At 66.7% G+C, this 56573-nt stretch carries 55 protein-coding genes, 1 tRNA gene and 3 pseudogenes (2 of these 59 running past the window's edge); 53 read left to right on the top strand and 6 right to left on the bottom strand.

The window, feature by feature from the left end:
- The 44 genes and pseudogenes from K2M58_RS10235 to K2M58_RS10030 all read left to right on the top strand — a co-directional run.
- On the top strand, positions 1–253 hold the final stretch of the coding sequence (locus K2M58_RS10235; RefSeq protein WP_066203520.1) for a response regulator transcription factor. It extends 461 nt beyond the left edge of the window; only the last 253 of its 714 coding nucleotides appear in the window; its start codon lies beyond the left edge, outside the window; the stop codon is at positions 251–253.
- A gap of 5 nt (positions 254–258) precedes the next feature.
- Positions 259–2037, top strand: coding sequence for a two-component system histidine kinase PnpS (gene pnpS / locus K2M58_RS10230; RefSeq protein WP_220677462.1), 1779 nt, complete (start codon positions 259–261; stop codon positions 2035–2037).
- A gap of 58 nt (positions 2038–2095) precedes the next feature.
- Complete coding sequence (phoU, locus tag K2M58_RS10225) at positions 2096–2749, top strand: phosphate signaling complex protein PhoU (protein WP_354667514.1); 654 nt, start codon at positions 2096–2098, stop codon at positions 2747–2749.
- Positions 2750–2785: 36 nt separating this feature from the next.
- On the top strand, positions 2786–5566 hold the full coding sequence (gene polA / locus K2M58_RS10220; protein ID WP_220678891.1) for a DNA polymerase I: 2781 nt from the start codon (positions 2786–2788) through the stop codon (positions 5564–5566).
- Positions 5567–5766: 200 nt separating this feature from the next.
- Positions 5767–6729: a bifunctional DNA-formamidopyrimidine glycosylase/DNA-(apurinic or apyrimidinic site) lyase gene (gene mutM / locus K2M58_RS10215; protein ID WP_220677461.1), complete on the top strand. Its 963-nt coding sequence runs from the start codon at positions 5767–5769 to the stop codon at positions 6727–6729.
- On the top strand, positions 6726–7358 hold the full coding sequence (coaE, locus tag K2M58_RS10210; protein WP_220677460.1) for a dephospho-CoA kinase: 633 nt from the start codon (positions 6726–6728) through the stop codon (positions 7356–7358). Before mutM ends, coaE begins: the two co-directional genes overlap by 4 nt.
- Positions 7348–7920 carry a lytic transglycosylase domain-containing protein gene (locus K2M58_RS10205; RefSeq protein ID WP_220677459.1) on the top strand — a complete coding sequence of 191 codons (573 nt, stop codon included), beginning with the start codon at positions 7348–7350 and terminating at the stop codon, positions 7918–7920. Before coaE ends, K2M58_RS10205 begins: the two co-directional genes overlap by 11 nt.
- A 196-nt stretch (positions 7921–8116) precedes the next feature.
- Positions 8117–9187, top strand: coding sequence for a type I glyceraldehyde-3-phosphate dehydrogenase (gene gap / locus K2M58_RS10200; protein WP_220677458.1), 1071 nt, complete (start codon positions 8117–8119; stop codon positions 9185–9187).
- Between the two features lie 238 nt (positions 9188–9425).
- Positions 9426–10403 (top strand): phosphate ABC transporter substrate-binding protein, encoded by a 978-nt coding sequence (locus K2M58_RS10195; protein ID WP_252393461.1) that lies wholly within the window; start codon positions 9426–9428, stop codon positions 10401–10403.
- A gap of 261 nt (positions 10404–10664) precedes the next feature.
- Positions 10665–11591: a phosphate ABC transporter permease subunit PstC gene (gene pstC / locus K2M58_RS10190; protein WP_220677456.1), complete on the top strand. Its 927-nt coding sequence runs from the start codon at positions 10665–10667 to the stop codon at positions 11589–11591.
- Positions 11588–12478, top strand: a complete 891-nt coding sequence (pstA, locus tag K2M58_RS10185; protein WP_220677455.1) for a phosphate ABC transporter permease PstA — start codon at positions 11588–11590, stop codon at positions 12476–12478. The genes pstC and pstA overlap by 4 nt, the downstream gene beginning before the upstream one ends.
- 304 nt (positions 12479–12782) lie before the next feature.
- On the top strand, positions 12783–13526 hold the full coding sequence (pstB, locus tag K2M58_RS10180) for a phosphate ABC transporter ATP-binding protein PstB (RefSeq protein ID WP_066203668.1): 744 nt from the start codon (positions 12783–12785) through the stop codon (positions 13524–13526).
- A 90-nt stretch (positions 13527–13616) separates the two neighbouring features.
- Positions 13617–14390, top strand: a complete 774-nt coding sequence (pstB, locus tag K2M58_RS10175; protein ID WP_220677454.1) for a phosphate ABC transporter ATP-binding protein PstB — start codon at positions 13617–13619, stop codon at positions 14388–14390.
- Between the two features lie 88 nt (positions 14391–14478).
- Complete coding sequence (gene nrdR / locus K2M58_RS10170) at positions 14479–15009, top strand: transcriptional regulator NrdR (protein ID WP_220677453.1); 531 nt, start codon at positions 14479–14481, stop codon at positions 15007–15009.
- Positions 15006–16682: an ABC transporter substrate-binding protein gene (locus K2M58_RS10165; RefSeq protein ID WP_220677452.1), complete on the top strand. Its 1677-nt coding sequence runs from the start codon at positions 15006–15008 to the stop codon at positions 16680–16682. Before nrdR ends, K2M58_RS10165 begins: the two co-directional genes overlap by 4 nt.
- Positions 16682–17827, top strand: coding sequence for a DnaD domain protein (locus tag K2M58_RS10160; protein ID WP_220677451.1), 1146 nt, complete (start codon positions 16682–16684; stop codon positions 17825–17827). Before K2M58_RS10165 ends, K2M58_RS10160 begins: the two co-directional genes overlap by 1 nt.
- Positions 17820–18800, top strand: a complete 981-nt coding sequence (gene zapE / locus K2M58_RS10155) for an AFG1/ZapE family ATPase (protein WP_220677450.1) — start codon at positions 17820–17822, stop codon at positions 18798–18800. The genes K2M58_RS10160 and zapE overlap by 8 nt, the downstream gene beginning before the upstream one ends.
- A gap of 166 nt (positions 18801–18966) precedes the next feature.
- The gene (mqnC, locus tag K2M58_RS10150) at positions 18967–20097 is read left to right on the top strand and encodes a cyclic dehypoxanthinyl futalosine synthase (RefSeq protein ID WP_220677449.1); all 1131 of its coding nucleotides are present in this window, start codon (positions 18967–18969) and stop codon (positions 20095–20097) included.
- Between the two features lie 15 nt (positions 20098–20112).
- Positions 20113–21774 carry a bacillithiol biosynthesis cysteine-adding enzyme BshC gene (gene bshC / locus K2M58_RS10145; RefSeq protein ID WP_220677448.1) on the top strand — a complete coding sequence of 554 codons (1662 nt, stop codon included), beginning with the start codon at positions 20113–20115 and terminating at the stop codon, positions 21772–21774.
- Positions 21775–21778: 4 nt separating this feature from the next.
- On the top strand, positions 21779–22918 hold the full coding sequence (gene bshA / locus K2M58_RS10140) for an N-acetyl-alpha-D-glucosaminyl L-malate synthase BshA (protein ID WP_220677447.1): 1140 nt from the start codon (positions 21779–21781) through the stop codon (positions 22916–22918).
- Positions 22919–23230: 312 nt separating this feature from the next.
- Positions 23231–23758: a helical membrane plugin domain-containing protein gene (locus K2M58_RS10135; RefSeq protein ID WP_252393460.1), complete on the top strand. Its 528-nt coding sequence runs from the start codon at positions 23231–23233 to the stop codon at positions 23756–23758.
- Positions 23751–24116 (top strand): hydrogenase maturation nickel metallochaperone HypA, encoded by a 366-nt coding sequence (hypA, locus tag K2M58_RS10130; protein ID WP_220677445.1) that lies wholly within the window; start codon positions 23751–23753, stop codon positions 24114–24116. Before K2M58_RS10135 ends, hypA begins: the two co-directional genes overlap by 8 nt.
- A complete protein-coding gene (gene hypB / locus K2M58_RS10125; protein ID WP_220677444.1) occupies positions 24113–24790 on the top strand; it encodes a hydrogenase nickel incorporation protein HypB in 678 nt (225 codons plus the stop codon). The genes hypA and hypB overlap by 4 nt, the downstream gene beginning before the upstream one ends.
- A gap of 139 nt (positions 24791–24929) precedes the next feature.
- Positions 24930–25901 carry a hydrogenase small subunit gene (locus tag K2M58_RS10120; RefSeq protein ID WP_066203592.1) on the top strand — a complete coding sequence of 324 codons (972 nt, stop codon included), beginning with the start codon at positions 24930–24932 and terminating at the stop codon, positions 25899–25901.
- 84 nt (positions 25902–25985) lie between these two features.
- On the top strand, positions 25986–27620 hold the full coding sequence (locus tag K2M58_RS10115) for a nickel-dependent hydrogenase large subunit (protein ID WP_220677443.1): 1635 nt from the start codon (positions 25986–25988) through the stop codon (positions 27618–27620).
- Positions 27621–27634: 14 nt separating this feature from the next.
- Positions 27635–28120 carry a hydrogenase maturation protease gene (locus K2M58_RS10110; protein WP_252393459.1) on the top strand — a complete coding sequence of 162 codons (486 nt, stop codon included), beginning with the start codon at positions 27635–27637 and terminating at the stop codon, positions 28118–28120.
- Positions 28113–28439 carry a hydrogenase maturation protease gene (locus K2M58_RS10105; protein WP_220677441.1) on the top strand — a complete coding sequence of 109 codons (327 nt, stop codon included), beginning with the start codon at positions 28113–28115 and terminating at the stop codon, positions 28437–28439. The genes K2M58_RS10110 and K2M58_RS10105 overlap by 8 nt, the downstream gene beginning before the upstream one ends.
- 36 nt (positions 28440–28475) lie before the next feature.
- Positions 28476–29243, top strand: coding sequence for a hypothetical protein (locus tag K2M58_RS10100; RefSeq protein ID WP_220677440.1), 768 nt, complete (start codon positions 28476–28478; stop codon positions 29241–29243).
- Between the two features lie 46 nt (positions 29244–29289).
- A complete protein-coding gene (gene istA, locus K2M58_RS10095; RefSeq protein ID WP_252393391.1) occupies positions 29290–30567 on the top strand; it encodes an IS21 family transposase in 1278 nt (425 codons plus the stop codon).
- A complete protein-coding gene (gene istB, locus K2M58_RS10090) occupies positions 30564–31349 on the top strand; it encodes an IS21-like element helper ATPase IstB (protein WP_220676869.1) in 786 nt (261 codons plus the stop codon). The genes istA and istB overlap by 4 nt, the downstream gene beginning before the upstream one ends.
- Positions 31350–31452: 103 nt before the next feature.
- Positions 31453–32055 carry a hypothetical protein gene (locus K2M58_RS10085; protein ID WP_220677439.1) on the top strand — a complete coding sequence of 201 codons (603 nt, stop codon included), beginning with the start codon at positions 31453–31455 and terminating at the stop codon, positions 32053–32055.
- A gap of 27 nt (positions 32056–32082) precedes the next feature.
- Positions 32083–32472, top strand: coding sequence for a hypothetical protein (locus tag K2M58_RS10080; protein WP_220677438.1), 390 nt, complete (start codon positions 32083–32085; stop codon positions 32470–32472).
- Complete coding sequence (locus K2M58_RS10075; protein WP_220677437.1) at positions 32472–33338, top strand: NifU family protein; 867 nt, start codon at positions 32472–32474, stop codon at positions 33336–33338. Before K2M58_RS10080 ends, K2M58_RS10075 begins: the two co-directional genes overlap by 1 nt.
- The gene (locus tag K2M58_RS10070) at positions 33320–34417 is read left to right on the top strand and encodes an NHL repeat-containing protein (protein ID WP_220677436.1); all 1098 of its coding nucleotides are present in this window, start codon (positions 33320–33322) and stop codon (positions 34415–34417) included. The genes K2M58_RS10075 and K2M58_RS10070 overlap by 19 nt, the downstream gene beginning before the upstream one ends.
- A 62-nt stretch (positions 34418–34479) precedes the next feature.
- Positions 34480–34785 (top strand): HypC/HybG/HupF family hydrogenase formation chaperone, encoded by a 306-nt coding sequence (locus K2M58_RS10065; RefSeq protein WP_220677435.1) that lies wholly within the window; start codon positions 34480–34482, stop codon positions 34783–34785.
- Between the two features lie 116 nt (positions 34786–34901).
- Positions 34902–35144, top strand: coding sequence for a HypC/HybG/HupF family hydrogenase formation chaperone (locus K2M58_RS10060; RefSeq protein ID WP_220677434.1), 243 nt, complete (start codon positions 34902–34904; stop codon positions 35142–35144).
- Positions 35144–36256 carry a hydrogenase formation protein HypD gene (gene hypD / locus K2M58_RS10055; RefSeq protein ID WP_220677433.1) on the top strand — a complete coding sequence of 371 codons (1113 nt, stop codon included), beginning with the start codon at positions 35144–35146 and terminating at the stop codon, positions 36254–36256. Before K2M58_RS10060 ends, hypD begins: the two co-directional genes overlap by 1 nt.
- A 71-nt stretch (positions 36257–36327) precedes the next feature.
- Positions 36328–37398: a HoxN/HupN/NixA family nickel/cobalt transporter gene (locus K2M58_RS10050; protein WP_252393458.1), complete on the top strand. Its 1071-nt coding sequence runs from the start codon at positions 36328–36330 to the stop codon at positions 37396–37398.
- Between the two features lie 45 nt (positions 37399–37443).
- Positions 37444–38487: a hydrogenase expression/formation protein HypE gene (gene hypE, locus K2M58_RS10045; RefSeq protein ID WP_220677432.1), complete on the top strand. Its 1044-nt coding sequence runs from the start codon at positions 37444–37446 to the stop codon at positions 38485–38487.
- Between the two features lie 171 nt (positions 38488–38658).
- Positions 38659–39852, top strand: a complete 1194-nt coding sequence (locus K2M58_RS12745) for an SIS domain-containing protein (protein ID WP_252393619.1) — start codon at positions 38659–38661, stop codon at positions 39850–39852.
- Between the two features lie 3 nt (positions 39853–39855).
- Entirely contained in the window at positions 39856–40107 is a 252-nt protein-coding gene (locus K2M58_RS10035) for a glutaredoxin family protein (protein ID WP_220677431.1), read from the top strand.
- Positions 40108–40149: 42 nt separating this feature from the next.
- Positions 40150–40389: pseudogene (locus K2M58_RS12740) on the top strand (acylphosphatase); the annotation flags it as partial.
- Positions 40292–40639: pseudogene (locus K2M58_RS13045) on the top strand (hypothetical protein); the annotation flags it as partial. The pseudogenes K2M58_RS12740 and K2M58_RS13045, both read left to right, overlap by 98 nt.
- Positions 40640–40800: 161 nt before the next feature.
- Positions 40801–42018 carry a Kae1-like domain-containing protein gene (locus tag K2M58_RS10030; RefSeq protein WP_252393456.1) on the top strand — a complete coding sequence of 406 codons (1218 nt, stop codon included), beginning with the start codon at positions 40801–40803 and terminating at the stop codon, positions 42016–42018.
- 118 nt (positions 42019–42136) lie between these two features.
- On the opposite strand, the gene K2M58_RS10025 is transcribed toward K2M58_RS10030, so the two are convergent.
- Positions 42137–43348 (bottom strand): MFS transporter, encoded by a 1212-nt coding sequence (locus K2M58_RS10025; protein WP_252393618.1) that lies wholly within the window; start codon positions 43346–43348, stop codon positions 42137–42139.
- 98 nt (positions 43349–43446) lie between these two features.
- Complete coding sequence (locus tag K2M58_RS10020) at positions 43447–43704, bottom strand: hypothetical protein (protein WP_220677430.1); 258 nt, start codon at positions 43702–43704, stop codon at positions 43447–43449.
- 365 nt (positions 43705–44069) lie between these two features.
- On the opposite strand from K2M58_RS10020, the gene K2M58_RS10015 reads away from it, so the two are divergent.
- From K2M58_RS10015 to K2M58_RS10005, 3 genes are all read left to right on the top strand, one after another.
- Positions 44070–44357 carry an ArsR/SmtB family transcription factor gene (locus K2M58_RS10015; RefSeq protein ID WP_220678887.1) on the top strand — a complete coding sequence of 96 codons (288 nt, stop codon included), beginning with the start codon at positions 44070–44072 and terminating at the stop codon, positions 44355–44357.
- 71 nt (positions 44358–44428) lie between these two features.
- Positions 44429–44611 (top strand): MerR family transcriptional regulator, encoded by a 183-nt coding sequence (locus K2M58_RS10010; RefSeq protein WP_220677429.1) that lies wholly within the window; start codon positions 44429–44431, stop codon positions 44609–44611.
- A 131-nt stretch (positions 44612–44742) separates the two neighbouring features.
- Complete coding sequence (locus K2M58_RS10005; protein ID WP_220677428.1) at positions 44743–45657, top strand: cation diffusion facilitator family transporter; 915 nt, start codon at positions 44743–44745, stop codon at positions 45655–45657.
- A gap of 103 nt (positions 45658–45760) precedes the next feature.
- Here the strand turns inward: K2M58_RS10005 and K2M58_RS10000 are convergent, their stop codons facing one another.
- A complete protein-coding gene (locus K2M58_RS10000) occupies positions 45761–46504 on the bottom strand; it encodes an SDR family oxidoreductase (protein WP_220677427.1) in 744 nt (247 codons plus the stop codon).
- Between the two features lie 200 nt (positions 46505–46704).
- Between K2M58_RS10000 and K2M58_RS13040 the strand changes: the two genes are divergently transcribed.
- From K2M58_RS13040 to K2M58_RS09980, 4 genes and pseudogenes are all read left to right on the top strand, one after another.
- The gene (locus K2M58_RS13040) at positions 46705–48102 is read left to right on the top strand and encodes an RNA-guided endonuclease InsQ/TnpB family protein (RefSeq protein WP_354667513.1); all 1398 of its coding nucleotides are present in this window, start codon (positions 46705–46707) and stop codon (positions 48100–48102) included.
- A 187-nt stretch (positions 48103–48289) separates the two neighbouring features.
- A pseudogene (locus K2M58_RS12725) lies at positions 48290–48442 on the top strand (DJ-1/PfpI family protein); the annotation flags it as partial.
- Positions 48443–48487: 45 nt separating this feature from the next.
- Positions 48488–49090: an ATP-binding cassette domain-containing protein gene (locus tag K2M58_RS09985; protein ID WP_220677424.1), complete on the top strand. Its 603-nt coding sequence runs from the start codon at positions 48488–48490 to the stop codon at positions 49088–49090.
- A complete protein-coding gene (locus K2M58_RS09980; protein WP_220677423.1) occupies positions 49017–49892 on the top strand; it encodes a class I SAM-dependent methyltransferase in 876 nt (291 codons plus the stop codon). Before K2M58_RS09985 ends, K2M58_RS09980 begins: the two co-directional genes overlap by 74 nt.
- Before the next feature lie 48 nt (positions 49893–49940).
- On the opposite strand, the gene K2M58_RS09975 is transcribed toward K2M58_RS09980, so the two are convergent.
- Together K2M58_RS09975 and K2M58_RS09970 are read right to left on the bottom strand one after the other, a co-directional pair.
- A tRNA-Gly gene (locus tag K2M58_RS09975) sits at positions 49941–50014 on the bottom strand.
- Positions 50015–50338: 324 nt separating this feature from the next.
- On the bottom strand, positions 50339–53605 hold the full coding sequence (locus K2M58_RS09970; protein WP_220677422.1) for a transglycosylase domain-containing protein: 3267 nt from the start codon (positions 53603–53605) through the stop codon (positions 50339–50341).
- A 102-nt stretch (positions 53606–53707) separates the two neighbouring features.
- Between K2M58_RS09970 and tyrS the strand changes: the two genes are divergently transcribed.
- On the top strand, positions 53708–55051 hold the full coding sequence (gene tyrS / locus K2M58_RS09965; RefSeq protein WP_220677421.1) for a tyrosine--tRNA ligase: 1344 nt from the start codon (positions 53708–53710) through the stop codon (positions 55049–55051).
- Positions 55052–55216: 165 nt separating this feature from the next.
- On the opposite strand, the gene rpsD is transcribed toward tyrS, so the two are convergent.
- Positions 55217–55822 (bottom strand): 30S ribosomal protein S4, encoded by a 606-nt coding sequence (gene rpsD / locus K2M58_RS09960; RefSeq protein ID WP_066199587.1) that lies wholly within the window; start codon positions 55820–55822, stop codon positions 55217–55219.
- 177 nt (positions 55823–55999) lie between these two features.
- Here rpsD and K2M58_RS09955 point away from each other — a divergent pair, with 177 nt between their 5' ends.
- Positions 56000–56573 carry the 5' portion of an HAD-IA family hydrolase gene (locus K2M58_RS09955; protein ID WP_220677420.1) on the top strand. Its footprint extends 161 nt past the window's final position, so the window shows 574 of its 735 coding nt (coding positions 1–574); it begins with the start codon at positions 56000–56002; its stop codon lies beyond the right edge, outside the window.

Below are 56573 nucleotides of genomic sequence, written 5' to 3'. Positions count from 1 at the left end.
CGAGCTCACCCCGCGCGAGTATGACCTCCTCTTCTTTATGGCCAAAAACCGCGGCAAAGTGCTGACCCGGGAACAGCTCCTGAACCACGTCTGGAACTACGAATTTGTCGGCGACTCCCGCATCGTCGACGTCCACATCAGCCATCTCCGGGAAAAACTCGAAGACGATCCGAAGCGGCCCCGGTACATCAAAACGATCCGCGGCCTCGGGTACAAGCTGGAAGACCGGCTGGAAGACGTCGCCGAGGGGTGACGTCCGTGCAGAGTCTTCGCCTCCGGCTGACCGCCTACGTCCTCGGCGTCGTCCTCGTCGCCTTTACGGTCTTTTTTTTGTATGAGGCGCTCGTCGTCGGTCGGGCGTTCGAGCGGGAGGCCCGCCGGCACGGCGAGGCGCTCGCCGCCGCCCTCGCCGAAGCGCTGGAGGGCCGGACGCCGGCGGAGGCGGAGGCCCTTCTGCCTCAGCTTGCGGCCGCCGCCGGCGTCCGAATCGCCCTCGAAGGCGCCGGCGGCCGGCCGCTGGCCGCTTTCGGCGCGCCGTCGGACGAAGGGGCGCTTTCCTTCCGCCGGCCCATCGTCCTGGCCGGCACGGCCGGCGCTCCGGTGACGCTCGTCGTGACGGAAGCCGCCGTCCGCCGCGACGACCTTTTCTCCGGCCCCTGGGGTCCGGGACTCGTCGGCGGGATGGTCCTGCTGGGGCTCCTTTCGCTTTTCGTCTACCGGGTGGCGACGGAAGTGACCCGGCCGGTGACGCAGGTCGCCGAGGTCGCCCGGCTGATCAGCGACGAGCACTACGGCGTCACCGTCGACGTCCGGGGTTACGGCGAGATCGCCGAACTCACGGCGGCGATCAACGCCATGAGCCGGTCGCTCGCCCTTCAGATGAAGCGCATCCGGGACAACGAAAAGCGCTTCGGCGACATCCTCATGAACATGACGAGCGGCGTCGTCCTCCTGGATGCCCGGGGGCGGGTCGTCTTCGTCAACCGGGCGGCAGAGGGGCTCCTCCACCTCGCCCACCGGCCGACCGTCGGCCGGCACCACGTCGAGGCGTTCCGGCACTTCGAGCTTTCGGAGCTCGTCGAGCGGGTGCTGGAGACCAAGGCGGCCGCCCGGCGGGAACTCCAGCTGTACTTTCCGGAGGAGCGGGTCTTGGACGCCCACCTCGTGCCCCTTTTTGACGACGACGGCCGGCTCGACGCCCTCCTCCTCGTCGTCCACGACATCACCGACATCCGGCGCCTCGAGCGGATCCGGAGCGAATTTGTGATGAACGCCTCCCACGAGCTGAAGACGCCGGTGACGTCCATCCAGGGCTTCGCCGAGACGCTCCTCGACGGCGCCCTTGAGTCGCCGGAGGCGGCCCGGCGGTTCGTCGAGATCATCTACAACGAAAGCGAGCGGCTGAAGCGGCTCATCCAGGACATCCTCGATCTGTCCCGGATCGAGCAGCGGCGGCTTCCCCTCGACTTTCGCCCCGTCCGGGTGAAAGCGCTCGTCGACGATGTCCTCCTCACGGTGCAAAAGGAAGCGGAGAAGAAGCGAATCGCCCTGTCGGCCGACGTCGATCCGGCGCTTCAGATCGAGAGCGATTACGACCGCCTCAAACAGATTATGCTGAATCTTGTCGTCAACGCGATCCAGTACACGCCGGAGGACGGGCGGGCCGTCGTCCGGGCCGTCGACGAAGGAGCGACGGTCGTCCTCTCAGTGGAGGACAACGGCATCGGCATCCCGCGGCGGGACCTCGACCGGATTTTCGAGCGGTTTTACCGGGTCGACAAAGCCCGCTCCCGGCACTCCGGCGGCACCGGCCTCGGCCTGTCGATCGTCCGGCACCTCGTCGAGCTCCTCGGCGGCATGATCTGGGTCGAGAGCACCGAAGGGGTCGGCAGCACGTTTTTCGTCCGGCTGCCGAAGGTCCGGGACGCCGAAGAGACGCCGCCGCCCCGGATCGAAGGCGGCGGGCCTCGGGGGGACGACGGGCGCCGTCCGCCGGCGGCCGACGGAGGAACGCTCCGCACCGACCCGAACGGATAAACGCCCGGACGACCGGAACGAATCTGCGCCCAACGCCGACCGGAAAGGAGGGATATGCGTGCGGCCGCGGTTTGACGAACAGCTGGAGGCGCTCAACCAGAAGCTCATCGAGATGGCCAGCCGCGTCGGAGCGGCGATCGACAAGGCCCTCAAAGCCCTGGTCGAGCAGGACGGGGTCCTCGCCGAAACCGTCATCCGGGAAGACGAATCGATCAACCTTCTGAACGTCGAAATCGAAGACGGCGTCTTCACGTTCATTGCACTGCAAAATCCCGTCGGGCCGGACCTCCGCCGGGTGGCGACGATGCTCAAGATGGCGAACGACCTCGAGCGGATCGGCGACCACGCCGTGAGCATCGCCAAGGCCGCCCGGCGGATCCTCACCGATCAGTACGTCAAGCCCCTCGTCGACACGCCGAAGATGGGCGCCATCGTCCGGCAGATGCTCCACGAGGCGATCGACGCCTACATCGCCGAAGACATCGAGCGGGCCCGGGCGGTCGCCCGGCGGGACGACGAGGTCGACGCCCTCTACCGGGCGATCGTCACCGACGCCGTTCAGATCATGGCCGCCGACGAGCGCTGGGTCAACCAGGGGACGCAGTTTCTTTTCGTCGCCCGCTCCCTCGAGCGGATCGGCGACTACGTGACGAACATCTGCGAGTGGATCCATTATTTGAAGACCGGAGAGATCCGGGAATTCAACGACTGACGCGGCAGGTGAGCGACGACGCGTTCCAAGGCTCCGATTCAGACGGCCGCCGATCGCGGTCCCGCCGTCCCGGCCGGCGCAGGCACGCTTCTCCTCATCGACGGCTCGAGCGTCGCCCACCGGGCGTTTTACGCCCTCCCGGCCCTCACCGATGCCGGCGGCCGACCGACGAACGCCGTCTACGGGTTTGCTCTCATGCTCTTGAAGCTCCTCGAAGACGATCCGCCGACCCATCTCGCCGTCGTCTTCGACGCCGGGAAGACGGTCTTCCGCCACGCCCTGTACGCCGAGTACAAGGGCACCCGGGAGAAAAGCCCGCCGGAGCTCGTCGAACAGCTTCCCCTCGTCCGGGCGCTCGTCGGCGCCTTCGGCCTTCCGCTCATCGAGCGGGAAGGCTACGAAGCCGACGACCTCATCGGCACCCTCGCCGATCGGGCGGCCCGATCCGGCTACGCCGTCCGCATCCTCTCGAGCGACCGGGACCTTCTGCAGCTCCTCGGCCCCCGCGTCTCCGTGGGGCTGACGCGGAAGGGCGTGACGGAGATCGACTGGATGACGGAAGACGCCTTCCGAGCGGCGTACGGGATCGCGCCGGCGCAGTTCGTCGACGTCAAGGCGCTCATGGGCGACGCCTCCGACAACATCCCGGGCGTCCCCGGCGTCGGGGAAAAGACGGCCTTAAAGCTCATCGCCGAATACGGCACCCTCGACGGCGTCTACGCGCACCTGGCCGAGATCCGCGGCAAGCTCCGGGAGCGGCTGGAGGCGCACCGGGAGGCGGCGTATTTGAGCCGGAAGCTCGCCGCGATCGAGCGCGGCGTCCCGCTGGACGTCGAGCCGGACGCGCTCCGGCTTCGCCCGCCGAAGGCGGCGGCCCTCGAGGCCTTTTTCCGGGACGTCGGCTTCCGCTCGCTCCTTGACCGGGTCCGGCGCCTGGCGGCGCCGGAGGCGGAGCCTGCGGCGGCGGAGGCGTCTCCGCCGGACGAGGCGCCTCCGACGGATGCGGCGTCTCCGCCGGTCGAGGCGCCCGGGGCGAAGGTCGGATCGGTCCGGGTGCTTGGGGCGGCGGCGGCCGAGGCGCCGGACGTCCTCGAAGGCGCCGAGGCGGCGGAGGCGGCCGCGGCGCATCTTCCGCGGCCGGCGGCCCTCGTCCTCGAGCTCGACGGCGAAAACCCCCACCGGGCCCGGATCGCCGGCGGCGCGATCGCCGGGGACGGTCGCCTCGTCGCCTTTTCGCCGGCGGCGCTCGCCGCGCCGGCCTTTCGCCGCTGGCTGGAAGACCCGGCGGTCGAGAAGATCGCCTACGACGCGAAGCGGACCTTCGTCGCCCTTGCCCGGGTCGGGCTTCGGCCGGCGGGGATCGCCGACGACCTCCTCCTCATGCAATATCTCCTCGATGCGACCCGGGGCTCGTACACCCTTGCGGACCTCGCCCGATCCCACGGGCTCGAGCTTCCGGACGACGAAGCGGTCTACGGCAAGGGGGCCCGTTTCCGGCTGCCGCCGCCGGAGCGGCTTTATCCGCATCTTGCGGCCAAGGCGCGGGCGCTGGCGGCGGTTCGGGGGCCGACCGCCAAGCGCCTTCAGGCCCTCGGCATGACGACCCTCTACCGGGAGGTCGAACTCCCCCTCGCCTTCGTCCTCGCGGAGATGGAGCTCGCCGGCGTCGCCGTCGACCGGGCGGCCCTCGAGGCGTACGGCGCCGAGCTCGATGCCAAGATCGCCGCCGTGGCGGAAGAGATCTTCCGCGCCGTCGGCGTCCGCTTCAACCTGAACTCGCCGAAGCAGCTCGGCGAGATCCTGTTCGACAAGCTCGGCATCCCGCCCCTCAAAAAGACGAAGACGGGCTATTCCACCGACGCCGAGACGCTGGAGAAGCTCGCCCCGTACCATCCCGTCATCCCGAAGCTCCTCGACTACCGGTTGCTCACGAAGCTCCGCTCGACGTACATCGACGGGCTCGTCGCGGCGATCCACGACGACGGCAAAATCCACACGACGTTCCACCAGGCCCTCACCGCCACCGGCCGGCTTTCGTCCAGCGACCCGAACCTCCAGAACATCCCCGTTCGGGTCGAGGAAGGCCGAAAGATCCGGAAGGCGTTCGTCCCGTCGGAAGCCGGTTTTCTCATCCTTTCGGCGGACTACTCCCAGATCGAGCTCCGGGTGCTCGCCCACTTCTCCGGCGACCCGAAGCTCGTCGACGCCTTCCACCGGGACGAAGACATCCACACCCAGACGGCGATGGACGTCTTCGGCCTTTCCCGGGAAGCGGTCACGCCGCTTCACCGCCGGCAGGCGAAGGCGGTCAACTTCGGCATCATCTACGGCATCAGCGACTACGGCCTCTCCCAGAACCTCGGGATCGGCCGGAAAGAGGCGGCGGCGTTCATCGAGCGGTACTTCGCCACGTATCCGGACGTCAAGCGCTACCTCGACGAAGCGGTCGCCCGGGCTCGGGAGCGGGGCTACGTCGAGACGCTGCTCGGCCGGCGGCGGGAGCTTTCAGAGATTCGGGACAAAAACTTTGCCCGCCGGAGTTTTGCCGAACGGGCGGCGATGAACACGCCCATCCAGGGGACGGCCGCCGACATCATCAAAAAGGCGATGCTCGACGTCGATCGGGCCCTCCGCTCGGCGGGCCTTCGGGCCCGAATGCTGCTTCAGGTTCACGACGAGCTCGTCTTCGAGGTGGCCGAGGCGGATGCGCCGGCCCTCGCCGACCTGGTGAAGGAACGGATGGAGCAGGCGGCCCGCCTTCGGGTCCCCCTCAAGGTCGATGTCGCCGTCGGCCCGACGTGGTACGACGCCAAATGATCCGGACGGACGCGCCGTCGGCCTGCGAACGCGAAGGGCCCCTGATGCGCGTCACCGATGCGACGCCGGCCCGCGTTCGCCGGCCTGCGATCGGCGAAGCGTCTGAGGTCCGCGATCGCCGATCCGCCGGCCCGGCGCGGTCCGGGTGTCGGTTCGGACGTGCGCCGGGACGATCCGAAGGCAAAGGAGGAGGGGATGCGATGCCGGAACTTCCGGAAGTCGAGACGGTCCGCCGGGGGCTTCAGTCGTCGCTTTCCGGGCGGCGCATCGTGGCGGTCGACGTCCGCCTGCCGCGCCTCATCCGCTCGCCGGAACCCGAGGCGTTTTGCCGGCGCCTGGTCGGCCGGACCTTCGGGCGGATCGGCCGGCGGGGGAAGTACCTGCTTCTGGCCCTTTCGCCCGACGTCCTCGTCGTTCACCTCCGGATGGAGGGAAAATTCGACCTCGTCCCGGCCGGGACGCCGGAGCCCCCTCACGTCCACGTCGTCTTCCACCTCGACGACGGCCGGGAGCTTCGCTATCGGGACGTGCGGCAGTTCGGCACGTTCGACCTCGTGCCGGAGGCGCATCTCGCCGCCTTTCCGCCTTTGGCCGCCCTTGGCCCGGACGCCCTCGATCCGGCCTGGGACCTGCCGGCGCTTCTCGCCCGCCTCGGGCGGCACCGGCGCCGGCCGATCAAGGCGCTCCTCCTCGACCAGACGATCGTCGCCGGCATCGGCAACATCTACGCCGACGAGGCGCTTTTCCGGGCGGGAATCCACCCCCGGCGCCCTGCCGGGAGCCTCCGGCCGGACGAGGCGGCGGCCCTCTGGTCCGCCGTCCGGGGCGTCCTCGCAGACGGCATCGCCCGGGGCGGCGCGAGCGTCCGGTCGTACCGGGGCCCGAACGACGCCCTCGGCTATTTTCAGCTGGCGCTTGCCGTCTACGGCCGGGAAGGCGAGCCGTGCCCGCGCTGCGGGACCGCGATCGAACGGACGGTCGTCGCCGGCCGGGGAAGCCGCTTTTGCCCCCGCTGTCAGCCGGAGGTCGGCGCCGAAAACGGAAGGGCCCCGTCCGCCTCGACCGAAAGGCCGCCGGCTTCGGCCGCCTGGGCGCTCGCCGTTCGCCGTTCGTCCCGCCAGTCGGCGGCCGCGGCGGCGCCCGCCGGGGAGGGCCGGCGATGATCGTGGGGCTGACCGGCGGCATCGCCAGCGGCAAGAGCACGGCCGCCCGTCTTTTCGCCGAGCGGGGCGCCGCCGTCGTCGACGCCGATCGGCTCGCCCGGGAGGCCGTCGAACCGGGCACGCCGGCCCTCGCGGCGATCGTCCGGCGCTTTGGCGCCGGCGTCCTTCACCCGGACGGGCGGCTCGACCGGGCCGCCCTCGGCCGGATCGTCTTTCGCGATGCGGCCGCCCGGCGCGACCTCGAGGCGATCGTCCACCCGGAGGTCCGCCGGCGGATGCAGGCGTCGATCGAGCGCTTCCGGGCCGCCGGCGCGCCGGTGATCGTCCTCGAGGTGCCGCTTTTGTTTGAGACCGGGCTCGATCGGGCGGTCGATCTCACCGTCGTCGTCTACGTGGACGAAGCCGAACAGCTCCGGCGGCTCATGGCCCGGGACGGCCTCGATCGGGAGGAGGCGGAGGCGCGCCTTCGGGCCCAGCTCCCCATGGAAGAAAAGCGCGCCCGGGCCGACGTCGTCCTGGTGAACCGCGGCGGCGTCGAGGCGCTTGCCCGGCAGATCGACGCCCTCTGGGCGTACGCCGTCCGGCCGAACCGGACGGGCCAGCGGAAGGGAAACGCGGATGCTCCTTAGGCGGTTCCTCCTTTCGGTCCTCTCCCTCCTCGTCCTCGCCCTGGCCGTCCGGCTGCCGCCCCTTTGGCGGTGGATGTATCCGCTGGACTACCCCGACGCCATCCGCCGGGCCGCCCGGGAAGCGGCGGTCGATCCCACCCTCATCGCGGCGGTCATCCGGGCCGAAAGCGGTTTCGTCCACGGCGCCGCCTCGGAAAAAGGCGCCCGGGGGCTCATGCAGCTCCTCGACGACACCCGCCGCTACATCCTGGGGCGCACCGGATACGATCGACGGCTTTCGCCGGAGGAACTCGGCACGCCGGAGGCGGACATCCTCCTCGGAAGCCTGTATCTCCGCTACCTCCTCGACCGTTACGGCGGCAACACCCTTGCCGCCCTCGCCGCCTACAACGCCGGCGAAGGGCGCGTCGACCGGTGGCTTCAGGCCGGTGTCTGGGACGGGACCGCCCGGCGCCTCGGCGACATTCCGTTCGGCGAAACGCGCCACTACCTCCTCCGGGTGCTCTATCTCGAGACGCGCTATCGCCAGGTCCACGGCGCCCGCCTCGGCGCGGGGAGCTAGGCCGCCCGGCCGGCGGCCGGCCTCCTCCCGGTCCGTCGATCCGGCCGGTCGCCTCGGCGATCGACCGAATCGAACGGCCCCGCCCTAGGGCGGGCGCCTTTTTGTGCCATTGATCCATCCTATATTGAAGAATGTGTCATACCCGTTATAATTAAGGGCAGGAACGGATCACACCCATTCCGAGGGAGGCCGGAACATGACCCTTCGGATCGCGATCAACGGGTTCGGCCGCATCGGCCGGATGGTGCTCCGGCGGATCGTCGAGGTGGGGGACGATCGCCTGGAGGTCGTCGCCGTCAACGCCACGCACCCGGCCGAAACGCTGGCCCACCTCCTCACGTACGACTCCGTCCACGGCCGCTTCCGGCGGGACGTGCGGGCGGAAGACGATTCCCTCGTCGTCGACGGGCGGACGATCCGCCTCGTCGCCGACCGGGATCCGGCCCGCCTGCCGTGGAAGGCGATGGACATCGACGTCGTCGTCGAGGCGACCGGCAAGTTTACCGATCGGTCGGGGGCGGAGAAGCACCTCGCCGCCGGCGCCCGGCGGGTGCTCATCACCGCGCCGGCCAAGGGCGAGGACGTCACCCTCGTCTACGGCGTCAACGAGCATCACTACGACCCGGCGCGGCACCACATCCTCTCCGGGGCTTCCTGCACGACGAACGCCCTCGCGCCGGTCGTCAAGGTCCTTCACGAGGCGTTCGGGGTCGAGGCGGGCCTCATGACGACGGTCCACGCGGTGACAAACGATCAAAAGGTGCTCGACAATCCCCATAAAGATCTCCGCCGGGCCCGGTCGAGCGGCCAGTCGATCATCCCGACGACGACCGGCGCTGCCAAAGCGGTCGGCAAGGTGCTGCCGGAGCTCGCCGGGCGCCTCACCGGCCTCGCCCTCCGGGTGCCGACGCCGAACGTCTCCGTCGTCGACCTCGTCGCTGAACTTCGCCGCCCGGCGACGCCGGAGGAGCTCCTCGCGGCCTTTGAGGCCGCCGCTCGCGGGCCGCTTCAGGGCATTCTCGGCGTTTCGAAACTTCCCCTCGTCTCGGTCGACTTCAACGGCGATGACCGGTCGGCGATCGTCGACGGGCCGACGCTCGACGCTGTCGGCCGCATGGTCAAGGTGATGGCGTGGTACGATAACGAATGGGGTTATTCGGCCCGGATCGTCGATTTGCTCCGCCTCATCGCCGACCGGGAGGCGACGGGGGGGCGGCCGGCGGCGGAGCGGGCCCGACCGGAGCCGGAAGCGGCCGTCCGGCCGTAAGGGCCGATCGGTATTGATGATCGCGCCGCCGATCGTGCGGCGCCGTCCGTCCGTAAGGGCCGATCATGAATGAATAACACGATCGTTTTAACCGTAAAAATGGACTGCATCCCATTTTTACGGTTTCTTTACGTTCTCTTTACAAAGCCTTAACCACCGGTCGCCGACCGGCCGCTATCATAGGACTTGGACGGAGCCCAGACGCGGCCCGAACCACGCGATGAAGGAGGGCATGCCGGTGCGAAGCGGTCGGAAAGGATGGGCGCTTCTTTTGCTGCTGGTCGCCGCGATCACGGTTCTGGCGGCGTGCGGCGGTCAGGGCGCGCCGTCCGGGAATGCGGATCAGAACGCGACCGGGACGGAAGGGACGAATCAGGACGCCGGCGGAACGGAAGGGACGAAGACGGACACAGGGGGAACGACCGACGAACTGACCGGATCGATCACCGCGGCCGGGTCGACGGCCATGCAGCCGCTCGTGGAAAAGGCCGCCGAGATGTTCATGGAAAAGCATCCGAACGTCAAAATCACCGTTCAGGGCGGCGGAAGCGGCACGGGGCTTTCTCAGGTCGCCCAGGGCGCCGTCGACATCGGCAACTCCGACCTCTTTGCCGAAGAAAAGCTGAAGCCGGAAGAGGCGAAGGACCTCGTCGACCACAAGGTCGCCGTCGTCGCCATGGCGGCGGTCGCGAACCCCGATGTCGGCGTCGACAACCTGACGCAGCAGCAGCTCATCGACATCTTCACCGGCAAGATCACGAACTGGAAAGACGTCGGCGGGAAGGATGTGAAGATCACCCTCGTCAACCGGCCGGCGAGCTCCGGCACCCGGGCGACGTTCAAGAAGTACGCCCTCAACGGCGCCGAGGAAGCTTCGGGCATCGAAGAGGACTCGTCCGGCACGGTGCGGAAGATCATCGCCGAAACGCCCGGGGCGATCGGCTACCTCGCCTTCTCGTATCTCGACGGGTCGGTGAAACCCCTCAAGATCGACGGCGTCGAGCCGACGGAAGAAAACGTCATCACGAACGCCTACAAGGTCTGGGCGTACCAGCACATGTACACGAAGGGCGAGCCGCAAGGCGTCGTGAAGGCCTTCCTCGACTTCATGCTCTCGGAGGAAGTGCAAAACGGCCCGGTCGTCGAGGGCGGCTACATCCCCGTCTCGAAGATGAAGGTCGAGCGGGACGCCGCGGGGAACGTGACGCAGAAATAAAGGCAGGGTTCGCCATGAGGAGGTCAAAAGGGGGAGCACGCTCCCCCTTTTGGCATTTTCCCTCAAAGGGGGCCCGGCGCCCGCAAAACGTCGGGCGGTCTGCAACGCCGGCCGTCTCATCCGGCCGGACCCTAAGCCGGGCGCCGGCATGCCCTTGCGCCGCAGACGAAAATCGACAATAATACGGTGGGATTCAGACCGCCCGGCGGGCGAACGGACGGGCGGAACCGGAAGGACGGGCAGAAAGGACGGACGGGTCGGATGGAAGCAAGTCCCCTGATCGCGGGCCGGCGGACGCGGGAAGGCTTTCGGGACCGGCTCGGCTACGCGGCGACGCTTTTGTCCGTGGCGGTGATCCTCGTCGCCGTCGCGGCCATTTACCTGTTCGTGTTTTCCCGGGGCCTGGCGACGTTTTTCGTCAACCACGTCAACGTGCTGGACTTTTTGTTCGGGACGGAGTGGCGGCCGACGCTCACCGAAGCCGAGGGCGGCCCGAAGTTCGGCGTGCTGCCGTTTATCGTCGGGTCGTTCATCGTCACGTTTTTCTCGGCCCTCATCGCCGGCCCGATCGGCATCGGCGCGGCGATCTTCATGACCGAGATCGCGCCGTCCTGGGGGCGGAAGCTCATGCAGCCGGTGATCGAGATCCTCGTCGGCATCCCGTCGGTCGTCTACGGCTTTACGGGGCTCACGCTCATCGTGCCGTTCCTCCGGGAGCACGTCGGCGGGCTCGGCTTCGGGCTTCTCGCCGGGATTCTGGTGCTTGCGGTGATGATCCTTCCGACGGTGACGAGCATTTCCGTCGATGCCCTCTCGGCCGTCCCGCCGGAGATCAAGGCCGGCTCGTACGCCCTCGGGGCGACCCGCTGGCAGACGATCTGGCGCATCCTCATGCGGGCGAGCGCCCCCGGATTCGTCACGGCGGTCATCTTCGGCATGGCCCGGGCGTTCGGCGAGGCGCTGGCGGTGCAGATGGTCATCGGAAACGGCAAGAACATGCCGACGAGCCTCCTCGAGCCGGCCTCGACGATCACGACGGTCATCACGATGAACATGGGGAACACCGTCGCCGGCTCGGTGGAAAACAACGTCCTCTGGTCGCTGGCGCTTCTCCTTCTCCTCATGTCGACGGTGTTCATCTTCGCCGTCCGCTGGGTGGGCCGCCGCGGGAGGTTGATGTCCCGATGACGGCGAAGATCGTCGATCGGGTGATGACGGCCGTCTTCTATCTCATCGCGGCGCTCCTCGTCGTCCTGCTGGTCGGACTGCTCGGCTACATTCTTGCTCGGGGGCTTCCGAAGCTTTCGTGGACGTTTCTGACGAGCCCGCCCCAGAGCCTCTCCGCCGGCTCCGGCATCGGACCGCAGCTGTTTAACTCGATTTATATTCTCTTTTTAACGATGCTCTTTACCGTCCCGATCGGCGTCGGCGGCGGCATCTACCTGGCGGAGTACGCCCGGCCCGGTCGGCTGACCGACACGATTCGGGCGGCGATCGAGGTGTTGTCGTCGCTCCCGTCGATCGTCGTCGGACTCTTCGGCCTCATCGTCTTCGTCTACTACACCGGCTGGGGCTACACCCTGATGGGGGGCGCCCTCGCCCTCATGCTTTTCAACCTGCCCCTCATGGTCCGGACGAGCGAGGAGGCGATCCGGGCGGTGCCCCACGAGCAGCGGGAGGCGAGCCTCGCCCTCGGCGTCTCTCGCTGGCGGACGATCACCGACGTCGTCCTGCCGTCGGCGCTTCCGGGGATCGTGACCGGCGCCATCCTCACCGCCGGCCGGGCGTTCGGCGAGGCGGCGGCCCTCATCTTCACCGCCGGCATGTCGACGCCGCGGCTCGATTTTCACGACTGGAACCCGCTTTCGCCCACGTCGCCCTTCAATCCGTTTCGCCCCGGTGAAACGCTCGCCGTCAACATCTGGAAGGTGAACTCCGAAGGGCTCATCCCGGACGCGAAGGAAGTCTCCGCCGGAGCGTCGGCGGTGCTCGTCATCGCGGTTTTGCTCTTTAACCTGATGGCCCGCTTTCTTGCCCGGGTTTTCTACCGGCGGATGACGGCGGCCAAGCTCTGAGGGGCGATCCGGTCGGGACGGGAAAAAGCTGTCGATTTTTCATGAAGGGTGTCTTTTCGCCCTCCGGAGAGATGCGGTAAACTGAAAGCGAGAGCGGGAGAAGGAGGGCCCCGGCACCCCGCTGCGCGCCCGGAGGCTCGCCGCAGCACAACCGGAGAAAGTGTGGTGGATCATCGTGACCGACTCGCTCACCAGCGCCCCGCCGAGGCCGGTCTGGGTCGTCGATCGGTGGTCTGAGACCCGCGCGCTGGAAGAAGCGGAAGATCGGGCGGTCAGTCAACCGGCCGCCGAAGGCGCCGTTGCCATTGAGACGCGGTCGCTCAACGTCTACTACGGCGACGTCCACGCGATCAAAGACGTGAGCCTCAAGTTTTACAGACACGAGATCACCGCCCTCATCGGCCCTTCGGGTTGCGGTAAATCGACGTACCTCCGGTCGCTGAACCGGATGAACGACACGATTCCGACGGCCCGGACGACGGGGCAAATTCTCCTGGACGGCGTCGACGTGGGTCGCCCGGACGTCGACGTGTGGGCGCTCCGGAAGCGGGTGGGGATGGTCTGGCAGCGGCCGAACCCGTTCAACAAGTCGATTTATGAAAACGTCGCTTTTGCCCCCCGTTTTCACGGCGTGCGGAAAAAGAAGGACCTTGACGAGATCGTCGAGCGAAGTCTCCGGGCGGCGGCCCTCTGGGACGAGGTGAAGGACCGGCTGCACGAGTCGGCCCTCGGGCTTTCCGGCGGCCAGCAGCAGCGTCTTGTCATCGCCCGGGCGCTCGCCGTCGAGCCGGAGATCCTTCTCCTGGACGAGCCGGCGAGTTCTCTCGACCCCGTCTCGACGGCGAAGATCGAAGAGCTCCTTTTCGAACTGAAAAAGCGCTACACGATCATCATCGTGACGCACAATATGCAGCAAGCGGCCCGGATCTCCGACCGGACGGCCTTCTTTCTGAACGGCGAACTCATCGAATACGCGGACACGAAGACGATCTTCACCCGGCCGTCCCGGAAGGAGACGGAAGACTACGTGAGCGGCCGCTTTGGCTGAGCGTCGGATTCGCTTGGGCTGGGCGCCGGTGGGCGCGTCGGCCGAACGCCGGGGGCGCTCCGCCAGAACGGCCGAAGACGGGGGATCGCCTTGACGACGGAGACGAAAGCGAAGACCGTGCTCAGCGTGCGCGGTCTTAATTTGTATTACGGCCGGGCGCAGGCCCTGTTCGACATTTCCCTCGACGTGCGGGAGCGAAGCGTTCTCGCCCTCATCGGCCCGTCCGGGAGCGGAAAATCGACGTTTCTCCGCTCTCTGAACCGGATGAACGATCTCGTCAAGGACGTCCGCATCACCGGGGAAGTCTTCTGGCGTGGGAAGAACATCTACGCCCCGGGGGTCGACATCGTCGAGGTGCGGAAGAAGATCGGCATGGTCTTCCAGCGGCCGAACCCGTTTCCCTTGAGCATCTACGACAACATCGCCTACGGCCCCCGCATCCACGGCATCCGGGATCGGCGGCGTCTCGACGAGATCGTCGAGCGGAGCCTCCGGGCGGCGGCCCTCTGGGACGAGGTGAAGGACCGGCTGCACGAGTCGGCCCTCGGGCTTTCCGGCGGCCAGCAGCAGCGCCTCGTCATCGCCCGGGTGCTCGCCGTCGAGCCGGAGATCGTCCTCATGGACGAGCCGACGAGCGCCCTCGACCCGATCTCGACCGCCCGCATCGAGGCGCTCATCGACGAGCTCCGGTCGCGCTACACGATCGTCATCGTCACCCACAACATGCAGCAGGCGGCCCGCATCTCGGACGAGACGGCCTTTTTCTTAAACGGCCGCCTGATCGAGCACGCGGCGACGGCGGAGCTCTTTCAGCGGCCGAAGCGAAAGGAGACGGAAGACTACATCACCGGCCGTTTCGGCTGACGCGGTCGCGGCGGGACGCGGGAACCGGGCGCCTCGGAGCGGGGCGCCCGGTGTGCTATAATGGAAAAAACGCGAAGGAGCGTGGAGGATGCGCTGCCCGTACTGCGGCCACGGCGAGACGCGGGTGCTCGAAAGCCGGCCGGCGCAGGACGGCCGCGCGATCCGGCGGCGCCGGGAGTGCGTCCGCTGCCTGCAGCGGTTTACGACGTTTGAGACCGTCGAAATGGAACCGCTCGTCGTCGTCAAAAAAGACGGCACCCGGGAGCCGTTCCAGGCGGAGAAGATCGTCCGGGGGCTCATGCGGGCGTGCGTCAAGCGGCCGGTGAGCCTCGAGACGATGCGCGCGATCGCCGAAGACGTCGAGCGGGAAGCCCGCGCCCGGGGCCAGCGGGAGATCGCGAGCACGGCGATCGGCGAGGCGGTGCTCGAACGCCTGCTCGACGTCGATCAGGTGGCGTACGTCCGGTTTGCGAGCGTCTACCGGGCGTTTGCGGATATCGACGGCTTTTTGGAGGAGCTCAGCCGGCTGGAAGCGCGGCGGCCGGCGGCCGCCGGGGCAGGGGAACATCGCGCCGATGCCGGTGGGCCGGCGGAAGGCCGGGAGGAGGAAGATCCGTGAGCGCCGGTCGGCCGGGGAGGAGGATCTCCGCCGGCGTCCTGATCGCGTTGGCGGCGGCGTTTCTTTCCGGCTGTCCGCGGCCCGCGCCGCCTGCGCCGGACGGCGGGGCTCGGCCGCCGGCTTCCGCTCCCCATCCGGCCGACGACGGGCCGGTGCGCGGCGGGACGCTCAAGATCGCCACCGAGGCGCCGGTTGCGGGAGACCCGCTCGGCCTCGAGGAGGCGATCGTGCGGCCGGATCCGTCCTGGTCCCTGGTCTACCGGGGGCTCGTCCGCCTCGAAGGCGGGCGGCTCGTCGGCGATCTCGCCCGGGACGTCCGGATCGAGCGGGCGGGCGAGGCGGTCGTCGTCCGCCTGCGCCTGGACGGCGCCCGGTTCGACGGCGGGGCGCCGGTGACGGCGGCGGACGTTCGGCGGTCGCTTTCGCTTTATTTGAGCCCGTTTTACACGGGGGCGTTTCGCGATCACCTGTCGGCGCTGGAAGGGTCGTCCGCCTACCGGAGCCGCGGGGACGAGGCCGCCCTCGCCGTCGCCGAGGAGGGCGATGCCGTCGTCCTCCGGGCCCGGACGCCGACGGCGCTTTTTTTCCGGGCGCTTCAGGCGCCGATCTTTCCGGCGGCGGCGCTTCCGGTGCCGGACGGGCGGGCGGCGGTCCGGGCGTTTGTCGACCGGATTCGCGCCGGCGAGGTGCCGGGGACCGGCCCGTACCGCGTCGCCGAAGCCGGTCCCGGCCGGCTCGTCCTCGTCCGGGCGGAGACGCCGGAAGGCCGGGCGGCGCTCCTCGATCGGGTGGAGATCGCGACGGTCGAGCCGGGGGCGACGCCGGAGGGGGCCGACGTCCTCATCCGGCTTCGCGCCGGCGAACGGCCGGAGGGCCGGTGGAGCGAGGATCGGGCGCCTTTGCCGTATGTGTTGTTCCTCGCCTTCGACGTCCGACGGACTGCCCGGGAGCTCCGGCAGGCGGCGACCCACCTCGACCGGACGACGCTGGCCGAGGCGCTTCAGGCCGCCGGGTTTCGAGCCCGACCGGAGGCGGCGTACGGGCCGCCGGGGCTTTGGACGGAAGCGGCGGATCCGGGCGGCGGGACGGCCCGTTCGGCCGGCCGGCCGGTCGGGGAAACGGGCGGGGAAAAGAGAAACGCCGGAAAGGCGCCTGCCGACGCCGGCGGGCCAGGCGCCCTTTCCCTCGCCTACGATCGGGATCACCCCTTCGGCGCCGCCCTGGCGCCGGCGATCGTATCGGCGCTTCAGGCCTCCGGCTGGTCGATCGCCGGCGAGGGGCTTCCCCGGGAAGCGTTTTACGCGAAGGTGATGGCCGGGGAGGGCTCGCCGGCGTTCCTCTGGCCGCTCGCCGACCCCGACGTCGTCGGCGAGTGGTGGCGCCTCCTCGGCACCCCCCACGACGTCGACCGCCTCGGGCTGAACGTGATGCATTTTTCGGATCCGGTCGTCGATCAGGCCCTCTCCGCCGCCTACCGGGCGATTCCCGGGACGGAAGACGGCGCCGTCCTCCGGCAGGCGTTCGAGCGGATCGCCGCGGCGGCGCCGCTTGTCCCCCTCGTCCGGCCGGAGGCCGTCGTCTGGGTCCGGGAGGGGGTGCACGTCGGGCTTCCGGCGCTCGGCCGACGGCCGCCGGTCGAACGGTGGTGGAAGGCGGAAAAGGAGGGGCGGTGATGCCGGAAAGCGGGTGGATCATCGTCGGCGATCCGCCGGCGCTGTCGCCGGCGGATCGATCGACGCTGGCCGACTGGTATCTCCCGGTCATCGGCCTGGAGGCCTACGGCCTCTACCTCGCCCTCGTCGACCGGCGGCCGGCTCCCGGGCCGGTGCCGGCGGCGGCCTTTTACGCCCGCCTCGGCTTTCGGCCGGCGGAGGCGGAGCGGTTCGACGACGTCCGCCGCCGGCTGGAGGGGGTCGGGCTTCTCCGGACGTTTGCCGAACGGTCACAGAACGTTCTCTTTTTGCAGCTGCAGTCTCCCCTCCGGCCGGAGCAGGTGGCCGCCAGCGACGTCCTCCTGGCGCTCCTCATCGACCGGCTGGGACCGGCAGAGCTCGAGCGGTTGGCCGAACGATACGGCCTCGCCTCGGACGACCGGCCGGCGGCCGAGCCGGGGGAGGAGGTGACCGCTCCCTTCCGCGAGGCGTACCCGGAGGCGGTACCGGCCCGGATCGTCGCCGATCTGTCCGCCGAGGCGCGCTCGCTCCTTCGGGCGATCCGCCGGGCCGGGGAGCGGCGCCTGGCCGCCGTCGAGCGGGCGCCGGGGTTGCCGCCTTCCGAGGTCCGGCGGGCGGCCGGGCCGGGCGGCGCCGCCGGGCCGGCGCCGGACGCCGCCCGGCCGACCGACCCGAAAGCGCAGTTCGAACGGCATCTCCGCTATCTGAAGTCGGTCTCGCCGTACGATCTGCTCCGGAACTATCAGGGCGGCGGCGAGCTTTCCCCGGCCGACGAGCGGCTCGTCCGGACGATCCTCGAAGAGATCGGCCTTCCCGCCGAGGTGACCAACGTCCTCATCGATTACGTCCTGCTCGTCAAAGACCACAAGTTTCCTCGGGCCTTCACGGAAAAAATCGCCGCCAGCTGGAAGCGGAAAGGCTTTCAGACCGCCGAAGAGGCCCTCGCCTACGCCCGGGCCGAGTACCGGCGCCAGATGACGGCCGGCGCCCGAACGACCAAAGGGGGGCCGCCCCGGCGGACGCCGGCGGAAGGCGACCGGCGCCGGCGGCTGCCGGCGTACATCGTCGCCCAACTGGAAGCGGAGCGCCGGGCGTGGGAGGCGGCGGGGGAGCCGGCGTCGGGAAAGGGGGAGGCGGATGTTTGAGCCGATCAAAGCGGCGCTCCGGCGGGCGGCGCCGGACGGCCTTCTGGATCGGCCGAAGGGGACAGAGCTCGAAGGGCGGCTTCTTTCCGACCCGCGGGTTCGTGAGCTCCTCGACGCCCTCGGCGTGGCGCCGGAGGCCGCCCTCCGGTCGGCGCCGGCCCTCCTCCGCTACCTGGAGGAGGCGGCGTCTTGCGCCGGCTGTCCGGGGCTTTCGGCCTGCACGCACGCCTTCCGCGGTCACGTGCCGGTCCCCCGGCGGGGGGAAGACGGCGGTCTCATCTTTGCCTACGAACCGTGCGCCTTCGAGCGGCAGGCCCGGGAGGCGGCCCGCCGGCGGCGGCTGTTTCGGACGCTGTCGATTCCGGAAGAACTTCGCGCCGTTCGGATGGGCGACCTCGTCCGGGACGAGCACAACGCCCGGGCGATCGCGGCGGCGGAGGCCTTTTTGGCCCGGCAGATCAGAAGGTCCGGCCGCCCGGAAGCCGGGGCCCGCGGCCTGTATGTGTACGGGCCGTTCGGCGTCGGAAAGAGCTACCTTATGGCGGCCATCGCCGGCACGCTCGTCGACGCCGGGGTGTCGGTCTTTTTCGCCTACGTCCCGGCGCTCGTTTCGGAGCTTCGGGCGGGCGTCGGCGACGAGACGTTTCTCGACCAGCTCCGGGAGCTCATGACCGTCGACGTCTTCATCCTGGATGATCTCGGCGCAGAGCAGGTGACGCCGTGGGTGCGGGACGCGGTGCTTTTGCCGGTCCTCTCGACCCGCGCGGAAGGCGGCCGGCCGACGCTTTTTACGTCGAACCTTCCGCCGGAGGATCTTCTGGAGCTGTACGGCGGGGCGGCCCGGGACGGGGTGATCGATGAGCTCCGGGCGCACCGGCTCGTCGAGCGGATCCGCACCCGGAGCGAGGTCGTCTTCATGGGCGGTCCGAACCGCCGCCTGTGCCCTCCGGCCGCCGGGCCCCGGGCGCGGTGACGGGGCGCCCGTCCGTTCGGCCGGCGCCTCGGGGCCGTCCCGCCGGTGCCGGGAAGGGATTTCGAGGCTCCGCTTGTGCAAAAGGAGGCAACCGGGCAGGCGTCGTGAGACGCTTGCCGATGCGGAGAAAACGGCATCCGATGCCGGAGAGAAAGCGGGGAGAGGGATGGCCCAGATCGATGCGGTGCTCGACCGCGCCCGGCGCGGCGAGCGGCTTTCGCTGGAAGACGGGCTCCTGCTTTACGATTCGAACGACATCGAAAAGCTCGGCGCCGCGGCCCATGAGCGGATGCTCGCCTTTCATCCGGAGTTTCCCATCACGACGTTCGTCATCGGCCGGAACGTCAACTATTCCAATATCTGCGATACCTACTGCCGCTTCTGCGCTTTTTACCGGCCGCCGGGCCACCCGGAGGGGTACGTCCTGGACGAGGAGACGATCATGCAAAAAATACAGGAGCTCGTCGACGTTGGCGGCACGGAGCTCCTCATGCAGGGCGGGACGCACCCGGATCTTCCCCTCGAGTACTACCTCGATCTCGTTCGGAAGATCAAGGCCCGCTTTCCGCAGGTGGACATCCATTCGTTTTCCACGATCGAGATCAAAAAAATGAGCGAGGTCTCCGGGAAAAGCATCGAAGCGGTGCTCCGGCTGCTGAAAGAGGCCGGGCTCGGCTCGCTCCCCGGCGCCGGGGCGGAGATCCTCGACGACCGCATCCGGATGAAGATCGCCAAGCGGAAGGGCTCCTGGCGCGAGTGGATCGACATCATGGAGACGGCCCACCGGGTGGGGCTCCACACGACGGCGACGATGGTCATCGGCTTCGGCGAGACGGTCGAAGAGCGGCTGCTCCACATGATCCGCCTCCGGGAGTCGCAGGACCGGGCGAAGGCGATCGGCGCCGTCGGCTACCTCGCCTTTATCCTCTGGACGTTCCAGCCGGAGAACACCCATCTCCCGGCGCGAAAGATCGGCGCCGAAGAGTACCTGAAAAACCTGGCCATCGCCCGGCTCATGATCGACAACATACCGAACTTTCAGACGTCATGGGTCACGATGGGGCCGGAAGTCGGGAAGCTGTCGCTCTCGTACGGCTGCAACGATTTCGGTTCGACGATGATCGAGGAAAACGTCGTCTCCGCCGCCGCCTGCACCTACAAGGTGAACACGAATCTCATCCTCGACCTCATCCGGGAAGCCGGCCGCATCCCGGCCCAGCGGAATACGAAGTACCAGATTCTGCGGATCTTCCGGGAAGGCGAGCGGGCGGAGCGGGATTTCATTATGCAAAATTAACGCGGGGGTCGATCCATGCGCGTTGAACCATGTCCAGTACCGCTTTTGCCGCCCCTCTACGCGGCCTACGTCGACCGGCGGCCGGAGGCGCTCGGGCGCTTTGAGGCGGACCCGTGGGATGCGGGAACGTGGCGCCGGCGCCTCGCCGCCCTCGCGGCGACCCGGCCGCTTCGCCTCGACGCCGCCGCCGTCGCCGAGGCGCTCCGGGCGTTCAACCGGGAGATCGGCGCCGACGAGCGGGCGATGGCATCGATCGACGCCATCGCCGCCGGGGCGCCGGTCGTCGTCGGCGGCCATCAGGCGACGCTCTTCGGCGGGCCGCTCTTTGTTTTTCTGAAGGCCTTGAGCGTTCTCCGGCTCGCCGAAGACCTTTCGGCGCGCCTCGGCGAGCGGGTCGTCCCCGTCTTCTGGATTGCCGGGGAAGACCACGACTTCGCCGAGGTCGGGGGGCTTTATGCCCTCCGGCCGGACTGGACCATAGAGAAGATCGCCCTCGAGCCGCCGAACCCCGAGCGGCGCCTTTCCGTAAGCCGCCTCCACCTCTCCGAGGCGGCGCTCCGGGAGGCGGCGGACCGCCTCGCCGCGACCTGGCCGGAGACGGAGTTCAAGCCGGCGGCCGAAGCGCTCCTCCGCGACGCCGTGGCCGGCGGCGGGAGCCTCGTTCAGGTCTTCGGTCGCCTGATGGCGCGGCTTTTCGCCGGCACCGGGCTCGTCTTCCTCGACAGCGACGACCCCCGGCTCCGGGCCGTCGAACGGCCGGCGTTTCGCCGGCTCATCGAGGCGGCGCCGGCGGTCCGGGAGGCGCTGGCGGCCGGCGCGGCGGGCGTCCGGGACCTCGGGTTTTCGCCGCAGCTCGACGCGGCGGACGGGGCCTATCTTTTTCTCCACACCGAAGCGACGGGCCGGGTCGGGCTTCGGTTCGCCGGCGACGGCTTTTCCGATCGGCGCGGGGAGCACCGGTTTTCGACGGCGGAGCTCCTCGCCCTCGCGGAGGCGGCGCCGGAACGGCTGTCGACCGCCGCCGGCACGCGGCCGATCATGCAGGAGATGCTCTTTCCCGTCCTCGCCGCCGTCCTCGGGCCGAGCGAGGTCGCCTACTGGGCGGAGCTCAAGGAGGCGTTTCGGGCGCTCCGCCTCGTGCTCCCGCCGGCGGTGCCGCGCTTTCAGGCGACCGTCGTCGAGCCGTCCCTCGCCCGGGCGCTCGAGGACGTCGGCGGCGAGGCCCACCGGGCGGTGGCCAATCCGGCGTACATCGAGGCGTGTCAGGCGGCGTGGCTCGAGGCGCAGGGAACGGCCCGGCGGCTCGAGGAGCGGTTTCAGGAGATCCGCCGGGCGATCGAGGCGCTGTATGCGCCGCTCGTGGCGGAACTTGCGGCGCTCGAAAAGGGGCTCGGCCCGATGGCCGAGGAAAATTTGCGCAAGATTTTAGGGCATGTTGATTTTCTCGCCGCCCGGGCCCTGCAGGCGGAAAAGCGACGGCTCGACGGCGCCGCCCGGCGCTTCGAGCGGATCCGGCAGCTCCTCGCCCCCCTCGACCGAACGCAGGAGCGGGTGATCGGGCCGTTTCACTTCATCGTCCGGCACGGGCTCGAGGCATGGCGCGAACGGTGGCGGTCGCTTTCCCTTCCCCTCGACGGCCGGCATCATCTCGTCTACTGGGACGGCGGCGGGGGGTGAGGGGATGCGGATCGGCATCGCCTGCTATGCCTCGGTCGGCGGATCCGGCGTGCTCGCCTCGGAACTCGCCCGCGCCCTCGCCCGGCGGGGGCACGAGGTCCACGTCATTTCCGACGGGACGCCGTTTCGTTTGCGAAATCTGGAAGACCGCCTCGTCGTCCACGTCGTCGAGCCGCCGGCGTACGACGTCTTCCGCCACCCGCCGTTTGAACTGGCGCTGGCGGCGAAGATGGCCGACGTCATCCGGCACGCCGACCTCGACATCCTGCACGTCCACTACGCCGTCCCGTTTGCCACCAGCGCCTTCCTTGCCCGGGCGATGGTGCCGGGGCACCGGGTGAAGACGGTGACGACGCTCCACGGCACCGACATCTTCTTGCACGCGTACGACTACGCCCTCACGGCGGCGGTCCGCCTCGGCATCGAAGCGAGCGACGCCGTGACCGCCGTGTCGCATCACCTCGCCGACGAAACCCGGGCCGTCTTCGGCACCGATCGGCCGATCGAGGTGATCCACAACTTCGTCGACCCCGACCGCTTCCCGCCGCGTTCGAGTCCGCCGCCCCGGGCGGCGGCGCTTCGCCGCGCCCTGGCACCGGCGGGGGAATTTTTGCTGCTCCATGTATCGAACTTCCGGCCGATCAAGCGCGTCGGCGACGTCGTTCGGGTGTTCGCCGAAGTTCGAAAGACGCACCGGGCGCGCCTCCTTCTCGTCGGCGACGGGCCGGAGCACGCTCGGGCGCTGGCGCTCGCCGAGGCGTTCGGCGTCGCCGAGGACGTGCACGCCCTCGGCCGAATCGACGACGTGGCGGCGGTGTACGCCGCCGCCGACGTGCTCCTTTTTCCGTCGGAGAAGGAAAGCTTCGGCCTTGCGGCGGCGGAGGCGATGGCCGCCGAAGTGCCGGTCGTGGCGAGCGCCGCCGGGGGGCTTCCGGAGGTCGTCGAAGATGGCGTGACGGGATTTTTGCTCCCGGTCGGGGACGTCCCCGCGATGGCGGCGGCCGTCCGGCGCCTTCTCGACGACCCGGGCCTCCGGCGGCGGATGGGGGCGGCGGGCCGAAGGCGGGTCGCCGAGCGGTTTTCGCCGGCGGCCCAGGTGGCGCGGTACGAAGCGCTCTATAAGCGTATCATTATACAACAATAAACTAAAGCTAATGAAAAAAATGATCTTGACATTTCAAACCGGGCGGATTAAATTAATGCTACCCGGGTGGCGAAAAACTTCTTTTGCAGCATGATTTCTGAAATATAGCAACTGATGAATTCATCGGCCATTTACCCCCGGGGGTATTGAGGCAACGGCCCGGTGCGGGCCGGATCCGAGGAAAGGAGGGGTTGCCGCGCCGGCGGCGGGGTCGGCGCCTTCAGAACCTTGACGTCGGTGCGTCCGGCCTCGAGTCGCGAGCGGAGGGGGAAGGCTTTTGCGAGGGCCGATGGGGAGAAAGGAGGGAGCATGTTGACGGAAGCGGTGCGGGAGCTCGACCTCGCCCTCGATCGGGAGCTCGTCGAGCGGCTGTCCGACCCCGCGACGATCGAGCGGCTCATCCGGCTTCTGGATAAGCTGGAGACCGTCGAGGCGCTCGTCGAGATGATCGACGGATTTTTCCGACGGGGACCGGAGCTTGCGGATTCGGTGAACGGCCTCATCCAGGTGCTTCGGGACGGCCTCCGGACGCCGGAGATCGCCGAGCGGATCGAGACGGTCTTCCAGGCCGGGCGGCGGGTCCAGGAAGTGCTCGATTCCCCGGCGGTGCGGGCGCTCTTCGAGGAGGACGTGCTCGATACGCGCTCGATCGCCCTGGTCGGAAAGGTCGCCCGGGCGATGCAACGGGCGGCGGTGGAGGCCGCCGAGCCTTCGGCGCTCCAGAAACGCGTCGGCCTGATCGGCCTCATGCGGGCCCTGAGCGATCCGGAGCTTCAGCCGGCGCTCAACTTCGTCTTCGGCCTGGCGCGACATCTGTCGCGGGAGCTCACCCATGCATGAGCTTTCGATCGCCCATCAGCTCGTCGAGCTGGCGGTGGAAAACGCCGACCGGATGGGCCTTCGCCGGGTGACGGCGCTCCACGTCCGGGTCGGCGCCCTCTCCGGGGTGGTCCAGGAAGCCCTCCGCTTTGCCTACGACATCGCCGCGGCGGGGACGGCGGTGGAAGGCGCGCGCCTCATCATCGAAGACGTCCCCGTGGCGATCTACTGCCCGACATGCCGGACGGAGCGGTCGCTCCCGGCGCCGGTGCCGGCCCGCTGTCCGGTGTGCGGGACGCCGTCCGGCGACGTCCGGGCGGGGCGGGAGCTGGAGCTTTACGCCCTGGAAGGCGAGGCGGACGAGGAGGGGAACCGATGACGATGACGCCGCGCATCGTGGAGATCCGGCAAAACGTGCTGAAAAAAAACGATCTTTTGGCCCGAGAGCTTCGGGAGCGGTTTCGGACGGCGGGCGTCTACGTCGTCAACCTCGTCTCCGCGCCGGGGGCCGGGAAGACGACGGCGCTCACCGAGCTCATGCGGCGGCTTGCCGGCGCCGGATGGCGGGTGGCCGCCGTCGTCGGCGACCTCGCGACGGACAACGACGCCGAGCGGCTTCGGGCGAGCGGGGCGGCGGTCCGACAGATCACGACCGGCACCGTCTGCCACCTGGAGGCGGAGATGGTCGCCCGGGCGATCGAGGGATGGGATCTCGGTTCGCTCGATTTTCTCTTCATCGAAAACGTCGGCAATCTCGTCTGTCCGGCCAGCTACGATCTCGGCGAAAACGAGCGGGCGGTGCTCTTTTCGGTCACCGAAGGAGAGGACAAGCCCGAGAAGTACCCGACGCTCATCAACAGCGCCGATCTGGCGGTGGTCACGAAGATCGATCTCGCCGAGGCCGTCGGCTTCGATCGCCGGCGGTTTCAGGAAGCCGTCGAGCGGGTCCGCCCGGGGATCGAGGTGCTGGAGATTTCCGCCCGAACCGGCGCCGGCCTCGACCGCTGGCTCGAGCGGCTTCTGGCAGGCCGAGCCGCCGCCCGGGCGCGGTGAGGGGATCCGCCTTCCGGCCGTCCCCGTGCTCCTGGCGGGGTCGACGGAGGATTCCGACCGCTTTCGGGCGGTCTGAGCGCTTCGAAGCGGCGGACGCATGCGTCGGACGGATCATGCGATGGGGACGGAGGTGCCTGGGATGGCCAATCTCTTGTGGATGCACGGCGGGGCGTGCAACGGGAACACGCAGTCGTTTCTGAACGCCGACGAGCCGACGGTGATCGACCTCGTCCGGGACTTCGGCATCAACATCCTGTATCATCACTCCATTTCGATGGAGTTCGGCCATCAGGTCCAGCACCTGCTGGAACAGATTTTAAGCGACGAAATCCCCCTGGATATCCTCGTCTTCGAGGGGACGGTCATCCAGGGGCCGAACGGCACGGGGCGCTACGACATGTTCCACGAGCGGCCGAAGAAAGACTGGATCTGGGAGCTCGCCCACAAGGCGAATTTCGTCGTCGCCGTCGGCGATTGCGCTTGCTGGGGCGGCATCCCGGCGACGAAGCCGAACCCGTCGGAGTCGGTCGGCCTGCAGTACCTAAAAGGCGAGCGCGGCGGGTTTTTGGGCAAGGACTTCCGCTCCAAGGCCGGCCTTCCGGTGATCAACATTCCGGGCTGCCCGGCGCACCCGGACTGGGTGACGCAGATCCTCGTGGCCGTCGCCACGGGCCGGCTGGAGGACATCCAGCTGGACGAGCTGCAGCGCCCGCAGACGTTCTTCAAGACGTTCACGCAGACCGGCTGCACGCGCGTGCAGTACTTCGAGTGGAAGGAGCCGGTGGAAGAGTTCGGCCAGGGCACGCGCAAAGGGTGCTTGTTCTATGAGCAGGGCTGCCGCGGTCCGCTGACGCATTCGCCGTGCAACCGCATCCTCTGGAACCGGCAATCGTCGAAGACGCGCTCCGGGATGCCGTGTATCGGGTGCACGGAACCGCAGTTCCCGTTCTTCGACCTCGCGCCGGGAACGGTGTTCAAGACGCAGAAGGTGCTCGGCTCGATTCCGAAGGAAGTGCCGCCGGGCGTCGACTCCCTGAGCTATTCGATCAGTGCGGCGGTTTCGCGGGCGGCGGCGCCGAAATGGGCCAAAGAAGAGATGTTCGTGCCTTGATGTCGTCCGCGGGGTCATGCCGGCACACGGCGATCGCATCAGGACGATCGTGATCAGAACGATACGAAAAGGCGGTGGAGCACGATGAGCCAAAAAGGGTCCGAAATCAAGACGATCGATCGGAAGGATCTCAAGGTGCACTCGCTCGGCCGCGTGGAAGGCGATCTGGACGTCCGCGTCGCCATCGAAAACGGCGTCGTCGTCGACGCGTGGACGGAAGCGACGATGTTCCGCGGGTTTGAGATCATCCTGAAGGGCAAAGACCCGCAGGCCGGTCTCATCGTCACGCCGCGCATCTGCGGCATCTGCGGCGGCAGCCACTTGACGAAGGCGGTCTATGCCATAGACACCGCCTGGAGCACGGAGGTCCCGCCGAACGCGACGCTTGTCCGGAACATCGCGCAGGCGGTGGAGACGCTGCAGAGCATGCCGCGGTGGTTTTACGCCCTCTTCGCCATCGGCCTGACCCATAAAAATTACCAGAAATCGCCGCTGTACGACGAGGTGGTGAAGCGGTGGGCGCCGTTTACGGGCACGAGTTATGAGATCGGCGTCATCGAGTCGGCGAAGCCGGTGGAGATCTACGCCATCTTCGGCGGCCAGTGGCCTCACTCCAGCTTCATGGTCCCCGGAGGCGTGATGTGCGCGCCGACGCTTTCCGACGTCACGCGTTCGATCTCCATCCTCGAGCACTATCGCGAATACTGGCTGGAGAAGGTCTGGCTCGGCTGTTCGGTGGAGCGCTGGCTGGAGAACAAGACGTGGAAAGACGTCCTCAACTGGCTGGAGGAAAAGCCCGAACACCGCGATTCCGACCTCGGCCTCTTCATCCGCTACAGCATGGACATCGGCCTCGACAAGTACGGCCGCGGTCCGGGTCGCTTCATCGCGATGGGCAGCTTCTTTGAGCCGGATCTCTACCGGTTCCCGACGATCGAGGGCCGGAACCGGGCGCTCATCTCCCGCTCCGGCGTCTACGACGGGGAGAATTTCCACGATTTCGACCAGATGCGCGTCCGAGAAGATCACACGTATTCCTTCTTCCGCGGCGGCGGCGCGTATCACCCGTTTGACGGCGTCACCGAGCCGATCGATCCGCAGGAAGGCGCCAAAGAAGGCAAGTACACCTGGGCCAAGGCGCCGCGCTACGACGTTCCCGGGATCGGCGAGCTCGCCCTGGAAGCCGGACCGCTGGCGCGCCAGGTGATCGCCGGCCGTCCCGGCGCCGAAAAGCATCAGGACTACGATCCGCTCATCTACAACATCGTCAAGGAGATCGGTCCGAGCGTCATGGTCCGGGTCCTCGCCCGCATGCACGAGGCGCCGAAGTACTACTTGCGCGTCAAGGAGTGGCTCCGGCGCATCGACCTGAACGACAAGTTCTACATCAAGCCGAAGGAACTTCCGGACGGGCGCGGTTTCGGAGCGACGGAGGCCGCCCGCGGGGCCCTCGCCGACTGGATCGTGCTCAAGGACGGGAAGATCGAAAACTACCAGGTGATCACGCCGACGGCGTGGAACATCGGCCCGCGCGACCGGCACGATCAGCGGGGTCCGATCGAGACGGCGATGATCGGCACGCCGATCCGAAATCCCGAAGATCCGGTGGAGCTCGCCCACATCGCCCAGAGCTACGACTCGTGCCTCGTGTGCACGGTCCACGCCTACGATGCGAAGACCAAGCAAGAGATCGCGAAGTATGAAGTGACCCAGTTCTGATGAGGGGAGCCGACGTGTCCACGATCATCATCGGCTGCGGCAATTTGCTCCGACGAGACGACGGGGTCGGCCCGACGCTCATCCGGCGGCTCTGGGCGCTCGGGCCGCCGTCCGGCGTCCGCCTGGCGGACGGCGGCACCGCCGGGATGGACGTCGTGTTTCAGATCCAGGACGCCAAGCGCCTCATCATCGTCGACGCCGCCAAGACCGGCGCCGAGCCGGGAACGATCTTCGAGTTGCCGGGGGCGGAAGCGGAGACGCCGCCGCTTACGGCGATCAACCTGCACGACTTCCGCTGGGATCACGCCCTCGCCGTCGGGCGGTGGCTCCTCAAAGAGCGCTTTCCGGAGGACGTGACGATTTACCTGATCGAAGCCAAAGATCTCGAGTACGGCGTGGGGTTAAGTCCGGAAGTCGAAGCGGCGATGGAGCGGCTGGCCGCTTTGCTTGTGCAAAACGCGGGGGGTGAACCCCAGGCGCAGGGGATGCCAGGTGGTTGAGTTTACAGAGAAAGGGTACCTGCACCTGACGGCGGAAGAAGCGGCTCGTTTTCCGACACATACGGTCATCGCCCTGCTTCGCGACGATGAACTGTGGCTCATGCCCGTCAGGCGCGCCGCAAGCGGAGGGCTGCTCCTCAAGCAGATCAACCGCCGGGGCGACCGCAGCCTTTTCGTCGAGGAGCTGTTCCGCGACCGGCCGGGAGGTTATCCCGTCGGAAAGCGCTCCGGCCGGTGGGATGAAGAGCGCGGGGCGTTCATCATTCCGCTTGAGCCCGCCCAGACCCTCCGCGGGACGTCCGGGACGCGAAAGCCCTAAGGAGGCCATCGGCCGGCCGAAGAAAGGGGGAATCCGATGTTCCGGCCTCAGGCGATCGGCGTCTTTCCGGGTGCGGCGGGCTTTTTTTTACTTCCGGAAGTCGTAGGCCACGAGGCGCTCATCACGAAGCTCCTGCGCGGCGAGCCGCCGGAAACTTGGCCGGAGGCGTGGCGCTTTTTCCGGGCGGCCTTATCCGGCGCCCCGGAGGAAACCGTGCTGTCGCTTCTTCCCGATGCGCCGGAAGGGCGGTTTAACCGATTTGTGTTGCGCCCCGAGGCAGAGGCGTTCCGAGCTGCGCTCGCGGCGGCCGACGAGGAGATGCGGTTATTGCTTCAGGCGGCGGCCTGGAGGCTCGGGTTTCCCGTCGAGCCGCCGCCCTACGAAGGGGCGGACGGCGAAATTCGGGCCTTCCTGCTTGCCACCCACGCTTATGCCGCCCTCGCTTCCGGCGATTGGGCCAGGGCGCTTTCCTTCCTCTACGACGCGGCGGAGAGCGTCAGCGCGCTTTCGCCGGTTTTTGCTGCCCGGCTGTATGCCGAGCGGGCGGCCCTCTTGCAGTCGCTCACCGTTCAGCCGGTGACCGTTCATGCCGCGGGCCCCCCGCCGCAAGGGGGGACGGAAGCCGGCGCGTTTGACGCTTCCGTCATCCGGTCGGCCACGGACGTCCAGTCGCCGGTCGAGGGCTACCGGACGGCGCTTAAGCTCCTGGACCGAACCGCATTTGACGAGATGCGCGGGGTGTCAACATCGGATGTAAAATCCCCAATAGCAGCGGATAAAGATTCCCCAAAATCACCGGCATGATTTCCTCAAAATCATCGGGATGAATTCCCCACCCCTGTGTCGAACTATGGCACCTGCCATCACTTTTGGGGAGGTGCCGGTGATGAGGGAGAGTGAGAAGATGGAGATCAGGAAGCTGTATGAGGAGGGCGTCAGCATCTCGGAACTGGCCAGAAGATACGGCCATGACCGCAAAACCATCCGCAAGGCTGTGAGTGAGCCGAGGCAGCAGGAGGAGGGGAGGGTGAAGTCGCGCAGCCGTAGGGTGAAAGGCCACAAGCTGGAGCCGTACAAGGCCTATGTGGAGCAGCGCATGCGTATCGGCGTCCTCAATGCGGAGCGAATCTTTCGCGAGATCCGGGAGCAGGGATATACCGGCGGAATTACCGTACTGCGCGAGTTCATGCACCCTCTCCGCCCGGTTGTCTCTGCCAAGGCAACCGTGCGGTTTGAGACGGCTCCGGGGGAACAAGCGCAAATCGACCTGGGCGCATTCCCCTACCTGGATCCGCAGGGCCATCGGCGCAAGGTATGGTGCTTTGCCATGGTCCTCGCCTACTCCCGCATGCTCTACCTGGAGTTTATCAGAGCGGCGGACCAACGGCATATCCTCCAGGCGCTCCGGAACGCGCTGGAGTTCTTCGGCGGGGTTCCAAAGGTCATGCTCAGCGACAACTGCTCCCCGCTGGTCGTGGCCAACGACGGTCATGGACACGTCGACTGGCAGCCGGCGTACATGGACTTCGCCAAGTACTACGGATTCGTGCCCAAGGCCTGTAAGCCCTACCGAAGTCGCACCAAAGGGAAGATTGAACGGCCCATCGGGTATATCCGGTCCAGCTTCTGGCCGGTTTCGTTCGTGGACCATGACGACCTGAACCGGCAAGGTGCCATCTGGCGGGATACGGTGGCTAATGTGCGCATCCACGGCACGACGCGGGAGCAGCCGGTGGTGCGGTTTCAGGCCGAGACGCTTAAGCCCCTGCCTAAGAGCCGGTACACGCTGGCGTACGCCGATATGCGCAAGGTCATGAGCGATTGTCGCATCTCCTGGAACACGAACATGTACACCGTTCCATGGCGGTATGTGGGGCACACCGTGCTGGTCCGGGAGTTTGAGTCAGGCCGCCTGCAGATCGAGTACGGCGGGCAGGTCATTGCCGAACACCGCGTGCTCACAGGCAGGCACCAGGTCTCAACCGACCCTGAGCACTTCAAGGGCATCCCGGCTGGGACGCCTCATCCGGATCGAGGCAAGGTGCCAGGGTTGCAAATCGGGCCGGACGTGGAGCAGCGGGAGCTGTCCGTCTATGAGCAGATCGCGATGGGAGGTCAGGGGCAATGAGTGAGGCGTTGGTTTTGGCCAAGGCCGAGGAGCAGCTGCTGGAGCTGGGATTGAAGCGCGCCGCGGCGGTGCTGCCGGCGTGCGTGGAGTGGGCAGCGGGGCACCAGGCGACCTATGCGGAGTTCCTGCACAGACTGCTGGATGCTGAGCAGGAGGAGCGATACAGCCGTTACATGCACGCCAGACTCCGCATGGCCAACTTCCCGTATCACAAGACCCTTGCAGATTTCGATTTCTCGTTCCAGCCGTCCGTCGATGAGCGACAAATACGCGAACTGGCCGGCTTGACGTTCATCCGGGAGGGCAGCAACGTCATCTTCCTGGGACCGCCGGGGGTGGGCAAGACCCACCTTGCGGTGGCCCTGGGGATGGAGGCGATTCGACAGCGCATGAGCGTCTACTTCGTGACCATGCAGAAGCTGGTCGCTGACTTGCGACGGGCGTACCAAGAGGGACGGCTGGACAAGCGCCTGCGCATCTACACCCAGCCGAAGCTGCTGATCTGCGACGAAGTCGGCTACTTGCCGCTTGACGCCTTGGACGCCGCGAACTTCTTCCGGCTCGTGTCGGAGCGCTACGAGCATGGCTCCCTGATCATCACGTCCAACACCAGCTTCACCAACTGGGGGACACTCTTCGGTGACCAGGTGCTGGCCTCTGCCTTGCTCGACCGGCTCCTGCACCACGCCACCACCATCAACATCCGCGGCAACAGCTACCGGATGAAGGACAAGCTGCGCGCCGGGGTGACCCATGCGCTGAAGGAGGAGGTGACCGCGTAGATCGAACATACGTCTGGGGAATGATGCGCGATGATTTTGGGGAACTGAATCCGCTGTTTGTGGGGAATCGAACGCGATTTTTTTGGGGAGTTTTAATCCGCTATTGACAGGGGAAATCTGGCTGCAGCTCGGCACCGCGCTCCAGGCCGAGGCCGGAGGGCAGAAGTCCGCGCTTCTGGAAGCCGTTCGCTGTTACCATGAAGCGCTGAAATGGCTCAAGCGGGACCGGCACCCGGAGGCGTATGCCCTGGCGCACATGAACCTCGCCGTCGCCTACCTCTCGATGCCGATGCACGAAGCGCGGCACTCGCTCCGCGCGGCGCTGGCGGTTCAGTCGCTCCGGGAGGCGCTCCGCCACTTTACGAAGGAGACGCACCCCGACCTTTGGGCCAGCGCGACGATCAACCTGGCCAACGCCATTCAGCATGTGAAATCGTCCCACCTGGAGGACAACCTGTGGGAGGCGGTGGCGCTCTACGAAGAGGTGCTCGGCCTCCCGGAGGTGAGGGACGATCCGTTGCGGCGGGCGCGCGTGCTGGCCAACCAGGGAAACGCCCTCGCCCATCTGGGAGCCTTTTCCCGGGCCGTTCCGCGCCTTGAGGAGGCGAAGCGGCTGTTTGCGGCGCACGGCGATGCCGAGGCGGCTCAAGCCGTGTCCGAGGTGCTCGCAGAGATTGACCGACGCCGGAAGGAAGTGCAGCGGTGAGCGCAAGGGGGACCGTTTCGCAAAGCCATGCATCCGCATGAGCAGGAATACTTCAACGTCCTTTTGCAGCTGGCCGTCGATCGTTTCAGCGAGCGGATCGTCCAGCGAACCGCCGGGGCGAAAAACGCCTTAGAACGGCTGCGGTCCGACCCGCAGGGGGAAGGCGTCTGGCTCGATGCGTTTGTCGAGGCGTTTTTCCGCGATGCGCTCCTCGACCAGCCGGCGGGGTGGGCCTTCATCGTTCAGGCGCTCTCCGCCCGACGGCTGGACGCTCCCGCGGTCTTGACGCTCGTTCCGGAGGCGAAGACCTACGGAGAGCTCGTCTCCAGGCTCGCCGTGCGGGCCTTTGCCGACCTCCTGCGACAAAAGACGGAGGAGGCGCTCGAACAGGCGCTCGCGTTCGGAGGTGAGGAGTGATGCCTCACGTTCGGCAAGAATCCGTTCAGGAAGAAGATTTTGAGCGCCTGGCGCTTCGCGTCGACGAGGCGGTGGCCGCGCTGAAAAACCTCCCCGAGGACGCCCGCACCAAGGCGATGGAGCTGAAAAAGGCGATCGAGCGCTTTCACGCCTTTGCCCTCCGGCGGCTCGTCCGCCGACTCCGGGAGAACGAAGCGGGGAAAGCGCTGCTTTACGAGGCGATCGAAGATCCGGCGATTTATGCCCTTTTTCTCATGCACGGCATCATCAAACCGGACCTCGCCACCCGCGTGGCCGTGGTCCTCGAAGAAGTGCGGCCGTATCTTCGGTCTCACGGCGGCGACGTGGAGCTCGTCCAGGTCGAGGGAGAAATCGCCTACGTGCGCCTCCACGGGGCGTGCTCGGGTTGCTCGCTTTCGGCTTTGACGCTGAAAAACGCGGTGGAAGAGGCGATCCGCGCCCGCGTTCCGGAGATCGCCCAGGTGCGGATGGCCAAAGAAGACGTCGGCTCCGGGTATCTGCCGCTCAACGTGATCGACGAACGTCCGGACCTTGCGGCGAGCGGCTGGATCGAAGGACCGGACGTCGAGGCGCTGGAAGAGGGAAAACCGACGGCGGTTTCCCGCGGCGATACGTCGATCCTCCTCGTCCGCCTCGAGGGCAAGGTGATGGCCTACCGCAACGAGTGCCCGCACATGGGCATGCCGCTGGATGCGGGTATGGTCGATGGAGGGGTGATCACCTGCCCCTGGCACGGTTTCCGCTTCGATCTCTCGTCGGGCGAATGCCTCACGGCCCCGCACGTTCAGCTGGAGCCGTTTCCCGTCCGGGTGGAGGGACGCCGCGTATGGATCCGCGTCGGCTGACGTTCAAGCCCGTGCGCTGGCTGGGCGCGCCGGCGCCCGGAGGGCTTTTGCTTCCGGCCGCCGCGCCGTCGCGGGAGACGATGTACGCGCCGCGCGGCGTGTACTTTGACGACCGCACGGTCATCGTCGCCGACAGCGGCAATCATCGGGTGCTCATCTGGCACGGCTTTCCCGAGCGCGACCATGCGCCGGCCGACGTCGTCCTCGGGCAGCCGGACTTTACGTCGGAAGGGCCTCGCCTGTTGCACCTGCCGACGGCGGTGGCGGTCTACGAGGGGCGGCTTTTCGTCGCCGACGCCTGGCATCACCGCATTCTGATCTGGAATGAGGTGCCGACGTCGAGCGGGGCGCCGCCGGACGCCGTCATCGGGCAGGCGTCGATGGACGGCGTCTTGCCCAACCGCGGAGGGCCGGTGCATCCCCTCGGGCTGTACTGGCCGTACGGGATGGCCTACCTGGCCGGGCGGTTTTACATCGCCGACACCGGCAACCGGCGCGTGCTCGGCTGGGACGGCATTCCGGAAGGCGACCGTCCGCCGGACGTCGTGCTGGGACAGCCGGACGGCTACACCGGCCTGGAAAATCGGGGAAAAGGCGTCTCGGCCGACGCTTTCCGCTGGCCGCATGCCCTGGCCGGGGACGAGAGGCGGCTTTATGTCGCGGATGCCGGAAACCATCGCGTGCTCGGCTTTTCTCCCCATCCGACGGGCGACCGCCCGGCCGATCTCGTGCTCGGCCAAAGCGATTTCAATCGCAATTTTGAGCTGCCTCACGTCCCGCAAGGGCCGCGTCGGATGCGCTTTCCTTACGGCGTCGCGCTCTGTGCGTTCGGCCTGGCGGTGGCCGATACGGCGAACAACCGGGTGCTCCTCTTTGCGGACGTGCCGGAGCGCGGCGCTTTTTATCCGGCGCAGGCGGTGCTCGGCCAGGCGGACTTCGAGGCCTCCGGCGAAAACCGCTGGCAGGGCGTGGCGCCGGACACGATGTGCTGGCCCTACGGCCTCTGGTGCCACAAAGGCCGCCTGGCGGTCGCGGACACGGGGAACAACCGCGTGATGTTCTGGGAGCTCGTCGCCTGAAGCGTTTTTTCGCTTTTGAAGCGTTTTCCGCCGAGGAAAAAAGACGGGAAGGAGGGGGCGGCATGTGCCTGGCCATTCCGGGGCAGATCGTGGAACTGGATGATCGGGGGCAGTACGCCACGGTCGACGTTTCCGGCGTGCGCCGAAAGGTCAACATCGGGTTGCTCAAACAGGAGGACGTGACGGTCGGCGACTGGGTGCTCATCCACGTCGGCTTTGCGATGAGCAAGATCAGCGCCGAGCAGGCGGAGGAGCAGCTGCGCCTGCTGTCGGTGCTCGGGGAGGCGGACGGGGCGCTGGAAGAGGTCCGGGGGTATCAATTCGATCCGTCGTTCGGCGACGGCCCAAAGGGCGCCGGACGCGGTTAAGCGAAGGCAAACGGGCACACGCAAAGGCAAAAGGGCGTTTTGCCGGTGACGGTCCCGGTCGGGTTGGACGTCGGGCTGGACGAAGATTTTAAGACTCGGAAAGAAGGGGACGGACGATGGATCGGGAGCTCGCCCGCTACGGGGAGCGTCGGCTTCGGGAAGACGGATGCGCGACGTGCGGCGACGTCGCCGTTCCCGTGCGCGTGATCGCCGTTTCGGGGCGGGAGGCGACGGTCGAAGACCGCGCGGGGGTGCGGACAAGCGTGGCGATCGATTTTGTGCCCGACGCGAAGGCCGGAGAAATTCTCCTCGTCCACATGGGGGTGGCCATCGGTCGGGCGCTGGAGGTGTCGCTCTGATGCGCTACATCGACGAATTCCGGAACGCGGAACTGATCGAAAAGACGGCGCAGGAAATCCGGCGCCGGGTGGATCCGTCGAAGCGTTATCGCTTGATGGAAGTGTGCGGGGGGCATACGTTTTCGATTTTCCGCTTCGGGATTCAGGAACTCTTGCCGGAAAACATCGAGCTCGTCCACGGGCCGGGCTGTCCGGTGTGCGTGCTGCCGATGGGGCGGATGGACGACGGGCTCAACCTGGCGAAAGATCCGAGCGTCATCTTCACGGCGTTTGGCGACGTCATGCGCGTCCCCGGGAGCCACGGTTCCCCGCTGGAGTTCAAGGCCAAAGGCGCGGACGTGCGCATGGTCTACTCGCCGCTCGACGCGCTCAAGCTCGCCGTCAAGAACCCCGATCGCAAGGTCGTCTTTTTCGCCATCGGGTTTGAGACGACGGCGCCGTCGACGGCGCTCACGCTCCTTCGGGCGCGGGAGATGGGCGTCCGGAATTTCTTTGTCCTGTCCAATCATGTGCTGATCCTTCCGGCCATCCGGGCCATCCTCGAGTCGCCGGACATGCGCATCGACGGTTTCCTCGGTCCGGGGCACGTGTCGACGGTCATCGGCGCCCGGCCGTATGAGTTCATCGCCCGCCATTACGGCAAACCGGTCGTCATCTCCGGCTTTGAGCCGTTGGATTTGCTGCAGTCCATTTTGATGCTCGTCCGGCAGATCGAAGAAGGCCGGGCGGCGGTCGAAAACCAGTACAGCCGCGTCGTCCCGTGGGACGGCAATCGCGCGGCGCTCGCGGCGATGGCCGAAGTGTTCGAAGTCCGGCCCTTCTTCGAATGGCGCGGGCTCGGCTTCATCTCCCAGTCGGCGCTGAAACTGCGGCCGGAGTTTGCGCCCTGGGACGCGGAAGTGCAGTTCGAGATCGCGGGGCTCCGGGTGACCGATCCCATGGCCGCCCAGTGCGGCGAGGTGCTCAAAGGCGTGCTCAAGCCGTTTCAATGCAAATTATTTGGCAAGGAGTGCACGCCCGAACGGCCGGTCGGCGCCTTGATGGTCTCTTCCGAAGGGGCCTGCGCCGCGTACTACCACCACGTCTATGCCCGGCAGGCGGTCGGAGAGTAAGGCGAAGCGCAAAGGCGCCACAGAAGAGGCGCGGGCACAATGAGAGAAAGAGGGATCGAGGGGATCGGAGCATGCGCATGATCGAACGGGGCGCGCCGGCGTCGGCGGTCGACGTTTTGCGCGGTTCGGCCGGCGTGCGTGACGCGTGGCGCCATTATGCGCCGTGGATCATCGGGCTCCATGTCGTCGCGTTTCTCTTGCTGTGGTGGGGCGCCCGGGGACATGCGGGGCTATGGGGGATGGCGCTTCTCGCGTATACGCTGGGGCTCCGCCACGCCTTTGACGCCGATCACATCGCGGCCATCGACAACACGGTGCGGAAGCTCCTCCGGCAGAAGGAGAATCCGGTCGGCGTCGGCTTTTACTTCTCGCTCGGCCACTCGACGGTCGTGTTCGCCGCCGCGCTCGCCGTCGTCTTTGCCTCCCGGTGGCTGACGGAGCATATGCCGGTCTTAAAAAGCACGGGGGATCTGATCGGCACGCTCGTCTCCGGCGCTTTCTTGGTGATCATCGGGGTTTTTAATTTGCTCATCTGGATCGATCTGTGGCGGCTTTTCTGGGATTTAAGGCGCGGGGCGTACCAGCCGGAACGGATGGAACGCCTCCTGGAAAGCCGGGGGTTCTTAAGCCGCTTCGTCCGGTCGCTCTGGCGCTTCATCGGCAAGTCGTGGCACGTCTACTTTCTTGGGCTCCTGTTCGGATTCGGCTTTGACACCGCCAGCCAGGTGAGCCTCCTGGCGCTGGCCGCCGGCGGGGCGACGGTGCTCTCGTGGGCCGGCATCCTCTCCCTGCCGCTGTTGTTTGCGGCGGGGATGGTGCTCATGGACACGGCGGACGGGGTGTTTATGACGAGCGCGTACAGCTGGGCTTTGAACACGCCGCTTCGCAAGGTGTATTACAACCTGACCATCACAGGCATCACGGTCATCGTCGCGTTTCTGATCGGCGGGATGGAGCTCATGCAGGTCATCGCGGACAAACTCGGACTGGAAGGCGGCTTTTGGTCGCTCCTTGAACTCCTGGAGATCGAGTGGCTCGGATATGCGATCGTCGGGCTGTTTGCGGTGACCTTTGCCGCGTCGTATGCGATCTGGAAGTGGGGCCGCATCGAGGAGCGGTGGTCTCAAGAGAAGGCCCAATGAAATGCAGGCCCGACAAAATGCGAGGAGACCGAAAAACGGTGGGGGATGACGATGTCCCGGACCAGGCCGCACGTTCGCTTCCAGGACCCATCCATCGAACTCGCTCACGGAGCGGGGGGCAAGGCGAGCCGGCGGTTGATCGAGGGGCTGATCGCCCCGTTCTTGTTCGAATCCGGTACGGAGCTTCGGGACGTGGCCGAAGTGGCCATCGCCGGCGGGCGGCTGGCCATGACGGCGGACGCGTTCGTCGTCAAGCCGCGCGTCTTTCCCGGGGGATCGATCGGGGAGCTCGCCGTCAACGGCACCGCGAACGATCTGGCGATGGGCGGAGCGAGGCCGCTGGCGCTCGTCGCCACGCTCATCTTGGAAGCGGGACTGCCGACGGAGGAGCTCGAGCGGGAGATGGCCGCGATGGCCCGAGCCGCGGAACGGGCAGGGGTGGCGATCGTCGGCGGCGACACGAAGGTCGTCGAACACGGCAAAGCGGACGGGCTGTACATCACGACCGCCGGCATCGGCCTCGTCGATCCGCGCGTCGATCTGTCGGCGAAGCGCGTCCGGCCGGGCGATCAGGTGCTTCTTTCGGGGCCGATCGGCGATCACGGGATCACGATCTTGCTTGCCCGCGGGGAGATCGAGTTGGAGGCCGAACTCACCTCCGATACGCGCCCCCTCTGGCCGCTGGTGGAGGCGCTCATCGAGGCGGCGGCGCCGGGCCTTCGCTGGCTGCGCGATCCGACGCGGGGGGGTGTGGCGACGGCGCTCAACGAACTCGCGCGCGATGCCCGGGTGACCGTCGTGCTGGACGACGAGGCGATTCCCGTGCGCCCGGAAGTGCGCGGCGCCTGCGAAATATTGGGGCTGGATCCGCTCTATATCGCCAACGAAGGGCAATTTCTCGCCGTCGTCGCTCCGGAGTACGCCGATGCCGCCCTCGAGGCTTTGCGCCGCATGCCGGGCGGCGCACCGGCGGTGCGCATCGGGGCGATCGAAGAAGGAACGCGTCCGGTCGTCCTCTCCCGCTCGCACTACGGCGGAACGCGCGTCATCGACATGCTCGTCGGCGATCCGCTGCCGCGCATCTGCTGATCGGATCCCCCCGCGTCTTTGAGCGAATCGAGCGAATCCGTCTCTTCAGCGGATCAGTATTCTCGGCGGGCGGTGAATCGCAGAATGGAAGCCTGGGTGCGCGAACGGCTCCTCGCGCGAAATGCGGTGTCGTCCGCGTTTTTCCAAAAGCAGGCTCGCCCCTTGGCGGAGATGTGCGCGGAGATGGCGGACCGGTTTTTGCGCGGCGGGCGCCTGATCGCCTTTGGGCGGGGCGCTTACGCGACCGATGCGCAGCACGTCTCGGTGGAATTCATCCATCCGGTCATCGTCGGCAAGCGGGCCCTCCCCGCGCTGGATGCGTCGCCCCTTTTTCCCGAGGGAGTCGAAGCGCTCTTCCGGCCGGACGATATGGTCATGGGATTTGCGCCGGCGGAAGGGGACCCGGAGATCGAGCGAACGCTTGCCGAGGCCAAACGGATCGGCGCCCTCACCTTCGCGCTGCAGGGGTCGTCCGGTGCCCACGCCGATTACGCGGTGCGCCTGGAAGGCGTGCATCCGTTCATTGCCCAGGAAATCATCGAGATCCTCTATCACACGCTTTGGGAGACGGTGCACGTTTTTTTCGAACATCACGCGCTGGAAGGGCCGGAGATCGACGCCGGGGACGCGGCGTTTTTGTATCCGTTCCTCGGCGGCGATGGCCAAAGCGGGCGCGCTTTTGCGGGCGGATTCGACCGAGACGCCGATGCGGCGGCCGGGCGGTTCGCCGCGGCGACCGGCGGCCAAGCGCCGGAGAAGGGCGAGGACGGGGATCGGGAGCATCGAGAGGCGGTCGTGGAAGCGGTCGCGCGTTCCATCGTGATGAAAGCCCAGGACGACGAAGCGCTCCGCCTCCGGATGGTCGAAGAGGCTCCGGCCGTCGTCGAGGCCATCCGGGCGTTGAAAAAGGCCCGTGAACGGGGTGGGAAAGCGCTCATTTTCGGAAACGGCGGTTCGGCGACGGACGCCAACGACTGGGCGTACGATCTGAACATGCCGCCGCCCGGGATGCGGCCTTATCCGGCGGTGTCGCTGGCCGCCGAGCCGGCGGTGCTGTCGGCGCTGGCCAATGACGTCGGTTCGGAAGTGATCTTTTTGCGCCAAGTGATTGCTCATGCCCGTCCGGGCGACGTCGCCGTCGCGATCTCGACCAGCGGAGGATCGAAAAACATCCTGTTGGCGCTTGAAGAAGCGCGTAGACGAGGCCTGGTCACGATCGCCCTGCTCGGATACGACGGCGGGGAGGTCGTCCGCCGCTCGCTCGCCGACATCCCGATCATCGTCCGATCGGATTACATCCCGCGCATCCAGGAAGTGCAGGCAAGCGTCTATCACATCATCCGCGAAGGGTTGGAGGTGGAATAAGGGATGCTGGAGCTCTACGGAACGAAGGGGTGTCCGTATACGCGGGAGCTCCGTGAATCGCTCGACCTGGACGGCGAAGCCTACGTTGAATACGACGTGGAGGAAGATGAGGACGCGCTCCGTCGCATGATCGCCTTGACCGGAGGCCGAACCGTCCCGGTGCTCGTTTCGGACGGAAAGGTGTTGATGATCGGCGTTCAGGGGCGCGGCTGCATCGTCGCCGCTCCGGAATCGGCAGGTGGGCGGGAGGCGTGACGGCGGTGGCGGCCCAGGCGTCGGCCGCCGTGCCTGACGCTCATGGGTCCAGTTGCTGACAAAGCGGGCTCCATCCGGAAGGAGGTGTCCGCCGTCGCGATCATCGAAAACGGGGAAGAGAAACGGCCCGTTGCGCGCCGCGTCACCGTCCGCGGGATCGTTCAGGGCGTCGGCTTTCGGCCGTATGTTTTTCGTGCGGCGGAGGCGCATCGGCTCGTCGGCTGGGTGCGGAACGATCCGGAAGGGATGGCGGTGCATTTCGAAGGGCCCGAGGCGGCGGTCGTCGCTTGCTTGCATCCGGGCGCTGAGCGAACGCCCGCCGAAGGCGGCGTGCATCCGCGATCGGCGGGTGGAAGAGGACGCCTTGGAATGTTCGGCGCGTTTCGAGATTTATATAAACTGCACGAACTGCGGGCCGCGCTACACGGTCATCACGGCGCTTCTTTACGACCGGCCGAAAACGACGATGGCGGCTTGGACGATGTGCCCGCGCTGCCGGGCCGAATACGAAGAACCGCTTGGCCGCCGCTTTCACGCTCAACCGACGGCCTGTCCGGAATGCGGTCCGAACGTTTGGCCGCTCGACGTCGACGGTCGTAAGCGGGACGGAGAAGCGGCGATCCGCATGGCCGCCCGACGGCTCCGGGAAGGCAAGATCGTCGCCGTCAAAGGGCTCGGCGGCTATCTCCTGGCGTGCGATGCCGAGCGCCCGGAAGCGGTGTTCCCCTTGCGGAAGGTGATGATCCGCCGGGCCCGGCGGTATGCGCCGCGGTTTGTGGCGCGCCTTCCGGCGGAGGGGCCTGGGCTCGCCCTCGGCGGCGACCTGAAAAGCGCGGTCACCCTCGTGGTCGACGGGCGGGGCTTCTTAGCGAGCACCTCGGCGATCTGGAAACGGATGAGGCGCAAGTCGCCTTTGAGGCGGCCGTCGAGGCGCTGCTTTCGATGGGCGGGGTGTCGAAAACGGAGCCCATCGTCGCCTTCGACCGCCATCCGGATTACCGCCCGGCCCAATTCGCGGAAACGCTGCCTGCCCGGCGCCGGGTGCCCGTGCAGCGCCACCGGGCGTACATCGCCGGCGTCCTCGCCGAGCGGGAAGCGCCCGAGGCGCGCGTCGTCGGCGTCGCGTTCGACGGGACGGGAGACGGCGATGACGGGGCGATCTGGGGCGGCGAGTTTTTCGTCGGCAGCCTGACCGCCGGCTTTCGGCGCGCCGGGCATCTTCGCGCTGCCCGCCTCCCGGGCGGCGATGCGGCGGCCCGCTTTCCGCTTCAGGCGCTTGCCGGTTTTGTGTTCGAAGCTCCGGACGTCGTTCAGCGCCTGGCCCGGCGGCGTGCCCTCCCCACGCGTTTTTGGCAGGCGCTCAAGTTCGCCGAGGGGAACGAGCAAACGGTGCCGGCGACGTCCGCCGGCCGCCTCTTCGATGCGGTGGCGGTCCTGCTCGGGTTTGATCGCGCCATCCCCTTTGAAGGGCAGGCGACGATCAGGCTGGAGCATCCGGCCGCCCGTGCCCGGAGCGGGAAACGCCGCTCATCCGAACGGTACCCGTTCGAGCCGCGCTATCCGTTTCCCTGGCGGGACGGCGAGCTGGATTACCGGCCGCTCCTGGCGGCGATGGTCGACGACCTTGTCTCAGGGCGGCCGGCGGCGGAGATCGCGCTGGCGTTTCATCGAAGCGTCGCCGGGACGATCGCGGAAGCCGCCGCCGAACTTTTCCGGCGGGAAAAGGCCGAGGCGGTCGTCGTCGCCGGCGGCGTTTTTCAGAACGCCGTGCTCCTCGAGGCGCTGAAGGCGGCGCTCGAGGCCCACGGGGTTCCGCTCTGGGTGCCGCGGGCCGTGCCGCCGAACGATGGGGGGCTGAGCCTCGGACAGGCGGCGCTGGCCGTCACCGGAGGAGGGGCCATAAGATCGTGAACGCACCTCCGCACTCCGCCGGAGGTGCGTTCTGTTTCTTCCGGGACCGAAGCGGGGCCGTTCGCTTCACTCTGCGCTTCCCCGGGCCTTGCGCTTTGCTCCGGGATTTCTTCGAGCCTCACGCTTCGCCCAGAGCCGCTCGGGATTTCGTTTCCGGTCCGAGGAGGAGGAGCGTGGCGACGGCCAAAAGGAGCACCGTCACGAACAGCCAGAACACGCCGGCCTGGGTGAAACCACGGCCGAGGAGCCATCCGACCGCATACGGCGCGACGATCGCCCCGAGCCGCCCGATCGCCGCTGCCGTTCCGGCGCCGCGGGCGCGAAGGGCCGTCGGATAGAGTTCCGGCGTATAGGCGTACAGCGCTCCCCAGGCGCCGAGGTTGAAGAAGTTGAGCGCCGCGCCGAAGCCGAGGAGCGCCGCGATCGAAGACGCCTGCCCGAAGCCGTAGGCGGCGACGGCCGTTCCAAGGAGGTAGAAGGCGAGCACCGGGCGGCGGCCGAGGCGCTCGATGAGCCAGGCGGCCGAGAGATATCCGGGAAGCTGGGCGACGGTCATCCAGAGGACGTATTCGAAGCTCTGGACGACGTCAAAGCCGCGGGCCATCATCAGGCTCGGCAGCCAGAGGAACATCCCGTAGTAGGCAAAGTTGATCGCCCACCAGAGCGTCCAGAGCGTGACGGTTCCGCGGCGATGCTCCGGGTCGAACAGCTGCCCGGCCGACACCGCCCCGGCGTCCGCGGCCGTCCGGCCGTCGGCCGCCCGGTCCCGGTCGCCGCCGTCGCCGCGGCCTTTTCGGCGATCGGTTTTGAGGCGAAGAAACGCCTTCGACTCCGGCAGGTTCCGGCGGGCATAGAGGATGAGAAGCGCCGGGAGTCCGCCCAAAAGGAGGCCCGCCCGCCAGCCGTGCCTCGCCATGATGAAATGGGCGAGGAGCGCCGCGAGGAACCAGCCGATCGCCCAAAAGCTTTCCGCCATCACCACCGCCCGCGCCCGCTCGCGCGGCGGCGCCGTCTCCGAGACGTACGTCGCGGCGATCGGAAGCTCTCCGCCGAGGCCGAGGCCGATGAAAAAGCGAAAGGCGAGCATCATGCCGAAGCCGAGGGCGAGGGCGCTCAGCATCGTGCCGAGGGAAAAGAAAAGGAGCGTCCCCATGAACACGAGGCGGCGGCCCCAGCGATCGGCAATGAGGCCGGCCAGGAAGGCGCCGACGGCCATGCCGAGGGAGTTGGCGCTCCCGAGGAGCCCCCGCTCCGCCGGACCGAGGCCCCAGTCGGCGGCCAGAAGCGCCAGCACGAACGAAAACAGCCCGACGTCAAAGGCGTCGACCATGAAGCCGAGGGCGCCGAGGCGCCATTCGCGTCGGGCGTAAAACGGCGTTTCCCTTGGGGCGCCGAAGACGTCACCCGGCATCGCGCCAAAGCGGGCGCTCATGGCCGTCCCTCCCCGCCCGAGGCCGCCCGGCCTCGGTCTGCCCGAAGCGGCGCGTCCCCGACGACGCCGCTCCGAGATTCGGACGAGGGGGAAAAGCTTCTTCCTGCGGCGGTTCGCCCCGACGACTTCGGACGGGGGGTCGGACAGGCGCCGCCGAGGCAAGGCGCCCGGCGGACGAACAGCACGGCGAGCCCGAGGAGACCGGCGATGAGGAAGAAGAGGTAGACCAAAAGCCCGATCGTTTCTGCCGGCATGGAGGCCCTCCTCCCAGACCTTATTCTTGAGTGATGCTCTCATAGGGATGCGCTCACGAATCGGCATGACCCGAAGGGCGCCAGGTGCTGGGCGTAGACCGCTGGCTCAGCGCGCTCGCCGGCCGGCACCGCCGCTTGACGCGGGAGCCTCTCCAACAGACGCCGGCTTCTTCCCGACGCCGGTTTCTTCGTCTTTACAGGTGTCGGGTCCAGATCATTGTACCGCATCGCCGGCGCGAAGTAAACCGGTGCCCGTGAAGCATTGGGGGAACGGGGAATTCGGCGCTGAAAACAGCCGTCATTCGTGCTATTATTACGTTGAGAATTGAGAGGTCAGATGAACCGGAGAGACGGCGAAGAGCCATATTGTAGAATCGGACGCAGCAGAACGCGTCGCGCATACGTTTAAGGCGCCGGCCGATCCGACGCGCATCCGCATCTTGCCTCTTTTGGCCCAGGGAGAACGTTCCGTCACGGAGCTCGCCGAAGCGCTGGAACTCTCCCAATCCGCCGTTTCCCACCGGTTCGCTTTTCTCCGCTCCATCCGTCTGGTTCGATATCGCCGGCAGGGAAAGTCGCTTTTCTATTCGTGTGACGATGACCATGTGCTGACGCTCCTCGGTCAAGGACTCGCACATTTGGCGCATGATTAAGGAGGTTCGTAGCAGTTACGGATAACCACCCTGTTCATGATTGAAATTTACTGTCTTGATGCCATAAAGACATGGAACTTCTATCCATCCGCGAAGCGGCAAAAAAGCTCGGCGTGCACCCCAACCGTCTCCGGGAGTGGGAGAAAAAAGGGTTCATCCGACCGATTCGGCTTCCGAGCGGTCACCGAAGATACCCGATAGAAGAAATCGACCGTCCGGCCGTGCAGACGAGACCGGGGGACGGGGAAGGATGACCTTCCCGTGAGCACACCGGGTGGGACGCCCGGGCCCAGACCCCTGCTTCTGAAAGGAGGTGACCGCCTGGTTCGGAGGGGTCCCTGCCTGAAATGAAGTTCAGGTAGGTTTTACGAACCAGGAAGGTGGCATGCATCCCCATCCTCATGGACATCCCCACAGTGCGGAAACAGGACGGCCAAACAACCGGCGGGCCCTCGCCGCGGCTCTGGGGATCACCGTTTCGATCATGCTTTTGGAGTTCATCGGAGGTTTGTGGACTCGTTCTTTGGCCCTCATCTCCGATGCCGGGCACATGCTGAGCGATGCCGGATCGCTCGCCCTGAGCCTGCTTGCCCTTTTCTTGGCCGCGCGACCGGCTTCCCCGGGCATGACCTACGGCTACTCCCGGGTCGAGGTGCTTGCCGCGCTTCTCAACGGCTTCACCCTGGTGGGAGTTGCGGGTTGGGTCGTATGGGAAGCGGTCGAGCGCTTTCGCAACCCGCCTGAGGTGGCCGGCGGTCCGATGATGGCCATCGCGGCGATCGGGCTTTTCGCCAATGCAACGAGTGCGTGGTGGCTGATGCGCAAGGGGGATGTGCACGGCAACTTGAACGTGCGGAGCGCATATTTGCACGTGATCGGAGACTTGCTGGGTTCGGTGGGGGCGATCGTCGCGGGGTTCCTAATGTACGCATTTTCGTGGTACGGGGCCGACCCGCTCATCAGTGTGGTCACATCGGCCTTGATCGCAAGGAGCGCCTGGGGCGTCATCACCTCCGCCGTGCGCATCCTGATGGAAGGCGTACCCCGCACCGTGTCAAAAAGGCGGGTAGAAGAGGCGCTGCGGAGCCTTCCCAACGTGGTGGACGTCCATGACCTGCACATCTGGACGATCGCCCCCGATTTCGATGCTTTATCCTGCCACCTCGTCGTCCACGGAGACGCGGATGCGCAAACCGTCTTGCGGGAAGCCGCACGGCACGTTCGCGAGACGTTTTGTATCGACCATGCCACTTTTCAGGTCGAAACGGCGCCTTGTCAGACGAGGGCGTGCCAAACGTAAACGAGCGGCTTTCAAACGCCGGACGGTCGCAAGCCATCGCATCGATCCCCTTCGTTACAGGAACCGTCCGGCGAAAGCCCCGGAATTCATTCCGGGAAAAAGGTCAAAGCGCCACGGTTCGGGCGCCGTCCACCAGGATCTGCTGCCCGCTCATGTACGTGTTTTTCGTCAACAAAAACACGATCACTTCCGCGATCTCTTCCGGCCGGCCGTAGCGCCGGAGGGGGATCCGCTCCACCGTGCGCCGTTCGATGTCCTCCGGCGCCACCCCCTCTTGGCGGGCATAGCTTTCATTCCATTCCCGCACCCGGTCGGTAAGGATAAAACCGGGCGATACGATGTTAATGCGTACATTCTCCGGCCCGTGCTCCAGGGCCGCCGTCTTCAACGCGTTTACCAGCGCCGCCCGAAGCGCGTTGGACAGGGCGATGCCCGGCTGCGGCTCCTTGACCGTGTAGGAGCCGACGGCGACGACGTTTCCGCCGCCGGCCCGGCGGAAAAGCGGCAGCGCTTCTCGAAGCAGGCGCATCGGTCCCAGCACCATCAGCCGGAAGAAGCGCTCCCATTCATCGTCCGTCACGTCGACCAGCGGTTTGATCGGCGGTCCGCCGTGGTTGATCAAAAGCGCGTCCAGCCGCCCGAACCTTTCGGCCGCCTCGATAAGCCGCGCGGCCGTCTCCGGCGCTCCGAGATCGCCAGCCACCGGCACGACCTCCGCCCCCGCCGAGACGGAAGCCAGGGCCCGTTCCGGCTCACGACTGTTGAGAATAAGCCGATACCCTTCCTCCGCCATCCGCCGGGCGACCGCGAGGCCGATGCCGCGGGACGCCCCGGTCAAAATCGCCACTTTCTTTTCGCCTTTCTTTTCTCCGCTTGCCATCGTTCCCCATCCTTTCTTGGCGAGATTTTCGGATCGATTCGGATCTTTTTTGACAGAAATCCCCCTGTGCAAGCCCCGGACTTCAGTCCGGGGAAAAGCAGGGAAAGAGTTGTAAAAGAGTGGTATAATATCATCCAACGAGAAAACCCAGCGGGAGATTCGGAAAAATGTCGGGTTCCGAACCGACCTTCGTCCTCGAACTTCCCCTTCGCGTTCAAATCTGGCAGGCCCATCTTCTCGAAAAGCGCTTTGAAGCCGCTCGAAATCTCTACAACGCGGTGCTGGCCGAAGGATTCAAACGACTCCGCGCCATGCGTCAAGATCCGAGATCCGCGGCGGCCAAAACGGAAACCGATCCCGGGGGAAGAAGAAAAAGATTCAAAGACCTGAGAACGGAGTACGGTTTTACCGAGTACAGCCTGCACAAATTCGTTACCGATCTCAGGAGAAGCTGGATCGGCCATCATCTCGGTCCGCACGAAGCCCAGAAGCTGGCCACCCGGGCCTTTCAGGCCCTGGAACGCTGGTCGACCGGCCGGGGAGGGAAGCCGCGTTTCAAAGGAAAGAACCGGATCAAAAGCCTCGTTTTCTCCATCGAAGGAAAATCCCCGTCCGCCGGCCTCATCTGGAAAACGGATCATCTCTACTGGCGCGGGCTTCAGCTTCCGGCGCTGATCGACCGGAGCGATCCGGTGGTGCTGCACGGGCTGGACCGGCCCGTGAAATACGCCCGCATCGTCCGACGGATGGGGAAGGACGGGTGGCGGTACTTCGTTCAGCTGGTTCTGGGAGGCGATTCTTTCCGAAAGCTGCCGGTTCCGGGCTCTGAAGCGATCGGCGGGATGGATCCGGGCCCGCGTCAGATCGCCTGGTACGACGGCGAGGAAGCGGGGATCGATTCGCTCATTTCCCCGGCGCTGAAAGAACACCGGCGGGAACTTCGGAAACTTCACCGCAAGGCCGATCGACAGCGCCGGGCGGCGAATCCGGAGAACTATCTCCCGGACGGTCGCGTCAAACCGGGGCCGAAGATCTGGCGCAAGACAAAGGCCCTTCTCCGAACCGAAGCGCGCATCCGCGAAATCGAACGGAAAGAAAAAAGCGAACGGAAACGCTACCTGCACGAACTGGCCAACCGGTTCATCGCCAGGACCGCCTTCTGGAAGGTCGAAAAGCCAGACGTGAAAGCCTGGCAAAAAAGCCGGTACGGGCGAAGCATCAAGCGATCCGGGCTGGGAACGTTCGTGAGGATTCTGACCCGCAAGGCTGAGAGAGCCGGCGGGTGGGTCTTCCCGATCGAACCCAGGAAAGCGAAACTGTCCCGGACGTGCATTTGCGGCCGTGTGGAACCCAAACCGCTGTCTCAGAGGGTGCATCGCTGCCCGGAATGCGGCGCGGAGATGCACCGGGATCTTTTCTCCGCCTTTCTTGCGGCATTCGTCGATCGCGATCATGCCCTCCACGCGGGCGAGGCACAGAAAGCCTGGCCGGACGCGGGCCCGCGTCTTCTGGCGGCGTGGAGGGCGGCTGGACGGTCGGATTCGATCCGGGCCGAATCCCTTTAGAACGCCCGTTCTGAAGGAACAAGCCCCGAGTCCGGGCAGTCCCGGAGCCTCGCGCCGTCCCGGGGACAGAGGGGCTCGCCGGAGAAGTTCCGGGGAAAACGTCCGACGCCGTGAGGAGTTCAAAAGGGCTCCTTGCGGAGAGGGCGTCAAGTACCGCGGAACCCCCGGATTTCGATCCGGGGAGGGGGTCAGCGCCTACACCGCCTGCCGTCCGGACGTCGAAAACCTCGGTGCCACCTACGTCGACGCCGGGCTCCACGTCGACGGCAACCTCGTCTCCGGGCACGCCTGGCCGGATCTCCCCGGATTCATGCGAGAGTTTTTGAAGCTGCTCGGCTGATCGGCCGGGCGCTTTGTTCCCGGCGAAAGGTCAAACGACGAGTCGATGTGGACGCTCGGTCGGGTGCTTGCCGGCTACCTCAGGCCGGTTGAGGGGACCGTTCTCCTGGGCGGCCGTCCGATTTTGCCCGCAGGTTTCCGGCCGGTTCCGATGATCCATCAGCACCCGGAGCGCGCCGTGAACCCGCGCTGGAGGCTCCGGCAGGTGCTGGAAGAGGCCGGTGAAATCGATCAGAATTTGCTGGAGCGCCTGGCCGTTCACCCGTCCTGGCTGCGCCGATATCCTCACGAAGTCTCCGGAGGCGAAGTGCAGCGGGTGTGCATCGCTCGCGCCTTGTCCGGTCCCGTGCGCCACCCCATCGCCGATGAGATCACCGGCTTGCTGGACGCGATCACCCAGGCCCAAATTTTTGGTTCTCTTTTGTCGATCGTCCGGGAGCGCCAGATCGGCTGGCTCGGCATCAGCCACGATCTGCCTTTGCTCCGCCGCGTTGCCGATCGCATCACCGACGGGGGGAAACTCATCGGCCGCACCGGCGGGATGAGCGAAAATACAATGGAAAGGGATAACGAAAATGCGTGCTCCAGCACCGGACAACCTTTATCGCCATTTTATCGACCTGTGGGAAGATACCGGGCCCCGATATGAAATCCAGCAGGCGTTCTGGAACCGGCGGGCCAAGGCGTTCAGCGAACAGCTGAACGACGACCGCCATCGCAGACGTTTTGAACGTCTGTACGGCTGGCTCAAGGACCTCGGGGCGTTTGAAGGACAGGCGTCCATCCTCGACATCGGTTGCGGCCCTGGTACGTTCGCCATCCCTTTTGCCGAAGCGGGCCATCGCGTCACCGGCATCGACATCGCAGCGGATATGATCGCCCATGCGAAGGCGAACGCCGTTCGGTTCGGGGTGAGCGATCGGACCGCGTTTGAGATCGCCGCATGGGAAGAGATCGACGTCCATTCCCGGGGGTGGGAGCGGACGTTCGACCTGGTGTTTGCCTCGATGACGCCGGCGATCCGCAACGTGGATGCCTTTTACAAAATGATGCAGGTGTGTCGGAAGGCGTGCTTTTTAAGCGGTTTTGTTGCCCGGCGCGATCCGATCCTCCGGCGCCTCCGACAAGCGCTCGGCCTGCCGTCGGAGGGGGCGCCGATGAACCGAATTTACGCGGCGTTCAATCTTCTCTGGCTTGATGGGTATTACCCCACCGTCCATTTCATCGACGATCGGTGGGAACAGCAGTTTTCGATCGAGGAGGCGAGCGAGCGGTTTTCGCTGTTTCTGCGTTTTCAGCCGATGAATGAGACGGGGCTGGAGGAGAGGGTGGCGCGCGTTCTGCATGAAATCGCGGAGGAACAGGGAAGCTCCGTGCTGCGGCAGACGGTTGAGGTGAAAATCGCTTGGCTTTACTGGCGGGTTGACGACCGGTCGCGGGAACGATCGTGATGAGATACAAAAAAACGCCGGCAACCGGCGTTTTTCCTGGCTTTTTTATGGAGCGGGTGAGGGGAATCGAACCCCCGCCGCCAGCTTGGGAAGCTGGAGTTCTACCATTGAACTACACCCGCATGAGCACTTCACCTGCATGGGTTGCTCTGCCGCCTTTGTTCGGCTACGCATCAGCAATTATATCCCGTCGGCGTGCCGGCGTCAACATGTAAAATATGCAAAACGGACCCGGGAGGACGCCTCCCGGGCCGTGATTTTTCCGATCGTGAAGATTGGAGCAGAAACCGTCGGCACCGCGCCTTCTTCGGCCGTCGATGGGCGGGTGCGGGGTCGGCTGCGGACGGAAAAACGGGTCAGTGCGTAGAGGGGTGATCCGCGAAGGGGGTGACGGTTTGCGCGAGGGGGCCTGCGGATAAAGCGGTGGCCGACCCGCCGGGTGAGGCCTACGGACGGGCCGGCGATTCTTTTTTCTTCTTCTTGTTGTCCATCGGTGCCGAAAGGGGGACGCTTCCGGCCGGGGAAGCGGTGACGCCCACGTCCGGCGAGATGAGGCCGGTCGGCCCCTTGTCGTTCTTCGGCGGCGATTCGTTTGCCGGCGCGCCGGCGCCGTCGGTCCCGTTCCCGCCGCCTTCGCCGGCGCCGTTTTGTTCGCCGGGGAGGACGGGGGACGGCGGGGGCTCTTGGCCGTTTTTCGTCTTCGGCTGCACCGCTTTAGAGCGGTCGGATTCTCCGAGGACGTTTTCGGCGGAGACGGCGTAGTAGCCGTCGTCAGCAAAGGTCAGAACCTCGAAATACGGCGTGTCCGTCGTGCCGATGCGCTCAAACGGCCCTTCTTTGTCCGGCGCGTAGTAGATATGGTAGCGCTCGACCCGCTCCCGTTCGGGGTTCGGGTCCCAGGTGAGGACGACGCCGGTGTCGGTTCGGACGGCCTTTAAGCCTTTCGGCGGGCTCGGCGCCTTCCGGACGTCGGCCGGCGTGCCGAAGGGGCTTACGTCCTGGGCCGGCGGCGATTCGCGGCCGCCGATGTCGACGGCGGTGACGGTGTAGACGACGAACGGGTCACCGAGGGGCTCGCTGAACGTCGTCGGCAGGTGGCTCATGACGCTTCCGACGTGTTCCATCCCGGTGAGCGTCCGGCGGTAGATGCGGTAGCCGGCGATATCGCCCTCCGGGTTTGGCTGCCAGCTTAAGGTGACGGTCCGCGTCGCGTCGTCGTACGACGCCGTAAGGCCTTTGGGCGCCGACGGCGGGTCCGGGAGGAGTTTCCGGGGGTCGAGCTCCGTCGGCAGGGTGAGGTCGGCGTCGGGAACGGTGTAGCTCACGCCGGGCCGGGGGTTTTTCGGGATCCGGATCGGATCCCGCTTGATCAGCACTTTTTTCAGGACGAGGTCGTCCGGCGTCGAGTCCAGGGCAATGTAGTTTTTTCCGTCGACGACGACGATCCGGGCCTTCTGGACGCGGTCGTCCGGCACGGTCGGGAGGTATTTTTTGTTGAAGGCGATCGTCTTCACCCAGCCGCCTTCCCGGCAGGCGTCGGTCGGGAGCTTGCCGGAGACGACGCAGGCGCTCATCTGGACGATCTCCTTCGCCTTCGGGAAGGCGGCGTCTTTCGGCGAGAGCTCGGGCTTGAGCTCGAGCACTTTGTTCATGAGGATCGGCCAGAGGGTGCGGGCGTTTTTGGGCGGGTAGCCCCCGAGCTTCATCCCTTTGACTTCAAAGCCGGTCCAGACGCCGAGGGTGAGGGTCGGGGTGTAGCCGACGAACCAGATGTCTTCGTAGTTGTCCGAGGTGCCGGTTTTCCCGGCGAGGGCCCGGCGGCCGTGGGCCCGCTCCATCGCCTGCCGAATGCTCGCGCCGGTGCCGGAGGTCATGACGCTCGTCAGCATGTCGTTCATCAAATACGCGGTCTCTTCGCTTAAGACCGGGATTTCCCGCCGCTCGTGCTGGTAGATCGTCCGGCCCTGGCCGTCGGCGATCCGCTCGATCATGTAGCTCGGGATGAGTCTGCCGCCGTTCGGGAAGACGCTGTACGCCTGGGTGAGTTCGGCGACGCTCGTGCCGTGCGCAAGCCCGCCAATGGCGGCGGTCGACGAGTGTTCGTCGCCCGGGACGAGGTGCTGAAGCCCCATGCGCCGGCCGTAGTCGATGGCCTTCGGCAGGCCGACGGCGAGGGAGAGCTTGATCGCCGGGATGTTGTACGATTGGGCGAGGGCCTGCCGCGCCGGCACGAGGCCGTGGAACCGGCGATCGTAGTTGGCCGGGGCAAACTCCTTTCCGCCGTCCGCGAGGACGATCGGCGCGTCGTCGACGAAGACGTCAGGGCTCAGGAGCACCCCCTCTTCGAGGGCCGGGGCGTAGGCAAGGACGGGCTTTGCCGCCGAGCCGGGGGAGCGGGGTTCGAAGGCGAAATTGATCTTGCTTTTTTTGAAATCGCGGCCGCCGATGAAGGCGAGGATGGCGCCGGTCCGGTTGTCGATGAGGACGGCGCCGACTTGCTGTACGGGATGGTCGACGCGTTTGCCGTTGGCGGCGGTGTAGGCGGGCGGGTTCGTCCAGAAGTTGTTGTCGTCCCGGGCGATCGCCTCGAAGGCGTCGAAGAGGGTTTTGTCGATCGTCGTCGTGATGTGGTAGCCTTTGGTGAGGACGTCCCGCTCCCGCTTCTCGAGCAGTTCCTGCCAGAGGGGCCGGACGTCGGGGTCGTCCCGGCGGTCGGGGTCGATCCCCTGCGCCCGGAGGTCGTCTTCGGCGAGGGCTTCGGCGGCGGCGTCGATGATGGCGTAGAGGAGGTACGGCGAACGGGCATAGGCGGTGTCCGACCGCTGGACGAGGTGGGCCCGGATGTCGAAGGCGAGGGCCGTCTCCCGCTCCGCCGGCGTAATTTTCCCGTCTTTTTCCATCTCTCCGAGGACGAGCTTCATCCGCTCCAGGCCGTCCCGGTAGGTCTCGTCGTTGTAGGGGAGGTATTTGGCCGGTCCCTGGAGCATGCCGACGAGGTAGGCGGCCTGGGCGAGGTTTAAGTCTTTGGCATCGATGCCAAAGTACCCTTTGGCGGCTGCCTGGATGCCGTAGAGATTCGTGCCGTCCTTGCTTTTGCCGAAGTAGACCCGGTTCAGGTACGCTTCAAGGATCTGGTCTTTGGTGAGCACCCGCTCGACGCGGAGGGCGAGGAGGATTTCGTTCAGCTTGCGGCGGTATTTGAGGCGCTTTAGGGCGTCGCCTTTGACTTTGCCGCTCAGCTCTTCCCGGTAGAGGTCTTCGAGGAGCGTCTGTTTGACGAGCTGCTGGGTCAGGGTCGAGCCGCCGGTCTGGACGTCGCTCCCGGTGACCTGCTGCAGGATCGCCCGCATCGTGCCGCGAAGGCTCACGCCGGGATGGCGATAAAAGCCCTTGTCCTCGGTGCTGATGAGGGCCTGGATGACGTACGGCGAGATCTGGTCGAGGGTGACGTACTGGAGGTATTCGGCGCCGGGCAGGCGCCCGATGAGGGTGCCGTCCCGGTAGTAGGCGAAACTGGAGAAGGCTTCCGGGGCGATCGCCTGCTTGATGTCGTCGTAGCTTAAGACCCGCTGGTCCTTGAGCACGGAGGCGATAAAGCCGAGGACCGTGCCGGCGGCGAGGAAGGCGAGGCCGACGAAGGCGAGAAGGAAGAGGCGGAGCGCCGGCATGAGGCTTCCGGCAGGTGTCTTTTTCTTCGACCGTTCGGCCGCCATGATCGACCCCCCTTGAATTCGGGCCTATTATAGCATAGCGCCTCTTTGATTGCAGGAAAGACCGGCTCGGGCTATACTGAGAGGAGCGAAGGAGTGAAGGCGATGGATGCGGTCCAACCGGGCGAAGCAAAGCGGTCGGCGGCGGTGAACGCCCACCGGGACGATCCGGCGGTTCGGGCCGAGGTGGAGCGGCAGTTCCGCCTCCTTTCCCGGGGTGCGGTGGAGATCATCCCGGAAGACGGCCTTCGGGAGAAGATCCGGGAAAGCGTCGTGAGCGGCCGGCCGCTTCGGGTCAAGCTCGGCCTCGATCCGTCGGCGCCGGATGTGCATCTCGGCCACACGGTCGTGCTGCAGAAGCTCCGGCAGTTTCAGGAGCTCGGGCACGTGGTGCAGCTCGTGATCGGCGATTTTACCGGCCGGATCGGCGATCCGACCGGCAAGTCCGAAACCCGTCGACAGCTTTCGGAAGCGGAAGTCCGAGAGAACGCCGCGACGTACGTCAAGCAGTTCGGAAAAATTCTTGACATGTCGCGGGTGGAGCTCGTCTACAACAGCGCCTGGCTCGAGAAGCTCACCTTCGCCGAGGTGCTCCAGCTTGCGGCGAAGACGACGGTCGCCCGGATGCTCGAACGGGACGATTTCGAGAAACGGTATACCGCCGGCCAGCCGATCGGGCTGCACGAATTCTTTTACCCGCTGATGCAGGCGTATGACTCGGTCGTCCTCCGCTCCGACGTGGAACTCGGCGGGACGGATCAGAAGTTCAACCTGCTCATGGGCCGGGAGCTCATGCGGGACTACGGCCTGCCGGAGCAGGTCGTTCTGATGATGCCGCTTCTTGAGGGGACCGACGGCGTGCGGAAGATGTCGAAGTCGCTCGGGAACTATATCGGCATCGATGAGCCGCCGGAAACCATGTACGGCAAGGTGATGTCGATCCCGGACGACCTGATGCTCCGCTACTACGCGCTGGTGACGGATCTGTCCGAAGCGGAGGTCGAAGCCGTCGCCGCCGGCCTCGCCGACGGGTCGCTCCATCCGCGGGATGCGAAGATGCGCCTCGCCCGGCGGATTGTCGCCATGTATCACGGGGAGCCGGCGGCGGAGGCGGCGGAGCGGCATTTTCGCACCGTGTTTCAGGAGGGCGGCCTGCCGGAGGAGATCGAGGAGCGCCGGCTGCCTGAGGTGGCCGTCGAAGACGGGACCGTCGGCGTGCTGAAGCTTCTTCAGGCGCTCGGCCTCGTTTCGAGCCTGTCGGAAGCCCGGCGGATGGTCGAGCAGCGGGCGGTCCGGATCGACGGCGAGCGGATCCTGAACCCGAAGGCGCGCCTTCCGGTCCGGGAAGGGATGGTCGTCCAGGTCGGGAAACGGCTCATCGCCCGGGTGACCCTCGGGCCGTCGGCGCGGGAGGACGTCCGGGAATCGGCCGCGGACGACCGGCCATAGGTTCGGGACGACCGAAAATCGGGGTCCGGGACGGCCGGGATCGGTCCCGATGCGCCCGGGGATCGGTTCGGTCCAGAGCCAAAAGAAACGCCAAAAGCCCGCACCGACGTGCGGGCTTTTTGTGCGGACGTTTGGAGTTGAACGGATCGGCGGCTTTGGCCGGGATCAGCGACTGTAGAACTCGACGACGAGGGTTTCCTGGATCTCCTGCGGCAGCTCGGAGCGCTCCGGCAGCCGGAGGAGGGTGCCTTCGAGTTTGTGCTCGTCGAAGGAAAGGTACTCCGGCAGATACGCCCGCTGGGCGAGGGCATCCCGGACGACGACCATCTGCCGGGCCTTTTCCGTCAGACCGACGACGTCTCCCGGTCGGAGCTGGTAAGACGGGATGTCGACCCGGCGGCCGTTGACGGTCACGTGGCCGTGGTTGACGAGCTGCCGGGCGCCCCGGCGGGTGCGGGCAAAGCCGAGCCGGTAGACGATGTTATCCAGGCGGAGCTCCAGCAGGCGGAGGAAGTTTTCGCCGGTATTCCCTTTCATGCGGGACGCCTTCCGGAACAGGTTGGCGAACTGCCGCTCCGTCAGGCCGTACATGAAGCGGAGCTTTTGCTTTTCCTGGAGCTGAAGGCCGTATTCGGTGAGTTTCCGCCGCTGCGAGGCGGGTCCGTGCTGGCCGGGCGGATAGGGCCGCTTCCGAAGCTCTTTGCCGGTGCCGGAGAGGGAGATGCCGAGGCGGCGGCTTACGCGCCACGTCGGACCGGTGTACCGCGCCATGTTGCCAAACGTCGCCTCCTGCGTTAGGATAAAATCGTCCGTGAATTCGGGCGCTCCGTTCCTGCGGACGCCCTCTATGCCGAACCGGACGCCGTCCGGCGTCCGCGTGCCAGCAGCCGCGCGTGGCAATGCCTTTACCTTACCGAATCTGAAGCGAAAAGTCAAGGAGGGTCGGCCGTGCTCCGGGCGCTTGTCTTCGACGTTGACGGGACGCTGGCGGAAACCGAGCGGGACGGACACCGGATGGCCTTTAACCGGGCCTTTGCCGAGGCCGGTCTACCCATCGTGTGGGACGAGGCGACGTACGGAGAACTCCTTCGGGTGACCGGCGGCAAAGAGCGGATCCGCCACTTCCTCGACCGGTGCCCCGACTGCCCGGCGCTCGACGAAGCGGCGATCGCGGCGCTTCACCGGAAAAAGACGGAGCACTACACCGCCTGGGTCCGGAGCGGAGCGGTTCAGCTCCGGCCGGGCGTCGCCCGCCTCGTTCGGGAGGCAGAGGCAGAGGGCCTTCGGCTGGCGGTGGCGACGACGACGACGCCAGACAACGTGGAGGCGCTGCTCGGGCGGGCGGGTTTGCGCGGGTCCTTTCATGTCATCGGGGCCGGCGACATCGTGCCGGCGAAAAAGCCGGCGCCGGATGTCTACCTCTGGGTGCTGGAGCGCCTCGACCTTGCCCCGGATGAGGCCATAGCCTTCGAAGATTCGGAAAACGGCCTTCGGGCGGCGCTGGCGGCCGGCCTTCGGACGG

It is taken from the genome of Hydrogenibacillus sp. N12, assembly GCF_019645935.1.
Classification (GTDB): Bacteria; Bacillota; Bacilli; order Thermicanales; family DSM-22653; genus Hydrogenibacillus; species Hydrogenibacillus schlegelii.
The sequence above is the reverse complement of the archived record's forward strand: the minus strand, read 5'-3'. Positions and strand labels throughout refer to the sequence as shown.

Coding starts and splice junctions, on each gene's coding strand:
- nrdR (WP_220677453.1), top strand. CDS start 14,479: ATGCGCTGCCCGTACTGCGGCCACGGCGAGACGCGGGTGCTCGAAAGC.
- K2M58_RS10035 (WP_220677431.1), top strand. CDS start 39,856: ATGCTGGAGCTCTACGGAACGAAGGGGTGTCCGTATACGCGGGAGCTC.
- K2M58_RS10115 (WP_220677443.1), top strand. CDS start 25,986: ATGAGCCAAAAAGGGTCCGAAATCAAGACGATCGATCGGAAGGATCTC.
- bshC (WP_220677448.1), top strand. CDS start 20,113: ATGCGCGTTGAACCATGTCCAGTACCGCTTTTGCCGCCCCTCTACGCG.
- K2M58_RS10080 (WP_220677438.1), top strand. CDS start 32,083: ATGCATCCGCATGAGCAGGAATACTTCAACGTCCTTTTGCAGCTGGCC.
- hypA (WP_220677445.1), top strand. CDS start 23,751: ATGCATGAGCTTTCGATCGCCCATCAGCTCGTCGAGCTGGCGGTGGAA.
- hypE (WP_220677432.1), top strand. CDS start 37,444: ATGACGATGTCCCGGACCAGGCCGCACGTTCGCTTCCAGGACCCATCC.
- istB (WP_220676869.1), top strand. CDS start 30,564: ATGAGTGAGGCGTTGGTTTTGGCCAAGGCCGAGGAGCAGCTGCTGGAG.
- K2M58_RS10065 (WP_220677435.1), top strand. CDS start 34,480: ATGTGCCTGGCCATTCCGGGGCAGATCGTGGAACTGGATGATCGGGGG.
- gap (WP_220677458.1), top strand. CDS start 8,117: ATGACCCTTCGGATCGCGATCAACGGGTTCGGCCGCATCGGCCGGATG.
- K2M58_RS10205 (WP_220677459.1), top strand. CDS start 7,348: ATGCTCCTTAGGCGGTTCCTCCTTTCGGTCCTCTCCCTCCTCGTCCTC.
- K2M58_RS10160 (WP_220677451.1), top strand. CDS start 16,682: ATGCCGGAAAGCGGGTGGATCATCGTCGGCGATCCGCCGGCGCTGTCG.
- K2M58_RS10100 (WP_220677440.1), top strand. CDS start 28,476: ATGTTCCGGCCTCAGGCGATCGGCGTCTTTCCGGGTGCGGCGGGCTTT.
- bshA (WP_220677447.1), top strand. CDS start 21,779: ATGCGGATCGGCATCGCCTGCTATGCCTCGGTCGGCGGATCCGGCGTG.
- mqnC (WP_220677449.1), top strand. CDS start 18,967: ATGGCCCAGATCGATGCGGTGCTCGACCGCGCCCGGCGCGGCGAGCGG.
- K2M58_RS09980 (WP_220677423.1), top strand. CDS start 49,017: ATGCGTGCTCCAGCACCGGACAACCTTTATCGCCATTTTATCGACCTG.
- pstC (WP_220677456.1), top strand. CDS start 10,665: ATGGAAGCAAGTCCCCTGATCGCGGGCCGGCGGACGCGGGAAGGCTTT.
- hypB (WP_220677444.1), top strand. CDS start 24,113: ATGACGATGACGCCGCGCATCGTGGAGATCCGGCAAAACGTGCTGAAA.
- zapE (WP_220677450.1), top strand. CDS start 17,820: ATGTTTGAGCCGATCAAAGCGGCGCTCCGGCGGGCGGCGCCGGACGGC.
- mutM (WP_220677461.1), top strand. CDS start 5,767: ATGCCGGAACTTCCGGAAGTCGAGACGGTCCGCCGGGGGCTTCAGTCG.
- coaE (WP_220677460.1), top strand. CDS start 6,726: ATGATCGTGGGGCTGACCGGCGGCATCGCCAGCGGCAAGAGCACGGCC.
- K2M58_RS10005 (WP_220677428.1), top strand. CDS start 44,743: ATGCATCCCCATCCTCATGGACATCCCCACAGTGCGGAAACAGGACGG.
- K2M58_RS10050 (WP_252393458.1), top strand. CDS start 36,328: ATGCGCATGATCGAACGGGGCGCGCCGGCGTCGGCGGTCGACGTTTTG.
- K2M58_RS10025 (WP_252393618.1), bottom strand. CDS start 43,348: ATGGTCGACGCCTTTGACGTCGGGCTGTTTTCGTTCGTGCTGGCGCTT.
- K2M58_RS10020 (WP_220677430.1), bottom strand. CDS start 43,704: ATGCCGGCAGAAACGATCGGGCTTTTGGTCTACCTCTTCTTCCTCATC.
- K2M58_RS09985 (WP_220677424.1), top strand. CDS start 48,488: ATGTGGACGCTCGGTCGGGTGCTTGCCGGCTACCTCAGGCCGGTTGAG.
- K2M58_RS10070 (WP_220677436.1), top strand. CDS start 33,320: ATGGATCCGCGTCGGCTGACGTTCAAGCCCGTGCGCTGGCTGGGCGCG.
- K2M58_RS12745 (WP_252393619.1), top strand. CDS start 38,659: ATGTGCGCGGAGATGGCGGACCGGTTTTTGCGCGGCGGGCGCCTGATC.
- hypD (WP_220677433.1), top strand. CDS start 35,144: ATGCGCTACATCGACGAATTCCGGAACGCGGAACTGATCGAAAAGACG.
- istA (WP_252393391.1), top strand. CDS start 29,290: ATGGCACCTGCCATCACTTTTGGGGAGGTGCCGGTGATGAGGGAGAGT.
- K2M58_RS09970 (WP_220677422.1), bottom strand. CDS start 53,605: ATGGCGGCCGAACGGTCGAAGAAAAAGACACCTGCCGGAAGCCTCATG.
- tyrS (WP_220677421.1), top strand. CDS start 53,708: ATGGATGCGGTCCAACCGGGCGAAGCAAAGCGGTCGGCGGCGGTGAAC.
- pstA (WP_220677455.1), top strand. CDS start 11,588: ATGACGGCGAAGATCGTCGATCGGGTGATGACGGCCGTCTTCTATCTC.
- K2M58_RS10010 (WP_220677429.1), top strand. CDS start 44,429: ATGGAACTTCTATCCATCCGCGAAGCGGCAAAAAAGCTCGGCGTGCAC.
- K2M58_RS10075 (WP_220677437.1), top strand. CDS start 32,472: ATGCCTCACGTTCGGCAAGAATCCGTTCAGGAAGAAGATTTTGAGCGC.
- rpsD (WP_066199587.1), bottom strand. CDS start 55,822: ATGGCGCGGTACACCGGTCCGACGTGGCGCGTAAGCCGCCGCCTCGGC.
- K2M58_RS10120 (WP_066203592.1), top strand. CDS start 24,930: ATGGCCAATCTCTTGTGGATGCACGGCGGGGCGTGCAACGGGAACACG.
- K2M58_RS10060 (WP_220677434.1), top strand. CDS start 34,902: ATGGATCGGGAGCTCGCCCGCTACGGGGAGCGTCGGCTTCGGGAAGAC.
- K2M58_RS13040 (WP_354667513.1), top strand. CDS start 46,705: ATGTCGGGTTCCGAACCGACCTTCGTCCTCGAACTTCCCCTTCGCGTT.